The sequence below is a fragment of the Mesorhizobium sp. WSM3879 genome (genome assembly GCF_002294915.1).
GTDB lineage: Bacteria > Pseudomonadota > Alphaproteobacteria > Rhizobiales > Rhizobiaceae > Mesorhizobium.
On the sequence record NZ_NSFZ01000003.1, the window covers coordinates 276,305 to 331,569 of the forward strand.

The following is a 55,265-nucleotide window of genomic DNA, read 5'->3' on the forward strand; positions in this document are numbered from 1 at the left end:
ACAGCGCCGAGAAGCACCGTGACTTCTACGACGAATATCTGGCGGTGATGGACCTGACGGCGGAGTTCTACCTGCAGACGGTCGACACGGTGTTCGTGCGCCACGCCTTGCCGAAGGGCGAGATGACGCATCGCGGCGAGGCCGTCGATCCCCAGGCGATCCGCAATGTCGCGCTGTTCACCGTCGAGGGCGAGAACGACGACATTTCCGGGCTCGGCCAGACCCGGGCCGCGCATGAGCTTTGCGTGAACATCCCGGCCGACCGTCAAGCCCACTACATGCAGCCGGCCGTCGGCCATTACGGCGTCTTCAACGGCTCGCGGTTCCGGTCGGAGATCGTGCCGCGCATCCTGGACTTCATCTCCAGCTACGGCCGCCAGACCCGCCTGGCGGCGAAGCCAAAGCTGGTCCGTTCCGCCAAGAGCTGAGCGGGAAGCGGACGCGGCTCGGCGCCGCTCGAAGCGAGTGACCTTTCCGTGCAACCAATGTTCAGGGCGGACCGGCGTCCCGACGCCGCTGTTGCCAAACTGCCGCTATGCGGGCCTGGCGGGTAACCATGCCACCAAACTAGCCGTTGTCTTCAATTGACACGGACTGTAAATCCCCCTTAACGTTTCGTTAATAAACAAGGGCGGACCCCGGGGGACAATGACTTCCTCACCGATGGCGCGGATGCTGCGTTTGTGTGCAGTCGCAGGGCTGGCGATCTCGGCCCACTGGGCGGTTCCGGCATGGGCTGCCGGCGCCATGGCCACCGGCGGCCTGACCTCGCAGCCGATCGGACATTACGACTTCTGCAAGACGCATCCGAGCGAATGCAACATTCGCCCGGCCAATCTCGCGCCGGCCAAGCTGACCGATGCTCTGTGGCGCAAGCTGATCAACGTGACCGCCAAGGTCAACGCCGCCGTCAAGCCGATGAGCGATCTCGACAATTACGGCAAGGACGAGGTCTGGACCTATCCGGACAACGGCTTTGGCGACTGCGAGGACTATGTGCTGGAGAAGCGGCGCCAGCTCTACCGCATGGGCATCTCGCTTGCGGATCTCTTGATCACCGTCGTGCGCAAGCCGGACGGCGAAGGCCATTCCGTGCTGACGGTGCGCACCGACAAGGGTGACTACATCCTCGACAATTTGACCGACAAGGTCCAAGCCTGGGACGAGACCGGCTACCGTTATCTCAAGCGCCAGGCGATCGACAACACCGGCCGCTGGGTGTCGATCCGCGATGGCCAGCAGCTGCTGGTCGGCTCGGTGCAGTAGATCTCCGGAACTACCTTCTCAGCGCCGCACGAATCGACGCGCTGAGGCGGCGCAGCTCCGCCTCGTCCAGCTTCTCGATGCTCTCGGCCAGAAGATTAGCCAGTTCGGTCGCGGCCGGCGACAGGCCCGACGTATCGATCCTGACCCGTGGATGCGAGGTTTCGGCGAGGCGGGCAAGGTCCTCGGCGTCGTCCCAGATGATGTTGAAATAGCCGATGATCTTCTGGATCAGCGTCCAGGTCGGCGCGCCGCGGCGGCCATGCTCGAGCGCCGACAGATAGGCGGCGCTGACGCCGATGGCCTGCGCCATCGCCTTCTGGCTGACGCCGCGCTCGGCGCGCAGCGCCCTCAGCCTCTCGCCGAACGGGGTCACTGTTGCGTCCTCATGGCCGGCGTCCTCATGCGCGCGTCCGCCTGAGCCGCACATAGAGCGCGCCCGAGCCGCCATGGTTGCGGGCGGCGTGATCGTGGCTCGAAACCAGATGCCGGAAAGCCGGGGTCGACAGCCAGTGCGGCACCGAGCGGCGCAGGATGCCGTCGCCGCCGGACGATGAGCCCTTGCCGGTGATGACCAGCACATAGCGGATGCCGCCGGCATGGGCGCGGTGCAGGAAAGTGAGGAGCAGCGAATAGGCCTGGTCCTGCGTCATGCCGTGCAGATCGACCCTGCCCTCGATCGGCAGCCGCCCTTTTTTCAGTTTCTCGTGCGTCTGGTCGTCAAGCGAATGCGCGACGTGCTGCGGCTTCGGCTTCGCGGCAGCGGCGGGAACGCCGTTGGCCGGCGTGGGCGCCGGCGTCGGCTCGACAATATCGGGAATCTCGACCGCGGCCTTGCCTTTGAGGGGCCGCGTCGTGCGCGCCACCAGGTTCCAGAGGATGCGATCGTCGTCGCTCAGCGTGTCGTGGCGGCGGTTCACGCGTGCCCCCTATCGAACAGCCCGCGCGGGACCAGCGCATAAAAGTCGGCGACGTTGCGCACGACGCCGGCGATCTCGCCCGCGGCATCGCCCGAGCCGGCGAAGAGATCGCCTCGCGCCGCTCCGGTGATGGCCGAGCCGGTGTCCTGCGCGATCATCAGCCGCCGGAACGGTTTTCCGCCGAAAGCGGTGAGCGTTGGCGCAACGATATGGAAGGGCGTGCCGAAGGTGTGCAGCAGCCGGTCGACGGCGACCGAGCGGCCGGGCGTCAATGGCACCTTGGCGGCGGCAATGGGACCGAGCTCCGGGTCGTCGACCGGCGCCTCACGAAAGAAGATGTAGGAGCGGTTCTGCCAGAGGATCTCGTCGACCCGCTCAGGATGCGCCTTGAACCAGGCGCGGATCGACTGCATCGTCACTTGTTCCAGCGGGATTTCGCCGGTCTCGCTCAGGATCCTGCCCGGCCCAGTGAAGCGCTGGCCGGATTTTGCGGCATAGGTGACGCGGCAGAGCCGACCATCGGCCATCTTCAGCCGCGCCGCTCCCTGCACATGGATGAAGAAGGCATCGACCTTGTCGGCGAGCCAGGCAATCTCGAGGCTCCGCCCGGACAGCGCGCCGCGCTCGATGGCGCCGCGATCGAAATATTCGACCGGACCTGTCGTCGTCGCGCGCGCGAAGGCGAGATAGGGATCCATCTCGAGGGGCCGATTTTTATCGTCGATGTCGACCAGATCGGCGGGACGGGAGAGCAGCGGCACCGTGAACCGCTCCGTCCTCACCGGCGAGGCCTCGACCTCCGGCTCATAGAAGCCGGTGACGAGGCCGGCGCCGCCGCTTTCGGCCGCCACCAAAGCCGGAGCGAAATGGCGCTCGAAGAAGGACCGCGCCTCCGACCGATTCGCCGGCGAAACGGAGCGCGCCTCAGTATAGGCCTCGGCGAAAGCGGCGAACGCGACGCCGAGCGAACGGGTTCGATAGGGCTTGGTCAGGACGTGGAAAGCCGAACGTTTGAACGCCGCGAAGGCGGCGAGGTGATCATCCTCGTTCCAGCCGGGCAGGTCGCCGAAGGATTTTTCCTTGAATGCCGAAGACAGCGACATGACAGCCGCCACTAGAGCCGGATGATTTCAGGCCGGATCGACCTGAAATCTGAATCCGGCTCCAAATTAAAGAGATGGAGCATGATGGCGTCCGAAAACCGCTCCACACTTTTCGGCATCATGCTCTAGGTCAATCTTCTTCTTCCGTGGCGACCAGCTTCCAGTTCGGATCACGCGACCGGGTATCGCGGAAGAAGGTCCAGACGTCCTTGACCTCGGCGACTTTTTCCGGATCGCCGTCGATGACGGCGCCGACCTTGTCGCGGGTCGCCGAGATCAGCTCGCTGACGATGCGCAGCGTGATATGCGCCTCGGTGCCCTTCATCTCGGCGGCGACGACATCGACCTTGTCGATGCCGACGAAGGAAGACTGGATCTTTTCCGCTTTCGCCTCGCGCTCGCCGATCGCGGCGACGAAGCTGTCATAGACCTCGCGCGACAACAGGTTCTTCAGCGTTTTGCGGTCGCCGTCGGCAAAGGCCATGACGATCATCTCGTAGGCCATCTTGGCGCCGTCGATAAAGGTCTTCGGATCGAAGGACGGATCGTTGTCCTTGATCGCGCGCAGGCCCTTGTTGAGATCGCTGTCCGGCTTGGCGAAAGCGTCGATCGCGGCATAGGTCTCCGCCGCCGGTTCCCCCGGTATGCGCTTGCGCGGCAGCGACACCACATTCTCGGACTTCTGCGCCGCGTCCTGCTCGCGCGTGCGGCTTGCCGAATAAGGATCGAAGGGCGGGCGTTCGTTTCCGGTGCGACGGCCCAGCACGTTGCGAAGCTGGAAGAAGATCACAACCGCCGCAATCAAAAAGAAAATCGTGCCGAAGTCGAAGAAACCCATATCTTCCGCCAATTCGATCCCTGTCCAGGCCGGACCACCAGAGCCCCTAGAATGGCGGCGGTCGCATAGCGTTCATTACCCAAAGCATATAGAACGGCGGGCGCAATCATTCAAATCAAAGCCAGCCATACCTATCTAAAGGTCCTAGTGCCAGCGGCGATTTCCCGCGAGGCCCGCAAAAGAAGAAAGCGACCGGTCTCAATTTGCGCATTTCGTTCATTCCCCTGTTCCTGCTCCTGCTGCCGCTTCTGGAGATCGCCGGCTTCGTCATCGTTGGCCGCGAAGTCGGCGCTTTGGCGACGATTGGGCTCGTCATCCTCTCCACCATTGCCGGCAGCCTGCTCCTTCGGCACCAGGGTTTCGGCGTGATGGCGCGGGTGCGGACGGAGATGGATGCCGGGCGCGATCCAAGCCGCCAACTCGCGCATGGCGCGATGATCGTGCTGGCGGCAATCCTGCTCATCATTCCGGGCTTCATCACCGACATTATCGCCATCCTGCTGCTCCTGCCGCCGGTGCGCGATCTTGCCTGGCGCCTGCTCAAGAACCGCATCGTGATGGCGACCAGCTTCAGCAGCGGCTTTTCGGCCCGCCGCCGCGACAAGGTCATCGATCTCGATGACAGCGACTTTTCGCGCCAGGAGGACTACAAGCGCGGGCCGGATCACAATTCGCCTTGGCGGCGGCTGAAAGACGACTAGGTCTGCTTTAGGGTCCGCTCGAATAGCTGTCTCATGCGCGCCGTCGCCCCGAAACGGCTGCGCAGTTTCAGGCGGCGCGCAAAACTTGTCTTGTCCTGCCGAGCATGATAGCGAACCCCGATTTCAATCCGGTCAGCAATGCTGCCCAGGCAAAAGGACAAAGGCTCATGGCCAGCAATGATGATGCCGCGGCAGCCGCCGCCAATGGCAACGGCAAACAGGAACAGCCCTCGCTCAACGTGCTTGCGCAATATGTGAAGGACCTGTCCTTCGAAAGCCCCGGCGCGCCGAACTCGCTGCGCGGCCGCGACAAGGCCCCGGGCATCGCCATCAATGTCAACGTCAACGCCAACCCGCTTTCGGACAAGCAGTTCGACGTCAATCTCACATTGAATGCCAAGGCCTCCTTCGACCAGGAAGTGCTGTTCAACGTCGAATTGGTCTATGGCGGCGTCTTCGCCATCAGCGGCTTCCCGCAGGAGCACATGCTGCCGATCCTGTTCATCGAATGCCCCCGGCTGCTCTTCCCCTTCGCGCGCCAGATCATCGCGGACGCCACCCGCAACGGCGGCTTCCCGCCGCTGATGCTCGACCCGATCGATTTCGCGCAGATGTTCCAGCAGCGCATCGCCGAGGACCAGGCCGCAAGCAAGGTCCAGGTGAGCTGAGGAGACTCACCACCCCTCGTATCGAGAGCCCGGCTTCGCGCCGGGCTTTTTTGCTAAGGGTTGCTCGGGTCAAGCTCGGGCATGACGAAGGGATGGGCGGCTCGGCTAATCGCGTCGGTTCAGGGAGCGCCCCCCGCTCAACCCGCAGACGCCACCTTCAGCCACAACGCCTTTTCGCCGAGCGTGCCGACAAGCCCGGCATGTGCCGCCCGATCCGCCTCGGTGAGGCGCGGCGGCAGCGCGATCGGCCTTGCGCCGATCGAGATATCGATATCGGCGACTTCGCCGCTGCCGTTCATCTGCACGGCCACGGTTTCCAGAACCAGCGCCGCCTGTTTGCCGCCGATGAGCTCGATATAGACTTCGGCCAGCAATTCGGAGTCGAGAAGCGCCCCGTGCTTGGTGCGGCGGGTATTGTCGATGCCGTAGCGGCGGCAGAGCGCGTCCAGCGAGTTCGGACCCATCGGATGCTTGCGGCGCGCGATCGCCAGCGTGTCGACGATGCGGCCGGGATCGATGGCCGGATGACCGAGCCGGCTGTATTCGAGGTTGAGGAAGCCAAGGTCGAAAGTGGCGTTGTGGGCGATCAGCTTGGCACCGTCGGTGAAGGCCAGCCATTCCTCGGCGATTTCGGCAAAGGTCGGCTTGCCGGCCAGATCCGCCGCGCTGATGCCGTGCACGGCCTGCGCCTCGGCGTGAATGGCGCGGCCTTGCGGATTGATGAACTTGTGGAAGGTGCGGCCGGTCGGGAAACGGTTGACCAGCTCGACGCCGCCGAGCTCGATGATGCGGTCGTCGCGCAAATCGAGGCCGGTGGTTTCGGTGTCGAAGATGATCTCACGCATTCGAATCAGCCCGCTCTAAAGAGCAGAATCACAAACCGGAACAAAATGGCAATGGGGACTGCTGACGGCGGCCGTCAGGAAGCGTTTTTGCCGGACTTATCCCCGGTCAATTCGCTGACGATGGCTGCCACCGCCGCACGTGCGGCATCATAACCCTGGCCGGTGTCGACGATGAAATCCGCCTGACGGCGTTTCTCGGCGTCAGGCACCTGCTTGGCGAGGATGGAAGCGAATTTTTCTTCGCTCATGCCGGGTCTGGCGAGCACGCGGGCGCGCTGGATCTCGGCCGGCGCGGTGACGACCACGACCTTGTCGACCCGGTTGCGGCCGCCGGTCTCGAACAGCAACGGGATGTCGAGCACCGCAATCGGCGCCCCGGCCGCACGATGGCGGGCCAAAAAGGCGTCGGCGTCGGCCCGCACCAGCGGGTGGATGATCGCCTCCAGCTTTTTCAGCGCGGCGGAATCGCCCAGCACTGTCTCGGCGAGCCTTGCACGATCCACCACGCCCGCTTTTGTCGTGCCGGGAAAGGCTCGTTCGACCAGGGGTGCTGCCTTGCCGGCATAGAGGCGATGCACGGTCTCGTCGGAATCATGCACCGGAACGCCGGCCTCGGCGAACATCTTTGCCGTGGTCGACTTGCCCATGCCGATCGATCCGGTGAGGCCGAGCACGATCATGTCAATGCGCTTCGATGTCGGCGACGATCATGCGCCGCAATTGCGGCGTCACCTGCGGCCGCTTGCCGAACCAGCGCTCGAAGCCGGGCACGGCCTGGTGCAGCAGCATGCCGAGGCCATCGACGGTCTTCAGGCCGCGCGCCCTGGCGGCAGCTAGCAGCGGTGTCTCCAGCGGCACATAAACGATGTCGGTGACGATGGCGTGGCCAGGCAGACCGGCCGGATCGGCGGCGAGGATCTCGTTGCCATGCATGCCGAGCGCGGTGGTGTTGATGAGCAGGCCAGCGTCGGAAAGCAATTCGCCGACCGCGCCGGCGCCATGCGCCGAAACCCCGGCGCCAAACCGGTCGGCGAGTTCCTCAGCCCTTGCCAGCGTACGGTTGACGATGCGGATGTCGTTGATACCCCGGTCCTTCAGCGCGTGGACGACGGCGCGGGAGGCGCCGCCCGCGCCCAGCACCACGGCCGGACCATTCGCCGCCCAGCCGGGGGCATGTTCATCGAGATTGCCGGCAAAGCCGAGAGCGTCGGTATTGCCGCCCCACAGCACGCCGTCTTCCAGCCACAGCGTGTTGACCGCGCCGATGGCTTCGGCGGCCTCGTCGCGGCGCGCGACCAAGGCGAAGGCTGCTTCCTTGTGCGGGATGGTGACATTGCCGCCGCGATAGCCATTCTCGTCCAGCGATTTCAGGAATGCTGCGAAATCCTCCGGCCGAACGTCGATAGCCTGGTAGCTGCCGTCGATGCCGTATTCCTCCAGCCAGTGGCGGTGGATCTTCGGCGAGCGCGAATGCGCGATCGGGTGGCCGGTGACGAAGGCCCGCTTCTCAACCATCGATCGCTCCCAATGCGCGCAGCTCCTTCAGCACCGGCAACAGCGGCAGGCCGACGATGGTGAAATAGTCGCCCTCGATCTTCTCGAAGAGTTGGATGCCCTCGCCCTCGATCTGGTAGGCGCCGACACTCGCCAGCGCCTTGGCGCCGACGCGCGCCAGGTGGCGGCCGATGAAGGCGGGATCGAGCTTGCGCATGGTGAGGCTGGCGATGCCGACATGCCGCCACAGCACTTCGCCATCTCGGCAGAGGACGACGGCGCTGTTCAGCTGATGGGTCTTGCCTGACAAGGCCAGGAGATGCCTCCGCGCGCCTTCCATATCGGCCGGCTTGTGGAAAATTTCGTCGCCAAGCGACAGCGTCTGGTCGCAACCGAGCACCAGCGCGCCCGGCCGGCGCTCGCTGACCTCGGTCGCCTTGGCTTCGGCAAGGATCGAAGCGACATCTTCGGGAGAGACACCGCTGTCCTGCAAGGGCGCCTCGAGCGCGCGCTCGTCGACATCTGCCGGCACCGCCTCGATGTCGAGCCCGGCATTGATAAGCATTGCCTTGCGGAACGGGCTGCCCGAAGCGAGGACGATTTTGCCGGCCATACTGGTTCACCAACGGTTGCGATCCGTCCAGCGCCCCTCATCCGTCTCGGCGCTATGCGCCGAGCCACCTTCTCTCAGGACGGAATGCTCACTGATATCGCCTGCCCTAGCGCGTCTTGCCCCGCAGGGCAACGATCGCCGCCGCGGTTTCCTCGATCGAGCGCCGGCTGACGTCGATCATCGGCCAGCCATGCCTGGTGCAGAGCTGACGCGCGTAGGCGAGCTCCTCGGCGATGGCGGCGCGGTCGACATAGTCGGTCGGCACGTAGTTGTTGCTGTTGCCGAGGATGCGGTTCTGGCGAACATGCGAGATGCGCTCGGCCGTGGCAACGAGGCCGACGATCAGCGGCGTCCTGGCGTTAATCAGGCTTTCCGGCAGCGGCACGCCGAGCACGATCGGAATGTTGGCGGTCTTGATGCCGCGATTGGCGAGATAGATGCTCGTCGGCGTCTTGGAGGTGCGCGAGATGCCGATCAGCACGACATCGGCATCGTCCATGTTGGCCGGCAACTGGCCGTCGTCATGCTCCATGGTGAAGTTCAGCGCATCGATGCGGCGGAAATATTCGGCGTCGAGCACATGCTGGGCGCCGACGCGCCGGCCGGCCGGCGTGCCGAGATAGGACTGGAAGACGCTGAGCACGGGCTCCAGCACCGAAACGCAAGGCAGGCCCATGGCGGCGCAGCGCTCGTCGATGCTGCGCGCGAGCTTCTGGTCGACCACGGTGTAGAGAATGATGCCGGGCTCCTCCTCGATATCCTCGAACACCTTGGCGACCTGCTTTTCCGTGCGGATCAGCGGATAGATGTGCTCGATGGCGCGTGCGTCCTTGTATTGGGCGGAGGCGGCGCGGCCTGCCGCCAGCAGCGTCTCGCCGGTAGCGTCGGAAATCAGATGCAGATGGAAGAAGCTCTGGGGTTTGTTCACAAGAGTTGGTTCCAGACTGTGGGCAGATGTGGACAAGGTTGGACAGAAAGGTCGTGACGTCGAAGGCGACTGTATCAGATGCCACCTTGTCCACAATTCTCCCCGCTGTAGGCTTTGTCGGGGCGCTGGGGACAAAACCGGGGATCAACTTTTCTTGGCCGATATCATCCACAGCTCGAGGTCCGCAGCAGAAAAGCCAAGCCGCTGACTCGAAAGCCTGAATCCGGTTCGTCCCCAGATCCCTCCAAATTGAGAAAGCGGCTGCGCGACAATATGCTGACTGGCCTTTTCGAGCGGCAGGCGGGACAGGTCGCAACCACCACAACCAACAGACTCTTAGAATCAGAAGACTCTTTTAAAATAGATATTTGATTTAAGAGACCTGGAGAGGGCGAGCACTGGATGGCTGGGAAACGGATCATGCTGGACGTCCTCAAGGGCGAGACGGTTTCACCGCCGCCGCTCTGGATGATGCGTCAGGCAGGGCGTTATCTGCCGGAGTATCGCGAGACCCGGAAGCGGGCCGGTTCTTTCCTCGATCTCTGCTACGATCCGGATCTTGCCGTCGAGGTGACGCTGCAGCCGATCGAGCGCTTCGGCTTCGATGCTTCAATCCTGTTTTCCGATATCCTGGTTGTGCCCGATGCGCTGGGACGAGATGTCCGCTTCGAAGAGGGACACGGGCCGATCCTCAAGCCGATTGCGGCGGCCGAAATCGAGGCCCTGGACGGCCAAACGTTTCACGTGAATCTCGAACCGGTCTACGAAACGGTCCGCCGTCTGCGTGAGAAGCTTCCGGTGGAAACGACCTTGATCGGCTTCTGCGGCGCGCCGTGGACGGTGGCGACCTATATGATTGCCGGCCACGGCACGCCGGATCAGGGACCGGCCAGGCTTTTTGCCTATCGCGAGCCGGAGGCCCTTGCGCGGCTCCTGAAGATACTGGCCGATCATTCGGCCGCCTATCTCATCCGCCAGATCGAGGCCGGCGCCGATGTGGTGCAGATTTTCGACTCCTGGTCGGGTGTTCTCGATGAAGCGTCCTTTGAGGCGTTTTGCATCGAGCCCGTTGCGGAGATTGTCCGGCAAGTGAAGGCCGCGCGTCCGGATGTTCCGGTGATCGGGTTCCCCAAGGGCGCCGGCGAGCGCTATCGCGATTACAGGAAGAAGACCGGGATCACCGGGCTCGGTCTCGACTGGACCGTGCCGCTGTCGATGGCAAAGGAATTGCAAAGCGAAGGCGCGGTGCAGGGCAATCTCGATCCGCTTCGCCTGGTTGCCGGCGGCAGGGCGCTGGCCGACGGCGTCGACGCCATCCTTCGCACGCTGGGCAACGGGCCGCTGATCTTCAATCTCGGCCACGGCATCACGCCGGAAACGCCTGTGGCACATGTCGAGGCCATGGTGAAAATGGTGCGGAGCCATCGATGACAGAGACGACCAACGAGAACAGCGCCGGCCAGGCGATGAAGCGCATGTTGATCGGCATCGTTCTGCTGGTCGTCCTGACCGCCCTGCTCTTCCTTGTGGCGCCGGACAGCTTCTATCCCTGGGCGAAGGCAATCCATGTGATTGCCGTCATCGCCTGGATGGCCGGGATGCTCTATCTGCCTCGGCTTTTCGTCTATCATGTCGACGCCGAGAAAGGCTCCGTGCAGTCCGAGACCTTCAAGGTGATGGAGCGCCGGCTGCTGCGCGCCATCATCAACCCGGCGATGACCGTGACCTGGGTGTTCGGGCTTTGGCTCGCCTGGAAGGGCTTCGGTTTCCAGGGCGGCTGGCTGCACGCCAAGATCCTCGCCGCGCTGCTGCTTTCGGGTCTGCACGGCTATCTCGCCGGCGCGGTGAGAAAATTTGCCGAGGACAAGAACGAAAAGCCGGCGAGGCACTGGCGGATCGTCAATGAACTCCCCACATTGCTGATGATCGTCATCGTCATCCTGGTCATCGTGAAGCCGTTCTGAGGCTTCCCCACACCCGGCAAAAGGCGGCTTGCTCTTTCAGGCGACCGACGATAAAAGACGGGTCTTCCTTCCCGTCATGCGCCGCCCCTTTCTCGCTTTCGGCCGCGCCCGGCATTTGTCGCATCCAGCCGATTTTTTCTCCCCAAAGCCTACCCAGAGTCCATCTAATGCAAGAAATGAAACTCGCAGAGTTCAAGAATAAGAAGCCGCCGGAGCTGATCGCTTACGCCGAATCGCTCGAGGTGGAGAACGCCAGCGTCATGCGTAAGCAGGAGCTGATGTTCGCGATCCTGAAAAAGCTCGCCATCCAGGACGTCGAGATCATCGGCGAAGGCGTGGTCGAGGTACTGCAGGACGGTTTCGGCTTCCTGCGCTCGGCCAACGCCAATTACCTGCCGGGTCCCGACGATATCTATATTTCACCGTCGCAGATCAGGCGCTTTTCGCTGAAGACCGGCGATACGGTCGAAGGGCCGATCCGCAGCCCGAAAGAGGGCGAGCGTTATTTCGCGCTGCTCAAGGTCAACACCATCAATTTCGATGATCCGGAGAAGATCCGGCACAAGATCCACTTCGACAACCTGACGCCGCTCTACCCGACCTCGCGGCTGAAGATGGAGGTCGACAATCCCCCGACCAAAGACATCTCGCCGCGTGTGATCGACCTGGTGGCGCCGATCGGCAAGGGCCAGCGAGCGCTGATCAACGCTCAGCCGCGCACCGGTAAGACGGTGCTGTTGCAGAACATCGCGCACTCGATCACCGCCAACCATCCGGAATGCTACCTGATCGTTCTTCTGATCGACGAGCGTCCGGAGGAAGTCACCGACATGCAGCGCTCGGTCAAGGGCGAAGTCATTTCCTCGACCTTCGACGAACCGGCGGCGCGCCATGTGCAGGTCGCCGAAATGGTGATCGAGAAGGCCAAGCGCCTGGTCGAGCATGGGCGCGATGTCGTCATCCTGCTCGATTCCATCACCCGCCTGGGCCGCGCCTACAACACCGTGGTGCCGTCATCCGGCAAGGTGTTGACCGGCGGTGTCGACGCCAACGCGCTGCAGCGTCCGAAGCGCTTCTTCGGCGCCGCCCGCAACATTGAGGAAGGCGGGTCGCTGACCATCATCGCCACCGCGCTGATCGACACCGGCAGCCGCATGGACGAAGTCATCTTCGAAGAGTTCAAGGGAACCGGTAACTGTGAAATTCAGCTCGACCGCAAGGTGGCCGACAAGCGCATCTACCCGGCGATCGACATCCTCAAGTCCGGGACCCGCAAGGAGGACCTTCTGGTGCCGCGTTCGGATCTGCAGAAGATCTTCGTGCTGCGCCGGATCCTTGCGCCGATGGGAACGACGGACGCGATCGAATTCCTCATCGACAAGCTCAAGCAGACCAAGACCAACGCCGATTTCTTCGATTCGATGAATACATGATCGGGCAGGGCGAGAGAGCGGTCCTTTCTTCGGCATACAAGGCGGAGCAAGGAGCGAAGCGACGTCGCGTAGAACCCTAAGTTCATGCCGTTGTTTTTGAGCTTTGCGGCGGTGCAAAATTCTGCACCGCTGCATTCGTGGAGAATCTCGGCGACATACATCCTGGGTCAAACCGAGGAGACGAAGCTGTCTATCCCCGCCGCAACAGCTTCTCCAACTCGCCCGCATCCGTAACCGCCGGCAGGCATGTCTGTCCGCTGCAGAACCAGGCTCCCGGCTTGTCCGTCGGCGGCAGCACGCCGCCCGGCAAAAGCGGTTGATTCGCTTCCGTACCGATGGGCAGTACGATATCGACCCGGCGTGGATCGGAACTGCGATTCGCCACCGGAACAAGGCTTGAGGAATCAAGTTTGTCTATGATGACGAGCTTCAGCGGTTCGAGTGCCAGGGCGCAGGCGTTGATGATGCCGGCCTGGCCGTAGGCTTGCTGCGCGGCGCGACCCATGGCGTGTTCGGCTGTCGTCCATGCCTTTGCCCAAAGATCGTGATCGCCGGTAAGGGACGAGAGCCGGACCAGCGCCTCGATGATTTGGCCCGTGGCGGAGGGGATTGCCTCATCGACATCGCCGCGGATACGGATCGGCACATCGACGCTGTCGGACGCCGTCAGATAATAGCCGGTCTTTTCAGGATCCTGATGCCAGCGGTCGAGCCGATCGATGAACTGCCGGGCATGGTCCATATAGGCAGAACTGCCGGTTGCCTCGAACAGCGCGATCGCCGCGTTGGTCATGGCGGCATAGTCGCTCGACAGCGCGGGGAAAAGCTTCTTGTCGCCGAGCATCGAATGCGGCAGGCGGCCGTCCTTGCTGGCTTCGACGATGTGAGCGAAGGCCTTGACGGCGGCGTCCACCCAGTCGGCTCGTCCGAAGGAGCGGCCCGCTTCCGCGAGGGCCGCAATCATCAATCCGTTCCAATCGGTAAGCGCCTTGCCGTCGCGGCCGGGCCTGACGCGATTTTCTCTGGCAGCTAGCAATTTCGCCTTCAGTGACGCGAGCTGAGCGTCATCGCTGATCCCTTGGCGCGGCTGTGCCTCGCTCTGGCGGATGATGGGCTTGCCTTCCCAGCCATGCGGAGCGGCGAGCTCGAAAGATTGGAAGAAGCGAGCGGAATCAGCACCGAGTGCGGCTTCAACCTCTTCCCCGCTCCAGGTGTAGAACAACCCCTCCTCGCCTTCGCTGTCGGCATCGAGGCTGGCAGCGAAGGCGCCCGCCTCGACGCGCATTTCCCGCAGCAGCCAGGCCACAGTTTCCTCGATTCGCTTCCGAAACAACTCATTGCCTGTTGCTGCAAAGGCCCAATTGCACATGCGGATGAGCTGGGCGTTGTCGTAAAGCATCTTCTCGAAATGCGGGACCAGCCATTCGGCATCGGTCGAGTAACGGCTGAGACCGCCGCCGACATGGTCGTAGATGCCGCCGGCGAGCATTTTTTCCAGGCTGATGAGCACGGCGTCGCGATGGGCGGTCTGGCCCTCGCGCAGCCAGGACAGCCACAGACTGTGCATGAAGGGCGCGTTGGGGAATTTCGGCGCGCCGCGCAAGCCGCCGAGATCGCCGTCGACCATGCCCTCGATGCGACCGGCGAGATCGGCAAGCGTGCCGCGGTCGAGCACCGCCTTTCCCTTCGCGCCGGCCAGCCGCTGCTCGACATGGGTGGTCAGCGCGTCGGCGCTTTGGCCAAGGCTCTCCTGCTTCTCGCGCCAGGCCTTGTCGACCGCCTCCAGCACCTGGACAAAGCCCGGCCGTCCATAGCGCGCCTCACGCGGAAAATAGGTGCCGCCCCAGAAAGGCTTGCCATCGGGGGTGAGGAACATGGTCAGCGGCCAGCCGCCCTGCTCGCCCATGGCATGGAGTGCCGCCATGTAGATCTGGTCGATATCCGGGCGCTCCTCGCGATCGACCTTGATATTGACGAAGAGGCGGTTCATGACGGCGGCGACGGCATCGTTCTCGAAGCTTTCATGGGCCATGACATGGCACCAGTGGCAGGCGGCATAGCCGATGGACAGCAGGATCGGCCGTCCGAGTTCCTTCGCCTCGGCAAGGGCGTCCGGCGACCAGCTCCGCCAATGCACGGGATTGTCGCTGTGCTGCTGCAGATAGGGGCTGGCCTCTTCGGCAAGCAGGTTTCGCGCGGGCAAGGTCACGATGAGCGGCTCGGCTTGGTTGATAAGCAGGCAATTCCGGGAAAGCTGCGGCTGACTTCCGGAACGGCGCCTGAAAGAAGATACCTAGGGTGGTTCGGCAGGTCGGGCAAATGGCAACCTCGAAGGATTCTATCGTAGCGCTGTCGAGCGGTCGCCTGCCCGCCGGCATCGCCGTAATCCGCATCTCCGGCGCCAAGACTCGATTCGTACTCGAAACGATGGCCGGCGGCGGTCTTAAGGATCGCTTTACCACCTTGCGCAAGCTTATGGCACCGGACGGTTCGGTCATCGATCATGGGCTTGTCGTGTTCTTTCCCGGACCTGGCAGCTTCACCGGCGAGGACGTTGGCGAGTTCCATGTTCACGGCAGCCGCGCCGTTGCGGCAAAAATGCTGGAAACGCTCACCGGCTTTGCCGGCGTCAGACATGCCGAGCCTGGCGAATTCACGCGGCGCGCCTTTCTGAACGGCAAGCTCGATCTGGTCGAGACCGAGGCGCTGGCGGACCTCGTCAATGCCGAGACGGAGGCGCAGCGGCGCTTTGCCGTGCGTAACGCCGAGGGCGCGCAGAGCGAGCTCTATTCGGGGTGGCGCCGGCGGTTGATCCATGCTCGAGCAATGATCGAGGCGGAAATCGACTTCGCTGACGAGGAGGATGTGCCGGGTTCGGTCTCGAAGGCGGTCTGGACCGATGTGGCGACGATGGCCGACGAGATCGAACGCCACATTCAGGGGTTCAAGGCGGCCGAAATCATTCGCGATGGCTTCGAGGTCGTCATCCTCGGCGCGCCGAATGCCGGCAAGTCCAGTCTGTTCAACGCCCTGGCCCAACGCGAGGCGGCAATCGTCACCGACGAGCCGGGCACCACGCGCGACCTGCTGGAGGTGGTGCTGGACCTCCACGGGATGAGAGTTCGGGTCGTCGATACGGCAGGCCTGCGCGAGGCCGCCGGCAAGGTGGAGACGATCGGCATCGAACGAGCGCGCGCCAAGGCGGGTGGCGCCGACCTGGTTTTGCTGCTGGAGGATATGGTCGATCCACAGCCCGTCGGCGCGGTTCCGACAGGTGTTCCGCTCCTGAGGATCGGGACCAAAGCCGATCTCATGGGAGCGCGTAGAGGGGCCTATGGTTTGGCCGTCTCTTCCAAGGAAGGCACCGGATTGCCGGAACTGCTGGATGAGATTGCGGGTCGCGCCGCAGCCGCAGTCGGAGGGGCCGGTGACATCCTGCCGTCGAGGCTCCGCCATGTCGAGCTGCTGGAGGAGGCGAAGGATTTTATCTTGGTGGCGCTGGCGGGGCAAAGCCTGGAGCTGCGTGCAGAAGAGTTGCGGGTGGCCACGGACCGGCTTGGGCGAATTATCGGCGCTGTCGATGTCGAGGATATGCTCGACGTCATCTTTTCCCAGTTCTGCATCGGCAAGTGATTCACGTGAAACGCGGGGCGGCTGTGCGCGCCGGGTGATTCACGTGAAACAGCGACAGGATGTGGGCGGATGGGTGTTTCACGTGAAACGAGTCCGGCTCCAGACGCGTGGCGTGCTAATAAATCAAGGGCCAAACGGCGCTGCCCCTCATTGCCTGCCTCGTAGAAGGCGAGGACGGCTGGCCACTAAACCAACAGCGCTGATTCGCAGCGCTTGAGAAGTGAAAAATTGTCCGTGGGATAAGCGCCTCCCTTCTACGCGGGACGAGGTCGGACAGGCAGACCACCGGCACGCAGCCCTATCCCCGGCGATCACCTCCGCAACGGACTGCATCCTTGACAGCGGAGGCTGGCGGGGACATGTGTCAAAGCATCTCTGAAACGGATTCTTGCAATGACCAATCACTATGATGTGGTGGTGGTGGGCGGCGGCCATGCCGGATGCGAAGCGGCGGGCGCGGCTGCGCGCGCCGGCGCCAGGACGGCGCTGGTGACGCTGCGCTTCGAGACGATCGGCGTCATGTCCTGCAATCCGGCCATCGGCGGCCTCGGCAAGGGTCATCTCGTGCGCGAGATCGACGCCATGGACGGGTTGATGGGCCGCATTGCGGACGCTGCCGGCATCCAATTCCGCCTGCTGAACCGCCGCAAGGGCCCGGCGGTGCGTGGGCCGCGGACCCAGGCCGACCGCAAGCTCTATCGTCTTGCCATGCAGGCGGCGATCGGCGAGCAGGCCAATCTCGACGTGGTAGAAGGCGAAGTCCTGGACTTCGAGATCGAGAACGGTCGGGTTGCGGCCGTGCTGGTCTCCGGTGACAGGCGGCTCGCCTGCGGCGCCGTGGTGCTGACGACCGGTACATTCCTGCGAGGGCTGATCCATATCGGCGAGAAGAAGATCGTCGCCGGCCGGATGAACGAGCAAGCGAGCCATGGGCTCTCGGCGACGATGACGCGTGCCGGTTTCAAGCTCGGGCGGCTGAAGACCGGGACGCCCCCTCGCCTCGACGGCCGCACCATCGATTGGGCGTCGCTGGAAAGTCAGGCCGCGGACGATCACCCGGTGCCGTTCTCGCTGATGACAGACCGCATCGCGAACCCGCAGATCAAATGCGGTATTACTCGCACAACGCAGGCGACACATGAGTTGATTCGCCTCAATTTGAAGCGTTCGGCGATGTATTCCGGCTCGATCGAAGGCGTGGGGCCGCGCTATTGTCCATCTATCGAGGACAAGATCGTCAAGTTCGGCGATCGCGAGGGTCACCAGATCTTCCTCGAGCCGGAGGGCCTCGACGACGACACCGTCTATCCGAACGGCATCTCGACCTCGCTGCCGGAAGAGGTGCAGCTCGACATGTTGAAGACGATCCCCGGGCTGAAACGGGCGACGATGCTGCAGCCGGGGTACGCCATCGAGTATGACCACGTCGACCCGCGCGAGCTCAAGCCGACGCTGGAGACGAAGCGCGTCGCCGGGCTTTTTCTGGCGGGGCAGATTAACGGCACCACGGGCTACGAAGAAGCCGGCGCGCAAGGCCTGCTTGCCGGCATCAACGCCGCGCGCAGGGCATCGTCAAGCGAGCCGGTCGTGCTCAGCCGCACCGAAGCCTATATCGGCGTGATGATCGACGACCTCACCAGCCGCGGCATTGCCGAGCCCTATCGCATGTTCACTTCGCGGGCGGAGTTCCGGCTTTCGCTGCGCGCCGACAATGCAGACGAGCGGCTGACGCCGCTGGCCGACCGCTTGGGGATCGCCTCCTCCGAGCGGATGCAACGTTTCGGCGCGATCAGTGTGAAGCTCGACGCTGCCCGCGCGCTGGCAAAGTCGATCGCCTTCACGCCGAATGAAGCCGCGCGGCATGGACTGGAGATCAACCGGGACGGCGTTCGGCGTTCGGCCTACGACCTTCTCGCCTATCCCGGCGTCGACATGGCCTGGCTGACGCGGATCGAGCCACGGTTTGGCGAACTCGACTCCAACACGGCAGAGCGGCTTGAGACCGAGGCGAAATATTCCGTCTATCTCGAGCGCCAACAGGCTGACGTGGCGCAGATCAGGCACGAGGAATCGCGGCTCATTCCGGAGACCGTCGACTTCGCGGACGTGCCAGGCCTTTCCAATGAGCTGAAGCAGAAGATGAAGGCACGCCGGCCGCGCTCGATTGCCGACGCGCAGCGCATGGAAGGGATGACGCCAGCGGCTCTGGCGATCATTGTCGCGCATGTTCGCAATGCCGAGCTGGCTGCACGAAGGTCGGTCGCGTGAGTGGCGATGCCTGGGCGGACCTGCAGAAGGCAGCGGGTCCGGTTTCACGTGAAACATTCGAGCGGCTGCAGGCCTTCGAGCGGCATTTTCAAAAATGGAACCGCAGCATCAATCTGGCGGCGCCATCGACGCTAGACGACGTCTGGCGCCGCCACATCCTGGACAGCGCCCAGCTTGCGCGAATCGCGCCGACCGCAATGCGCTGGGTCGACCTCGGCTCGGGCGGCGGCTTTCCCGGATTGGTACTCGGTTTTCTGCTTGCAGAGCGGCCGGGCGCCACGATCGATCTGGTTGAAAGCAACCGCAAGAAGGCGTCGTTCCTGCAATCGGTCGTCGGCCAATTCGGCCTACCGGCGCGCGTGCTGGCGCGACGCATCGATGACAGCTATCCACTTGTTTCTGCACCGGAAGTCGTTACCGCGCGGGCATTGACGGCGCTTCCGGACCTGCTCGATCTTGCCGCACCCTGGCTGACCAAGGGCGCGCGTTCGCTTTTTCACAAAGGCCGGGATTACCGGGCCGAAGTGGAAGAAAGCGCTCACCGCTGGACCTTCGATCTGGTAGAACATCCAAGCATGACAGACGCTCATGGCGTCATTCTGGAAATCGCCGATCTGCACCCGGCGACCCCGCAATGAATCACTGGCATCGACCCATGAAAACTGGACCGCGTATCATCACCGTTGCCAACCAGAAGGGTGGCGTCGGCAAGACGACCACGGCGATCAATCTGGCGACGGCGCTGGCCGCGATCGGCGAGCGCGTGCTGATCGTCGACCTCGATCCGCAGGGCAATGCCAGTACCGGGCTCGGCATCGAACGCAAGGATCGCACCGTCTCGTCCTACGACGTGCTGACCGGCGAACTCGAGCTGGAGGCGGCCGCAGTGCCGACGGCGGTGCCGGGTTTGTCCATCGTGCCCTCAACCCTCGATCTGCTCGGCATCGAAATGGAGATCGCCTCGGCGCCAGACCGGGTGCTGCGCCTGCGCAATGCGCTGCGTGCGGCAGCCGCGCGCGCGGCGCCGTTCGGCTATGTGCTGATCGACTGCCCGCCGTCGCTCAACCTTTTGACTTTGAATTCAATGGCGGCGGCCGATTCCGTTCTGGTGCCGCTGCAATGCGAGTTCTTCGCGCTCGAAGGCCTTAGCCAACTGCTCGAAACGGTGGAGCAGGTGCGCGGCACGATCAATCCGGACCTCACCATCCAAGGCATCGTGCTCACCATGTTCGATGGCCGCAACAACCTGGCCAACCAGGTGGTGCAGGATGTGCGCGCGCATATGGGCGACAAGGTCTATGAGACGATCATCCCGCGCAACGTGCGCGTTTCCGAAGCACCGTCCTACGGCAAGCCGGCAATCCTTTACGACCTCAAATGTTCCGGCAGCCAGGCCTATCTGCAGCTTGCCTCGGAAGTGATCCGCCGCGAGCGCAAGCTGCGCGCCGCCTGAAAGCGCAGGCGAATTTCCCTAGCCGATTCGATTCCGAAACGATCTGGACAGAATGATGAGCGAAGACCAATCGAGAAAAAGACTGGGCCGCGGCCTCGCGGCGCTGATCGGCGAGATCGATCGTCCGGCAGCGGCCGAAAAGCCGAGCGCGGTCGCGGCGGATGGCAAGGTGCCGATCGAGTTCGTCAGTCCGAACCCGAAGAACCCGCGCCGGCATTTCGGCGACGCCGAACTCACTGACCTCGCCCAGTCGATCCGCGAGCATGGCGTGGTGCAGCCGGTGGTGGCGCGGCCCTCGCCGTCGCAGCCCGGCCGCTATGAGATCATCGCCGGCGAGCGGCGCTGGCGCGCCGCGCAGCGCGCGGGGCTGACCGAAATCCCGCTCATCGTGCGCGACGTCAACGACCGCACCGCGCTGGAGCTCGCAATCATCGAGAACGTGCAGCGCGCCGATCTCAATCCGGTCGAAGAAGCGCAGGGCTATCAGCAGCTGATCGACGAGCATGGCTACACGCAGGCCGATCTCGGCCAGGTGATCGGCAAGAGCCGCAGTCATGTCGCCAACACGCTGAGGCTCCTGAAGCTGCCTGACGTCATCCGCGACATGCTGGTCGACGGCGCGTTGTCGGCCGGACATGCCCGCACCCTGGTCACGGCCGGCGATCCGGCGGGGCTCGCCAAGCGGATCGTCGAGGAGGGGCTTTCGGTGCGCCAGGCCGAGGCGCTGGCGCAAATGCCCGCGGGACCGACCCCCGCCAAAGTAAGGTCCGCGCCGAGCGCGCCGGAAAAGGATCCCGACACGCTGGCCTTGGAAAAGCTGATGACCGACACGATCGGCATGATTGTCTCGATCGAGCATAAGGCCAAGGGCGGCACGCTGCGGGTCGACTACCGGTCGCTGGATCAGCTCGATGAGTTGTGCCGGCGGCTGAAGGATGACCGATAAGTAGCTGAATTACATGAAATTAGCCGACTAATAAAGTTCTGGCTTAGGATTAGATCTAGGCTGATATATTGGTGATAGGCACAACAAGGGCCGGCCGCTGCGTTGGCCTCTTCTTTTTTGCGGCGCCCGCGATAGGCGAAAGCCGAGGCGCCGGCCAATCGCCTCACAGGGGGAGGGCTGATCGCCTACCTCTGCGCCAATCTCGCGCTTTCCACCGCGATGCCGAGCAGCGCCTGACGGGCTAGCGCCTCCGACAGGTCGGGCCGCTTGCGCGTTTGCAGCACAGCTGCCTGCAGCCGGTTCAGCGCGCGGCCGAGGGCTTCGCTGTTCCAGCGCTCGAGCGTCTTTTCCACCAGCTTGCGGCGCGAGAAGAAGACCGGCGGACGCGCTCCCGCTACGACCGAGGCGGCGTTGCGGCCGCCGGATTCCATCTGGCCGCGCATGACCTGGATCGCCTGCAATTGCCGCATCGCCGAGGACAGCACCAGGAAAGGATGGCCGCCGGACGCACAATGCCGGGTGAAGGCAATGTCGAAATCTCCGACCTTGCCGTCGAGCATCGCGTCGACCGCACCGTCGAGGGAGGCGCCGGAGACATCGCCGGACAAGGCGTTGACGTCGTCGAGGTCGATCTCCTTCTTGCCATGGGCGTAGAGCACCAGCTTGTCGATCTCGCCGCGCGAGGCCAGACGGTCGCCGCCGAGATTGCGGCGCAGCGCCTGGCGGGCGTCGAGCGTCATCGACATGCCGGCCTTGCGCAGCTCGTCGTCGATCACCGAGTCGAGATCCCGGGCCTCGTCGGCATAGCAGGGCAAGGCGATGGCGTTGCCGGCTGCCTCGACGATGGCCCGCAGGCCAGTGCCCTTCTTCAGGTCGCCCGCCTCGATGAGGATGAGAGCATCCGGCGCCGGCTCCGCCGTCAGCGCCTTGATGTCGTCGGCCAGCGCCTTCTGGCCGCTGGCGTTGCGGACCCAAAGCAGCCGCCGGTCGGAAAACATCGGCACGGTGCGCGCCTCGTCGAGCAGACGGCCTTCGTCGCGGTCGACTTCCGCGCCATCCAGCATGACCACTGAGAAAGGGTCGTCGAGCGGCAGCCCGGTCTTCAACGCGAAGGTCTTGGCCCGCTCGGCGACCAGGCCGCGATCGGGGCCGTAAAGCAGGACGATGGCCATGGCCGGGTCCGGCCGCGCCAGCCACGAATCGACCTCGTATCCCTTCTTCTGTGCCATGCTGGGTGAGTTAGCATGAGGCGGAGACGGAGTGAACGGAGAAGCGGCCGGCCTCTCTTCATCATCCTCGGGCTTGACCCGAGGATCCATGCCGTGACTTTTGCCGGGGAGCGCCGGGGTGCAGAATATTCTCCAACCGCCGCAACGCGTCAACGTCGCGGCATGGATTCCAGGGGTCTGCGCGCGTCGCTCCGCTCCTTGCTCCGCCCTGGAATGACGACCCTGAAGCAGAGTCTGTCACGCCCCTCTGCCCTGCCGAGCAACTCCCCACGAGGGTGGAGATTAGCTGCGTCGGCCGGCGCGCATGCCTTGATTGTCTTTTGTGGCGGCAAACGCTCCGCAAACTTCCGCCAAATTGCGCGACGCTTGGAAACATCGACAAGAAATTTCAGCGCCATATCTGCATCTTGTCGGCCATGTGCCGCATCGGCTCGACGAGGCTGATGACCGGGAGGACGGCCGCCATCTCGCCCGATGAAATGGCGGCGCGGATGTGCAAGTATCGCACCGGCAACATTGGAGGACGAAGGTCATGGCCGATGCTGGAATGTTGCGCTTTCATGTCCCCGAGCCCGAGGTTCGGCCGGGCGGCACGCCCGACTTCTCGAATGTGACCATTCCCAAAGCGGGGTCCGTGCCGCGGCCGGAGGTCGATGTCGATCCGCGCACCATCCGCGACATGGCCTTCTCCATCATCCGCGTGCTTAACCGCGCCGGCGAAGCGGTCGGGCCATGGGCCGGGCTGCTCACCGACGAGGAGCTGCTCGAAGGCCTGCGCCATATGATGACGCTCAGGACCTTCGATGCGCGCATGCAGATGGCGCAGCGCCAAGGCAAGACCTCTTTCTACATGCAGCATCTGGGCGAAGAGGCGGTGAGCTGCGCCTTCCGCAAGGCACTCAAGCCTGGCGACATGAATTTCCCGACCTATCGGCAAGCCGGCCTGCTCATCGCCGACGGCTATCCGATGGTTGCGATGATGAACCAGATCTATTCCAACGAGGCCGATCCGCTGAAGGGCCGGCAGCTGCCGATCATGTACTCCTCGAAGGAGCACGGCTTCTTCTCGATCTCCGGCAATCTGGCGACGCAGTACATCCAGGCGGTCGGCTGGGCGATGGCCTCGGCGATCTCCAACGATTCCCGCATCGCCGCGGCCTGGATCGGCGACGGCTCGACCGCGGAGTCCGATTTCCATGCGGCGTTGGTCTTCGCCTCGACCTACAAGGCCCCGGTCGTGCTCAATGTCGTCAACAACCAGTGGGCCATCTCCACCTTCCAGGGCATTGCCCGCGGCGGCTCGGGCACTTTCGCCGCGCGCGGTCTAGGCTTCGGCATCCCGTCGCTGCGGGTCGACGGCAACGACTATCTCGCCGTCCATGCGGTAGCCAAATGGGCGATCGAGCGGGCGCGTCGCAATCTCGGGCCGACCTTGGTCGAATATGTCACCTATCGCGTCGGCGCGCATTCGAGCTCGGACGATCCGTCGGCCTACCGGCCGAAGGCGGAATCGGACGCCTGGCCGCTCGGCGACCCGATCATCCGGCTGAAGAACCATCTCATCCACAAGCAAGTCTGGACGGAACAGCGCCACATCCAGGCGGAAGCCGAGATCCTCGAAACCGTGATCGCGGCGCAGAAGGAAGCCGAAAGCCACGGCACGCTGCATGCCGGCGGCAAGCCGTCGACGCGCGACATGTTCGAAGGCGTCTATGCCGAGACGCCGCCGCATCTAAGGCGCCAACGCCAGCAGGCAGGGGTCTGATCGATGCCCAGACGCACCATGATCGAGGCGATCCGCGACGCCATGGATGTCTCGATGGCTCGCGACGAGCGCGTCATCGTCTATGGCGAGGATGTCGGCTTTTTCGGCGGCGTGTTCCGCTGCACGCAGGGCCTGCAGGCCAAATACGGCAAGAACCGCTGCTTCGATGCGCCGATCAGCGAATCCGGCATTGTCGGCTCGGCGATCGGCATGGCCGCCTATGGGCTGAGGCCCTGCGTCGAGGTGCAGTTCGCCGACTATGTCTATCCGGCTTACGACCAGATCGTCTCGGAAGCGGCGCGGCTGCGCTACCGCTCCAACAACGATTTCACCTGCCCGATCGTCGTCAGGATGCCGACCGGCGGTGGCATCTTCGGTGGCCAGACGCACAGCCAGAGCCCGGAAGCGCTGTTCACGCATGTCTCCGGCCTCAAGACGGTGGTGCCGTCCAACCCGCATGACGCCAAGGGGCTATTGATCGCCGCGATCGAGGATCCGGACCCGGTCATCTTCCTGGAACCGAAGCGGCTCTACAACGGCCCCTTCGACGGCCATCACGACAACCCGGTGACGCCTTGGTCGAAGCACGAGCTCGGCGAGGTGGCGGATGGCCATTACACCATACCGCTCGGCAAGGCGGCGATCCGCCGGCAAGGCTCGGCGGTCACCGTGCTCGCCTACGGCACCATGGTCTATGTCGCGCAGGCCGCGGCCGCGGAAACCGGCATCGATGCCGAAATCATCGACCTCAGGACGCTCCTGCCGCTCGACCTCGACACGATCGTCGCCTCGGTGAAGAAGACCGGGCGCTGCGTCGTCGTGCATGAGGCGACGCTGACCTCCGGCTTCGGCGCCGAGCTCGCGGCGCTGGTGCAGGAGAACTGCTTCTACCATCTGGAGGCGCCAGTGGCGCGGGTCGCCGGCTGGGACACGCCCTATCCGCATGCGCAGGAGTGGGAGTATTTCCCCGGCCCCGCGCGGGTCGGGCGCGCGCTCGTCGAGACCATGGAAGCCTGAGGGGGGCCGGACGATGGGCGAATATGTCATCAAGCTTCCCGATGTCGGCGAAGGCGTCGCCGAGGCCGAGCTTGTCGAATGGCATGTCAAGATCGGCGACCTGGTGCGCGAGGATGCGGTGCTGGCGGCCGTCATGACCGACAAGGCGACCGTCGAGATCCCCTCGCCGGTCGATGGCGAGATCCTCTGGCTCGGCGCCGAGATCGGCGACACGGTGGCGATCGGCTCGCCGATCGTGCGGCTTAAAATAGCCGGCGAAGGCAATGTGAAAGCAGGCAGCGGTGCCAAGGCCGCGCCGAAGGCAGAAGCGCCGGCCGAGCCCGTGGAGGCAAAGTCCCAACCGCTGTCGGACGCCTCGAAAGCGGCGCCGAAACCGGCACAGATCCCGGCCCAGCCTTCCGTCGCGGCACCGAAGGCTGGGCGCCCGGCGTCCGTCATCGGCGCGCCGCGCGCGGAAGGCGAAAAGCCGCTGGCTTCTCCTGCCGTCCGACTGCGCGCCAAGGAAGCCGGCATCGATCTGCGCCAGGTTGCAGGCAGCGGTCCGGCCGGGCGCATCAGCCATGAGGACATCGAGGCCTTCCTGGCGCGCGGCCCGCAGCTTGCCCGCGCCACCGGCCTTGCCCGCAAGGAGGGCATCGAGGACATCAAGGTCGTCGGGCTGCGGCGCAAGATCGCCGAGAAGATGGCGCTCGCAAAGTCGCACATTCCCCATATCACCTATGTCGAGGAGATCGACGTCACGGCGCTGGAAGAACTGCGCGCCGCGCTCAACAAAGAGAAGCGGCAAGACCGGCCGAAGCTGACGCTGCTGCCGTTCCTGATGCGGGCAATGGTCAAGGCGATCGCCGATCAGCCGAACCTCAACGCGCTGTTCGACGACGAGGCCGGCGTTATTCACCAACACGCGGGCATCCATGTCGGCATCGCCGCCCAGACGCCGACCGGGCTCGTCGTGCCGGTGGTCAAGCATGCCGAGGCGCGCGACCTCTGGGAAAGCGCCGCCGAGATCAACCGGCTTGCCGACGCGGCCAAGTCCGGCACGGCGACGCGCGATGAGCTTTCCGGCTCGACCATCACCATCACCTCGCTCGGGGCGATGGGCGGCGTGGCGACCACGCCGGTCATCAATTATCCGGAAGTGGCGATCGTCGGCGTCAACAAGATCATGGTTCGGCCGGTATGGGACGGCGCGCAGTTCCTTCCGCGCAAGATGATGAATCTGTCGTCAAGCTTCGACCATCGCGTCATCGACGGCTGGGACGCCGCGGTTTTCGTGCAGCGGATCAAGGCGTTGCTTGAGACGCCGGCGCTGATCTTCGTGGAATAGTCGTATGGATACGGACGACGTTGCCCCCTCGTCATCCTCGGGCTTGACCCGAGGATCCATGCCGCGACCTCGCCCGAAGGGCGCGGCGGACCAGAATTCTGGACCGTTGCAACGCCTTCACGTCACGGCATGGATCCTGGGGTCTACGCGCGTCGCTACGCTCCTTGCTCCGCCCCAGGATCACGAGATTCCACGGATATCGGCCAATCGCCACGCTCTGCGTTCGCCAGGCCCTAACCCTCTGCCAAAATCCCCGTGCTCAGCAACGAGAAGCCCATGAAAGAGATCTCCTGCAAGCTGCTCGTCATCGGCGCCGGTCCGGGCGGCTATGTCTGCGCCATCCGCGCCGGGCAGCTCGGCGTCGACACGGTGATCGTCGAGTTCGGCAAGCCGGGCGGCACCTGCCTCAATGTCGGCTGCATCCCGTCCAAGGCGCTAATCCATGCGGCGGAAGAGTTCGAGAAGATCGCGAACATGGCCGGCGGCAAGGGGCCGCTCGGCATCGCGGTCGCCCCGCCGACGCTCGACCTGACCAAGACGGTCGCATGGAAGGACGGTATCGTTAGCCGGCTGAACAGCGGCGTCGCTGGGCTGCTGAAGAAAGCCAAGGTCAAGACAGTGCAGGGCTGGGCGACGTTCCGCGACGGCAAGACCGTCGAGGTCGAGACCGAGACGGGAAGCCAGGTGATCCGCGCCGAGGCGGTGGTGATCGCCAGCGGCTCGGTGCCGGCCGAACTGCCGTTCATGCCCTTCGGCGGCCCGGTCATCTCGTCGACCGAAGCGCTGGCGCTGAGCGAGGTGCCGGACAAGCTCGCCGTCGTCGGCGGCGGCTATATCGGGCTCGAGCTCGGCATGGCCTTCGCCAAGATGGGCGCCAAGGTCGCCGTGGTCGAAGCCCTGCCGCGCGTGCTTGCGCAATATGATGCCGAGCTGACGCGGCCGGTGCTGAAGCGGCTCGGCGAGCTCGGCATCGAGGTGATGCTGGGTGCCAAGGCCAAGGGGCTGTCGACCAAGGGCGATGCGCTGCTGGTCGAGACGGCAGATGGCAAGAACGCCAAGATCGCCGCCGACAAGGTCCTGGTCACGGTGGGGCGCAAGCCGCTCACCGAGGGCTGGGGGCTGGAGCAGATCGACCTCGACACGGTCGGAAGATTCATCCGCATCGACGACCAGTGCCGCACCTCGATGCGGGGCATCTACGCTATCGGCGATGTCACCGGAGAGCCGATGCTGGCGCACCGGGCGATGGCGCAGGGCGAGATGGTGGCCGAGATCGTCGCCGGCCACAAACGAGGCTGGGACAAGCGCGCGATCCCGGCGATCTGCTTCACCGATCCCGAGCTGGTCACCGCCGGCCTGTCGCCGGACGAGGCGAAGGCGCTCGCCGGCGAGATCAAGATCGGACATTTTCCGTTCGCAGCCAACGGCCGCGCCATGACCAGGCAAGGCGAGGACGGGTTCGTGCGCATCGTCGCCCGCGCGGACAACCATCTGGTGCTGGGCATCCAGGCGGTCGGGCAGGGCGTTTCGGAATTGGCCGCGGCCTTTGGCCTTGCGCTCGAAATGGGCGCGCGGCTGGAGGATATAGCAGGCACCATTCATGCGCATCCGACCCAGGGCGAGGGCTTCCAGGAAGCGGCGCTGAAGGCGCTCGGGCACGCGCTGCATGTTTAGAGGGAGCGGGATCTCCCCCCTTGAGGGGGAGATGGCCGGCATGCCAGAGGGGGTCGCCGCGCGTGAAGCGCCAACTTCCGTCTTTGGCTTTCACATGCGCTGCACTGGTTGAGAGGACCCCCCTCTGTCGCCTTTGGCGACATCTCCCCCTCAAGGGGGGAGATCACAAAGCTCAGCCCGCCAGGCGGCTCGCCGTCTCGTGCTGGGCGTAGGCGCGGCCGAAGCGGTTGGCCAGAAATGCGTCGAGCGCGATGTCTTCCTGCCGGACGAAACCTTTCGCCGGCAGCGTGCCGTCGGCCAGCATGTCGAGCACGGCGCAGATGCCGGAGGCGGTGGTGATCTGGATGGCGCTGCGCACGACGTTGCCGACGCGGTGCGAATAGATCTTGTTGGCGTAGGTCTCCTGCAGCAGGCGGCCGTTGCGGCGGCCCGAGACGGTGACGAAGACGATGACGACATCCTGCAGCGTCGCCGGCAGGGCGCTCTCGAAAATGTCCTTCAGCACGTCGCGGCGGTGGCGCAGCCCGAGGTCGTTGAGCAGCGCCTTCATGATGGCGGCATGACCGGGATAGCGGATGGTGCGGTAGTTCAGCGTCCGCACCTTGCCTTTCAGCGTCTCGGCCAGAGTGCCGAGTCCGCCGGAGGTGTTGAAGGCCTCGTAGGTGACGCCGTCGAGCGAGAATTCCTCGCGCTCCTCCAGCGGGGGCACCTCGACCAGCTCGCCCTCGACGATCGCCTCGCAAGGCTCGCAATATTCGTTGATGACGCCGTCGGTGCTCCAGGTGAGGTTGTAGTTCAAAGCGTTCGACGGATATTGCGGCAGCGCGCCGACGCGCATGCGCACGCTTTCCAGCGTGTCGAAGCGGCTGGCCAGATCGTTGGCGACGATCGAAATGAAGCCCGGCGCCAGGCCGCATTGCGGGATGAAGGCGCTCTTGCCCTCGCGCGCCAGCTCCTTGACCCGACGGGTGCTGGCGACGTCCTCGGTGAGGTCGAGATAATGCACGCCCGCCTTCGCCGCAGCCTCGGCGATGCGGGTGGTGAGGTGGAAGGGCGCGGCGCTCAGCACGGCGAATTTGCCGGCAAGCGCTGCCTCAAGCGCGCCGGGCACGGCGATGTCGAGCTCCTTGCTCTCGACGCCGGCCGGCAATTCGGCTGCGGCGAGCTGGGCCGCCGAGCGGTCGACCACCGTGACGCGGTAGTTTCCCGTGGTGGTAAGCATTTCAGCGATGGTCGAGCCGATCTTGCCGGCGCCGACGACAACAATGTTTTTCATGACGATACCCCTGCCAGTTCGAATTGGCAGGAATCATCGCAGCTTGCCTGTCGAAAGGAAGCTCGGAATCTGGCAAAGTGAAGCTGAACATAGCGCAATTTGCCGAAGGGTTTCGTCGAAATGATCAGTGAAGCTGAACAGGCCCTGCTGACGCTGCTGCGCGCCAACGCGCGCGCCTCCACCGCCGAGCTGGCGAGAAAGCTCGGCGTGTCGCGCACCACGGTGCAGAGCCGGATCGAGCGGCTGGAGCAGCGCGGCATCATCGCCGGCTACGGCGTCAGGCTGTCGCCCGACTATGAGCAGGGTCTGGTCAAGGCGCATGTGCTGCTCACCGTCACGCCGAAACTCGCCGACAAGGTGGTGCGTAGCCTGGAGGCGATGCCGCCGGTCCGGACGGTGCATTCGGTGAGCGGCAATTTCGACATGATCGTCATCGTCGACGCGCCGTCGATCCGCGATCTCGACGCGCTGCTCGATCAGATCGGGGCAATGGAGGGAGTAGAGCGGACGTCGTCGTCGATTATTTTGTCGACGCGGGTTGATCGGTGAGGGCATCGAAACTGGTGATCTCCCCCCTTGCGGGGCAGGCCAGAGGGGGTCGCCTCGCGTGGAGCGCCAACCTCCATCTGCCGCAGCAGGCCGAGCCTAGTCGGACCGACCCCCTCTGGCCGCTTTGCGGCCATCTCCCCCTCGAGGGGGGAGATTGGCGCTACGCCCTCCGTCTCTCCGGCCCGTTGTCGAGCCACTCCAGATCGTCCGGCGACAGGGCGATATCCAGCGCCTTGAGGCTGTCCTCCAACTCGTCCAGCGTGCGCGGACCGATCAGCGGAACGGACGGGAAGGGCTGCGCCAGGACATAGGCGAGCGCGACATGGATCGGGCTTTTGCCGAGCCTGCTTGCAAGTTCGATGGCGCGGTCGCGACGGCCGAAGTTCTTTTCCGAATACCAGACCCGCACCAGCTCTTCATTGTCGGTGCGGTCGCGGCCGGCGCGGTCGGTGAAGAAGCCGCGGCCCTGGCTCGACCAGGCGAAGTTGGGCATTTGCCGCGCCGTCAGCCAAGCTTTCCAATCGTCGGTGGAAGAGGTGATGCAGCCGGCCCATATCGGCTCCAGCATCTCGGCCAGCGAAAAATTGTTGGAAAGCGCACCGGGCTTCTGCTTTCCGGTGCGTTCGGCATAGGCGATCGCCGCGTCCATACGCTCCATCGTCCAGTTGGAGCCGCCGAACAGGCCGCGGATGCGGCCGGCCTTGACCTCGCGGTCCATGGCATCGACGAACTCGCCGACCGGCACGTCCGGATTGTCGCGATGCATGAAATAAATGTCCACATGGTCGGTCTGCAGCCGGTCGAGCGTCTGGGCGAGCTGCTTGCCGATCACATCGGGATAGCAGAGCGGCGTGTGCGCGCCCTTGGCGATGATGACCGACTGCTGGCGCACGCCGCGATTGCTCAGCCATTGCCCAAGCAGCGTTTCGGTGTAGCCGGCGCCATAGACGAAGCCGGTGTCGAACAGGTTGCCGCCGGCCTCGAAATAGGCGTCGAGCAGGATCGAGCCCGAGGAGAAGGTGCGGAAATCCTCGAAGCCGAGCGCCAGGCGCGAGACGGGCTTCGGCAGGCCCGGAATCGCGCGTTTGCCGATGGCTGTGCCGTTGGCGCCGAGCGGCCGGCCGGAGATGGTGTTGACGCGCTTAGCCGGCCTTTCGATCTCGTATTCCAGCCCGACGGCGGCGCGCCATTTGTCGAGAACGCGCAACGTGCCCAGGCTGTCGGTCCAGCCCATGCCCGGCCAGGCGAATTCCTGGCGGCCGGCCAGGATCGCCTCGCCGGCGGCGTCAACCTCGAAGGAATAGAGGTGGCGGGTCTCGTTGACACTGATCACCTCGCGCGTGCCGCCGGACCGGATCACCTCGATCCGGCCCGGTCCGACATCGCGGTTGCCACCGGCGAACCAGAAGTCCGGCACCTCGATTTGGCCGTTGGTGCCGAAAATGCGCAGGACATTGTCCTGGTTAAGCGAGATGCTGCACGAGACCTCGGCGACGATGCCGCCGGGGAAATGGAGCAGCGCCGAGGCCCATTCATCGACGCCGGACTGGCCGAGATGGCCCGCACCGACGACCTTGTCCGGCTCGAGGAAAGGCTTTCCCGCCGCGGCGCCGGCAATCAGCCGCGCCATCGAGACCGGGTAGCCGCCGACGTCGAGGATGCCGCCGCCGGCCAGCTCGTTGGCGTAGAGCCGGTGCTCCGGCATGAAGCCCGGCATAGCGAAGCCGAAGCTCGACTTGATCATGCGGACCTCGCCGATGGCGCCCGATTTGATCAGCTCGACCAGCTGCAGCGTCTGCGGATGCAGCCGGTACATGAAAGCTTCGCCCAGGAAGGTGCCCGCTTTTCGCGCCGCATGCATCATGGCGTCGGCCTCGAAGGCGGTGAGCGCCAGCGGCTTTTCGCACAGCACATGCTTGCCGGCCTCTGCCGCCTTGATCGCCCATTCGGCATGGCCTGGATGCGGGATCGAAATATAGACCGCATCGACGTCCTCGTCGGCAAGCAGCGCGTCATAGCCGTCAAGGATGCGCGCGCCCGGAAACGTCTCGGCAAGGCCCGGCTTGCCGGGATTGCGAGCGCCGAGCGCGACCAGCTCGCCGGTGCGCGACTGTGCCAGGCCGCCGGCAAAGGATTTGGCGATGCTGCCGGGTCCGAGAATGCCCCAGCGAATTTTTCCGGATGTCATGTCGAATTCTCCATGCGGTCGCCGCCACGCCTTCGCGATCGGGCAGAAAGGAAAGTCAGCGAATCCTGGCGCCTGTCTTGTCGAAGAGCAGCGAGCGCTCGGCCTTGATCGAGACGGTGAAGTGGTCGCTGCCGGCGCGCTGGCGCCTGGCCTCGCGCTCGATGATCAGCTCCTCCGGCCCGGCATCGGCGTAGACATAGCTGACCGAGCCCAGATGCTCGGCGACGTCGGCCTTCACCGGAATGTCGCAGTCGCCCTCGCCGGCCTCGAAGAAATGCTCCGGCCTGACGCCGAGCACGACCTCCGCGCCGGGCGCCGGCAAGGGGCCGCAGAGCGGCTTGCGCAGCCTGGCGCCGCCATGATTGACGAGCTCGATGGTCGCGGCGCTGTTGGACAAATCGACGACCTTCGCCGCGATGAAATTCATCTTCGGGGAACCGATGAAACCGGCGACGAAACGGTTGGCCGGATCGTCGTAAAGGTCGAGCGGGGCGCCGATCTGCTCGACATTGCCGGCCTTGAGCACGACGATGCGGTCGGCCAGCGTCATCGCCTCGGTCTGGTCGTGCGTCACATAGATCATGGTGACGCCGAGCTCTTTGTGCAGGCGCGAGATCTCGACACGCATCTGCACCCGCAGTTCGGCGTCGAGATTCGAAAGCGGCTCGTCGAACAGGAAGACCTGCGGCTCGCGCACGATGGCGCGGCCGATGGCGACGCGCTGGCGCTGGCCGCCGGACAATTGCTTCGGCCGACGCTGCATTAGCTCGTCTATGCAAAGAATTTCGGCGGCGCGCTTGACCCGCCGTTCGGTGTCGGCCTTCGGATTGCCGTTCATGCGCAGGCCGAAGCTCAGATTCTGCTCCACCGTCATGTGCGGATAGAGCGCGTAAGACTGGAACACCATGGCGATGCCGCGGTCGGCCGGCTCGACATCGTTTACCACCTTGCCGCCGATGGCGATCTCGCCGCCGCTGATGTCCTCCAGCCCGGCGACCATGCGAAGAAGCGTGGACTTGCCGCATCCCGACGGGCCGACGAAGACGACGAACTCCCCGTCGGCAATGTCGATATTGGCGCCATGGACGACCTCGAAGGTGCCGAAACGCTTGACGACATTGGTGAGGGTGACGGCCGCCATCTCGTTCCTATCCTATTTGACCGCGCCGGCGGCGATGCCGGCGATGAAATGGCGCTGCAGCAGCACGAAGACGATCAGCATCGGCACGGTCAGCATGACGGCGCCGGCCATGATGCCGCCCCACGACACCTTGGTCAGGCCGATCAGCGTGCCGAGCGCCACCGGCGCCGTCATCGCGCCGGGTTGGCTGTTGATCAAAAGCGGCCAGAGATAGTTGTTCCACGAGGCGAGGAAGAGGATGATGGCGAGGGCCGCCAGCATCGGCCGCGCCAAGGGCAGCGCCACGAACAGGAAGATGCGCCATTCCTTCACGCCTTCGACCCTCGCCGCGTCGAACAGCTCGGCCGGCATCATCGAAAAGGCCTGGCGCATGAAGAGCACGCCGAGCGAATTGAACAGCGGCGGCACGATCAGCGCGATCCAGGTGTTGGCGAGCTGGAAGTCGCGCGCCACCATGATGAATTGCGGGATCAGCACCACGGCGTAGGGAAGCGTGATGGTGCCGAAGATGATCGCCACCACCACGCCCTTGCCGAGGAAGTCGTAGCGCGCCAGCGCCCAGCCGGCCATCGAGGTCAGCAGTACCGAGAGAAAGGTGTAGGTCACCGCCACCGAGACCGAGATGCCGATCGCGCCGACGAAATTGGTGTCGCGCTGCAGATTGTTGAAATTGTCGAGGAAGCTGTCATGCGGCAGAAGCTCGATGCCGGGGCTGAAGATGCCGTTGTCGGGCATGGTGGAGAACACCACCATCATCCACAGCGGGAACAGCCAGATCAGCGCCAGCGGCGTCAGGACGAGATGCAGCAGGATGCTGCGTCCGAGCCGCCTTTGCGAGCGCGAGGTCATTTCGGCTCCCTCGTCAGCCAGAGCTGCACCAAAGTGATGGCGATGGCGAGGCCCGCCATGGTGTAGGCGATCGCCGAGGCATAGCCGAAATTGAGCGAGCGGAAGCCCTGGCGGTAAAGCAGGAGGCCAAGGGTTTCAGTGCCGCCGCCCGGCCCGCCGCGTTCGGTGATCAGGAAGGGTTCGGTGAAGAGCTGCATGGTGCCGATGATCGACAGCACGGCGCAAAAGACGATGACCGGCTTCAACAGCGGCAGGGTGATGTAAAAGAACTGCTTCACCTTGCTGACGCGGTCGAGCGTGGCGGCCTCGTAGACGTCATCGGGAATGGATTGCAGGCCGGCAAGAATGATGATGGCGTTGTAGCCGGCCCAGCGCCAGGTCACCGCGATCATGATCAGCGCCATGGCCGGCGTGACGTTGGAGAACCAGTCGATCTTCTCCAGGCCAACGCTGCTCAACAGCTTGTTGACGATGCCGAAATCGAGGCTGAACATCAGCCGGAACACCGCCGAATAGGCGACCTCGCCGACCACGACCGGGGCGAAGAACGCAAAGCGGTAGAGGCCGCGCGCCTTGAGCAGCGGCGAATTCAAAAGCACCGCCATCACGACCGCCAGCGAGATCATCACCGGAACCTGGATGACGAGAATCAGCAGCGTGTTCTTCAGCGCGTTGAAGAAGGCGGGGTCGCCGATCAGGCGGCCCCAGTTGAAGGTCGGCGCGAAGCGCCACGGCACGGTGCGGGTCGCCTGGAAGGAGATCAGGAAGGAGCTGATGATCGGCCAGATCCAGAAGATGGCGAAGATCAGGAGATAAGGCGTGAGGAAGCGATACGCGGCGGCGTTGCGGTAGCGCATCGTGTTCCTCCTCCTTCCAGTTTCGGGCCGCGCCTTCCTAGCGGGCGCGGTGTTGATCATGTGTTGAATTGCTGGAGCAGTGCCAATGGTCGATGCAGGCGCTGCCCTGTCTTGCCTTCTCCCCTTGTGGGAGAGGGTGGCCGCGAAGCGGCCGGATGAGGGGTGTTCCAGCTTGGCAACGACGGCAATCCGTCCAACACCCCCCTCCGTCTTGGCGCTACGCGCCAATCCACCTTCTCCCACAAGGGGAGAAGGAAAAGCGACGCTCACTTGACCGGCAGGCCGGTCGCAGAGGCGATCTGGCTGGCGGCGTCGTCGAGCGCGGCCTTGGCATCGGGATAGCCGCCGGCAAGATACTTGGTCTGCACGGCCCGCACGATGATCTCGGCATCGCTCTGGAACTGCGTGCCGCGGCTCGGCACGACCTTCGGCAGCGTGGCGAGAATATCCTTCCAGACCGCCTGCCCGCCCCAATAGGGCTGGCCCTGCGCAACGTAAGGATCGTCGAGCGCGGAAATCAGCGACGGCACCAGGCCGAAATCCTTCAGCATGGTGATCTGGCCTTCATTGGTCTCCAGCGTGTATGTCAGATAGGCGTAGGCCGCTTCCTTGTTCTTGCTGGCCGAGGTGATGGCCAAAGAGGAGCCGCCGAGATTGGCGGCGCGCGGGCCGTCGGCGGTCAGGCTCGGCATCAGGTAGACGCCCCATTTGCCGCTTTCCTTCGGCGATTCGGTGCGGATCGTGCCCTCATACCAGCCGCCATAGACCTGGGTGGCGACCGTGCCGGCGGTGTTGTTGGTGATCTTGGTCGACCAGTCGGCCGACGAAACGATGCCGGCGTCCTTCATTTCCTTGACCTTGGTCATGGCGTCGACGCATTTCGGCTGGTTGACCGTGATCGACTGGCCGTCCTCGGCGAAATAGGCGCAGCCCTGCTCGTTGGAGATCATGCGGAAGAATTCGGTATCGCCGTTGAAGTCGGCGTTGGTCATTGTGACGCCGGGGTTGGCGGCCTGGATCTTCTTGCCGGCGGCGATGAAATCATCCCAGGTCTTGATCGATGCGGGGTCGACACCGGCCTTCTCGTAGAAGTCGCGGCGGTAGAAGACGGCGACCGGGCCGGAATCCCAGGGCATGGCATAGGCCTTGTCGCCGACTTCGAGCTCGGTGCGCTTGAAATCGGGGAATTTCTTCTGGTCTTCCGCGCTGTAGCCCAGCGTGTGCAGGTCGACGAAGCAGTCCGGGAACTGGCTCCAATAGTTCTCGGCCTCGCCGTTCTCGATCGAGACGATGTCGGGCAGGCCGACACCACCGGCGGCGCAGCCGGCGATCGACTTGTCATAGGTCGGCTGGTTGCCGAGGTCCTGAACGGTGACCTTGATGTCGGGGTACTTCTTGTTGAAGCCCGCGACGGTGGCCTTCAGCGACGAAGCGGCGATGTTCCAGCTCCAGATCGTGAGTTCGCCGGATTGCGCCAAAGCGGGGCCGGAGCCCAGGGCAAGCAAAAGCGCGGCGCAGGTCAGTGTGGTGCGCATTGAAATCCTCCCATTTCGTTTGCTCTCTCACCGTGAGCCTGGCTAGATTATGCGGCGCGGAAGGCTTGTCCCCGACAAAGGGAATAAGAAATTGGCGGAAAGTAAGATGCCGGAGCGTCCGTTCTACCAGCCAGGCGCAAGCAGCGTCGAAGGCCTGCCGCTGGCCTTGCAGATGTTCCACAACCAGCCGTTGGTGATGCTGAAGCCGCATTGGCACGCCCAGGTCGAGGTCAACTTCATCGTGCGCGGCAGCGTGCATTACCGCATGGCCGAGCATGAGATCGCGCTCTCGGCCGGTGAGATGTGCCTGTTCTGGGGCGGGCTGCCGCACCAGATGGATGATCTCACGGACGACGCGATCTATGCCGGCGCGCATCTGCCGCTGGTGCATTTCTTCAGGCTGCATCTGCCGGCCGATGTCCGGCACCGGCTGATGACGGGCGCGACGCTGGTGACGAATGCCACCGACCAGTCCGACAACGACAACTTCAAGCGCTGGAACGAGTATGCGCGCTCGGGCGATGCGGCCAAGGCCGAACACGCCGTCAACGAGCTGCTCTTGCGGTTGGAGCGGGTGCGCTTCGAGCCGTACCGGCTGGTGCCGGCAACCGCGTCCGGACACGGGGCCGGCAGCGCCTTCGACCAGCAGTCCTCGCGCAATGTCGGGCGCATGTGCGATTTCATCGCCGAGAATTTCCTCTACGACATCGACTGCGTGAACATCGCGGCGGCGGCCGACATCCATCCGAAATACGCCATGAGCCTGTTCAAGAAATCGACCGGCATGACGCTCAACGAATATGTCAATCTGCTGCGACTGAGCTACGCGCAGGCGCTTTTGATGCATGAGGGCGCCAATGTGCTGAAGGTCGCCATGGACTCGGGCTTCGGCTCGCTCAGCGCCTTCAACAAGTCGTTCCGCAAGCTTGCCGGCATGTCGCCCTCCGACTTCCGCAGGGCGGGCGTGCGCTGAAACCTGCCCGTCAAGCGGCCGGCTCCCTCACCGCGGGGAAGTCGACGATGACGGCGAGCCCTGGATGGTTGTCCTCCAGCGTGATCGACGCGCCATGCAGGTCCGCGACCGCCTTGACGAGGCTTAGGCCGAGGCCGCTGCCCGGCGTCGTGCGGCTGGAATCCAGCCGGTAAAGCCGCTGAAAGACCTTTTCGCGCTCGCCGGCCGGAATGCCGGGCCCATCGTCGCGGACATGGACGAGGACACGGTCGCCCTGCTTTGTCACCGACAGCTCGATCGCTGTGCCGGGGGGACAATGCCTAAGCGCGTTCTCGACCAGGTTGGCGAGCATCTGCATCAGCAGGTCGCGGTCGCCGTGGACGTACCATTTGGTGTCCGGAACGAGCGTCGTCGACAACGATTTTCCGTCGTCCTCGGCGACGTCGGCATAGACCTCGCCGATGGTGTCGACGACACTGCCGACGTCGAGATCGACAAAGCGGGCCTTGCGCGCGCCGGCCTCGATCTGAGCGATGCGCAGCAGCGCATCGAAGGTGTCGTTGATCTGCCGGCTTTCGCTGCGCGCATCGGCCAGCTCGGCTGAAACGGTCTCGCCGGAGGCGGTCTTGTCGGCAGCCTGCTCCAGGATCATCTGCAGGCGGTTGAGCGGCGTCTTCAGGTCGTGCGCGATGTTGGCGCTCACCTCCCGCATGCCGTCGACCAGGCCCGACAAGCGGTCGAGGGCTGCGTTCACCTGGGTGGACACGGCGTCGATGTCGTCGCCATTGCCGGTCAACGGGATGCGCGCGTCGAGCCGTCCGTGCGAGACGTCGACCATGGTGGCGGCAATGCCGTCGAGCCGCCGCTGGACGCGCGAGGCGAGCAGGGCGCCGCCGGCAATGGCGAGCCCGGTGATAAACAGCGTGCCCCAGCCGAAGCTCATCAGCACGATGGTCTTCAACTCGTCCGTCTCGGCAAGCGAGAAGGCAACCGTCAGATTGTTGCCGCCGACCTCGCCGGTATAGGCGCGGTACATCGTGTCGGGCGGCACGCCCGGCAATCTGGCGGCGAACATCGAGAAACCGTCGGGCAGGCCGGAGGCGGTGAAATTGCCTGCCAGACGGTTGCCGGCGGGGTCGGTCAGCGAGAAAAGCTGGTCCTTGTCGGGGCTGAGGTCGGCGTTGTTGTTGACCGAGGCGACAAGATCCTCCTTGTCGTTGGCGGCATAGGTCAGGGCAACGACCGAATAGGTCTCCTTGATGGACTTATCGAGCCGCCTCGCCAGATCGGCGCTCATCAGCTGATAGACGACCGCGCCGGACAGGATGAAGGCGAGCACGAAAAGGAAGGCAAAGGTCAGTGCCAGGCGGAACGGCGTGCTGCGCAGCAGGCTGGGGCGTGCTTCCTTCATCGTTTCAGGCGGGGCTCGGCCAGAACAGCCATAGCAGGGCCAGGGCCGCCACGATCCAGACGGCAATCATGAAGATCAGACCGGTCAGGCTGACCGGTCTGGTGCTGCGCGTGGCGGTGTCGCGGAATTCCCGCATGAGCCCGGCCGGAACCAGCTTTACCGCAAGCAGGATGCCGAGCGGAACGATCACAAGATCGTCCAGATAGCCGATGATCGGAATGAAATCCGGAATGAGGTCGACGGGGCTCAGCGCATAGGCCGCGACCGCACCGGCCACGACCTTCGCGTACCAGGGGACGCGCGGATCGCGGGCGGCAAGCCAGAGCGCCACGACGTCGCGCTTCATGCGAAGCGCCCATTGCCTTGCGGAGTCCAGCATCGCCATGTCGCTTATATACGGAGAGCCGGCCGGAGGCGCGAGATGCGATCAGGCATGGATCGTCAACCCTGCGCGTGCAGGCTGTAGCCGGTGTTGCGCACGGTATGGATGAGCGGCACGTCGAACGGCCTGTCGACCTTGGCCCTGAGCCGGCTGATATGGGTTTCGACGACGCTGGTCTTGGGGTCGAAATGGAAGTCCCAGACGCGCTCCAGAAGCATGGTGCGGGTAATCACCCGGCCCTCGCCGCGCATCAGCACTTCGAGCAGGCTGAACTCCCGGGGCTGCAGGTCGATGGTCCGGCCCTGCCTGGTCACACGCCGCATGATCAGGTCCATTTCGAGGTCGCCGACGCGAAGGCTGGTCTTCTGCTCCTGCGCCGCCGGCCTCCGGCCGAGCGCGTTGATGCGGGCAAGCAGTTCGGAAAAGGCGAAGGGCTTGACCAGATAGTCGTCGCCGCCGGCCTCCAGCCCCTCCACCCGGTCGTCGACGCCGCCGATCGAGGTCAGGAATATGGCCGGCGTCTTGATGCCCGCCGCTCGCACCGCCTTGATCATCGACAGGCCGTCGAGACCGGGAACCATACGGTCGGCCACGATGACGTCATAGGCATTGCGGGTTGCCGCGGCGAGCGCTTCATGGCCATTGCGCAGGAGATCGCAGGCGTGCCCGGCCTCGCTCAGTCCCCTGACGATGTAGTCGGCAGTCCTTGGGTCATCCTCAACCAGCAGCAGTCGCATCTTGGCCTATCGTCCGGTGTCGAGTTCAAGCGGCACGGTAGCATCGGCGAGGCCCCATTCCCACAAGCCGGACTTACGCAGGCCTGTCCGGGTCCTTACAAATTCGTAAGAATGATCGAAAATAATGGGAAGACCTCGCCGCCGGGCGCGAGAAAGGTTAGGGGAGCGCTGGCCCGGCCGGAGTGACTCAAATCGAATGGCTTACACATCGCTCAAGTCAGCGCCAAAGGCCTTCGACCAGCACAAGCGCCTGATCGTCGTCCAGGTCGCCGCCGTGACGGCCATCGCCCTGCTGCTGTTTGCCAAGCCGTTCCTCAGCGAGGGCTCGAGCGGACACGAGCTGATGGAGACGGCCGGCTTCGGCTTCGTGCTCGTCTGCTTTCTCGGCCGGCTATGGAGCATTCTTTATGTCGGCGGCAGGAAGAACGACGAACTGGTCGTCTCCGGTCCGTTCTCGATGAGCCGCAATCCGCTCTATTTCTTCTCGATCATCGGAGCGATCGGTATCGGGTTGATGTTCGGATCGGTGCTGGCCGCCGCGATGCTTGGTCTTGCAAGCTTCCTCGTCTTCCGGTTCACCGCCGGCCGGGAGGCCGAGTTCCTGTCCGGCAAGTTCGGCGCCGCCTACACCGCCTATGCCGAGCGGACGCCGCGTTTCTGGCCGAATCCGATGCTCTACCGCGACGAGGAGGAATGGATCTTTTCCACCAGCGCGCTGAAAAGCACGTTCCGGGACGGTTTATATTTTCTGGCGTTCTTTCCGCTTATCGAGGCGGTCGAGCATTTTCGTATGATCGGCATGCTGCCGACCTTGTTCACAATCTACTGATTCCGATTGGGCGTTTGCCGATTGCACCCAAAAGAAGTCAGCGGCAACGCCTTGAGTCCGAGCTGGCGAAGCATATACCTCTTTATGAGTTGGGGGCTGCGTGATGGACGTTCGCAGATCGAAACACGATACGCTCGGACGGTTGTCGGTGTTTGAACTCGACGCGTTGCGAGAAGCTTTCAAGCGATCGGTTCGCGAGAACAACGTCACGGAAATCCGGTGGGCCGAGCACGCCGAGCTTTTCGTCAAACGCGCGATCGGCAAGAAAAGTCGCGCCCTCCGAGCCTAAAGCGCGTCGCGTCGAATTTGGCCCGCGCCACCCGTCAGGTCGGCTTAGCCTTTGCCTCCGCCGCGCGCGCCGCGCCTCGTGCTTTCCCAAAGGATCGCCAGGCAGCCGATCAGGATCAGGACGCCGCCGGCGACCGGCGGCAGCGCCAGAAGCTTCACGGCGCCGGCGACCAAAGCGATCAGAAGCAGCGCCAGAAGCGCAAGGCTGCCGTCGTCGACGAACATGCCGACGAGCTCCTTCAGGACGAGGCGGACGATTTTCATCGGGCAATTCCCTTCGAGCGGCTCACCGTTGCAGGGCAATGGCAAACCGCTCTGTTTCTTCTTTGACCGCAATTCCGCTCGTGAAACCGCTTCACGCTTTTCCCGGAATTGCGTTGGCAGCCGCGGCGTGGGCGTTGCGCAGCCAGCGCACCATGGCGAAGGATGCCGCGGCGATGACGACGAAGATGGCAAGCAGCGCAAAATCCTCGCCCGGCCATTCGGCGCCGAGGCCTTCGCCTATCCAGAACACGCCGAAACTGGTCAGCATCAGGCCGACGACGAATTTGAGCGCGTTTTCCGGCACGCGCGCCAGCGGCCGGTGCACGGCGAGGCCGATCAGCATCACAAGCACGAATGCGGCCAGCGCTCCGAGACCGGCATAGAGCGTCTGGCCATGCGCGGTCCCGACCGCAATGACGATGAACACCACCTCGACCCCTTCGAGCAGCACCGCCTTGAAGGCCGCCACGCCGGCAAGATAGCCGGCGCGACGGTCGTTGGCATGGCGGGTCAGCGCGTCGGTTTCCCTGGAAAAGGCTGCCTCTTCGTCGCGGAGCGCGATGATCCCGGCGCTGCGCAGGATCGCCTTGCGCAGCCAGCGCATGCCGAACAGGATAAGAAGCACGCCGACTGCGAATTGCAGGAGCGTGATCGGGATCAGCTGCAGCAGCGGTCCGAAAGCCAGCACCAGCGCCGCCAGCACGGCGAGCGCCGAGACGGCGCCTGTCAGCGCCGGCCGCCAGCCGCGCGTCACGCCGACGGCCAGCACGATGGTGAAGGCTTCGACCACCTCGACAAAGGACGCCAGGAAGGAAGCGGCCACGGTGGAGAGAACGGGCGTCAGTTCGTGCATCAATGGGCACCGCGGTCCGTGTTTCGCCGCCCTTTTGGGAAGGCGGGGCCGGTCCAGCCTTGTTCAACAGGCGATGACGCACAAAGTATGGCGGATGGACAAATCAGCCGTCGCCGGCTGCACATTCTCCAACGCCGCGGCGAACTTGCGCCCGTGCGCAGGCCGGTGGCATAAGGCCATGCTCATCAGAGAAAGCGGCTTCAGATGACGTTATCGGTGAGAGACCTTCCCCTGCGCACGCCGATCGACGGCCGGCACCGGCAGATGATGATCGACGGTGAGTGGCGCGATGCGGTGAGCGGCCGGACTTTCGAGACGCGCAACCCCGCCACCGGCGCGGTGCTGGGCACCGTGCCGCTTGCGGATTCCAAGGACGTCGACCTGGCGGTGGCCGCCGCGCGGCGCGCCTTCGAGGGACCGTGGAGCCGCTTCAAGCCCTATGAGCGCCAGCTGCTGCTATTGAAGATCGCCGATCTCATGGAACGGCATTGGGAAGAGTTGGCGCTTTCCGACACCACCGACATGGGCATGCCGATCACCCGCACTTTGGCCAACCGCAACCGCGTGCTCGGCATGCTGCGCTTCTATGCCGGCATGGCGACGTCGATCCACGGCCAGACGATCGGCAATTCGCTGCCCGGCGAGATCGTCTCCTACACGCGCAAGGAGCCGGTCGGCGTGGTCGGCGCGATCATTCCGTGGAATGCGCCCACCGCCGCCTCGATCTGGAAGATCGGCCCGGCCTTGGCCACCGGCTGCACCATCGTGCTGAAACCGTCGGAAGAGGCACCGCTGACGCCGCTCCTGATCGCCGACCTGATGCAGGAGGCCGGCGTGCCGCCGGGCGTCGTCAACGTCGTGACCGGCACGGGCGCGGAAGCCGGTGCGCCGCTCGCGGCGCATAAGGATGTCGACAAGGTGGTCTTCACCGGCTCGACCGCCACCGGCCAGGCGATTCTGCGCGCCTCGGCCGCCAACATGAAGCGCGTGTCGCTGGAGCTGGGCGGCAAATCGCCGGTGATCGTGCTCGCCGATGCCGACATCGAGCGCGCCGTGCCGGTGGCGGCCATGTCGGTCTTCGCCAATTCCGGCCAGGTCTGCATCGCCGGCTCCCGGCTCTTCGTCGAACGGCCGATCTATGACGAATTCGTCGAACGCGTCGCGGCCTTCGCGGCAAAGCTGCGGATCGGCGACGGCGCCGACCCCGAGACCGAGATCGGACCGCTGATCTCGCCAAGACAGCTCGAGCGCGTCTCAGGCTTCATCGCGGACGGCGCGCGCGAGGGCGCGCGGCTGGTGACAGGTGGTGAGCGCATCACCAAGGGCGCGCTGGCCGCAGGCAATTTCATGACGCCCGGCGTGTTTTCCGGCGTCACCGACGGCATGCGCATCGCGCGCGAGGAAATCTTCGGGCCGATCATCTCGGCGCTGTCCTTCGACACGCTGGAGGAAGCGGCGCGGCGCGGCAACGACACGCCCTACGGTCTCGGCGCCGGCGTGTTCACCAAGGATGTCGGCAAGGCGCACCAGCTCGCCAACCGACTGCGCGCCGGCTCGGTCTGGGTCAACACCTATCACGCGATCGACCCGGCCGTGCCCTTCGGCGGCTACAAGATGAGCGGTTACGGCCGCGAGGGCGGCGCCGAGCATCTCGACGAATATCTCAACACCAAGGGCGTCTGGATCCGGATCGATTGACGGTCTGTATCCGGTCGCGTTTCGTTGAATAGCCGCACGGCTTCAACTATTTGCGTTGCGCCAATTCCGAAGCAGAAAGCGGTCGCACGTTTTTTGCTGGTATTGCGCTGGAGCAACACAAGAACACGAGCGGTTCAGCGGGCCGCCTGACTCGGAACGGAGCGCATGAAGAAGATCGGGTTTCTGTCGTTCGGGCACTGGTCGCCCGCCCCGCAATCGGGCACGCGCTCGGGCGCCGACGCGTTGCTGCAGTCGATCGACCTTGCCGTCGCGGCCGAGGAGCTCGGCGCCGACGGCGCCTATTTCCGCGTCCACCATTTCGCCCGCCAGCTCGCCTCGCCGTTTCCGCTGCTTGCCGCGGCCGGCGCGAAGACCAAGCGTATCGAGCTCGGCACCGCCGTCATCGACATGCGCTACGAGAACCCGCTCTACATGGCCGAAGATGCGGGTGCGGCCGACCTCATCGCCGGCGGCCGGCTGCAGCTCGGTATCAGCCGCGGCTCGCCCGAGCAGGTGATCGATGGCTGGCGCTATTTCGGCTACGTGCCGGAAGAGGGCAAGACCGATGCCGAGATGGCGCGCCGCCACGCCGAGATCTTCCTCGATCTGCTGCGCGGCGAAGGCTTTGCCCAGCCCAATCCGCGGCCTATGTTTCCCAATCCGCCTGGATTGCTCAGGCTCGAGCCGTTCTCGGCGGGCCTGCGCGAACGGATCTGGCGGGGCGCGGCCACCAACGCCACCGCCGAATGGGCGGCCAAGCTCGGCATGAACCTGCAGAGCTCGACGCTGAAATTCGATGAGGGCGGACAGCCGCTGCACATCCAGCAGGCCGAGCAGATCCGCGCCTACCGCGCCGCCTGGAAGGAAGCCGGCCACGCAAGGGAGCCGCGCGTGTCGGTCAGCCGCAGCATCTTCGCCTTGGTCAACGACATGGACCGCGCCTATTTCGGCGGCAGCGAGGGCGAGGACCATTTCGGCTATATCGAGCCGGAAAAGCGCGCCGTGTTCGGCCGTACCTACGCCGCCGAGCCGGATGTGCTGGTTGAGCAGCTCAGGCAAGACCAGGCGATCGCCGAGGCCGACACGCTGCTGCTCACCGTGCCCAACCAGCTCGGCGTCGACTACAATGCCCATGTCATCGAGGCGATCCTGAAGCACGTCGCGCCGGCACTCGGCTGGCGGTGATCAATCGAGCGATTCGACGGCCGCGAGGCGAGACCAAACTCGATTTCGGGGCCATGATCGAATCGGTGCACCCGATGCTTTGAGGCACTGCCACCGGCAATCAGGTCGCTGCGCCAGTGTACCGCGCGCGCACGATCCGGGTGATGTGGACCACGTTCAGGCCGATGAAGAAGACGTTCCATGCCACGACGTTCAACATCGGGACGGGCTGGCCGTAGAAGTATACTGCCAGGCAGGTTGCCGCCGTCAGGGTGAGTATTCGCAGGCGCAGCATGTCCATCGTGAAGTAGGCAATCACGTAAAGAATGTTCGCCGCGTTGATGAGCAGTTCCATGAGAGTTCCCATGTGGTGGGGCGTGCAGGAAGGGGCGGTGCCCGGTTGAAACGCCGGGCACCGCCTGCCGTCAGTCGCCGCCAAATTCGGTCTTGAAGGTTTCGAAGTCGATCTGCAGGCCATTCAGCACGGCGCTCCAGTGCCGGACGTAGCCGGCATGGGCCACGGCTTCGGCGACCTCCTCGTCGGTGGCGCCGCGGTCCTTGGCCATCTTGGTTTCCAGCCAGATGCAGTAACGGCACGGAATCTGCGCCGCCACCGCGACGTTGATGAGCGACTTTACCTTCGGTTCGAGAGCGTTGTTCTCGGGTTGAAGCTCGAGACCCTTGAACATCGTCCAAGCGCCGGCGACTGCCGACTTTGGATAGGCCTTGATATGGCTCGGCACGATGCCGAGCGTCGCCTCGATTTCCTTGTAGGTCTGCTCGGCCGCCGGCAGTTCCTGCGCAACGGCGAGCGGTGCGGCAAGTACGGTAGCGATGGCGAAGCCTATGCCTGTGAGAATGTTTTTCATGATCAGTCTCTTGTTTGTTGGGATCGAAGGGATTGCCGCCCGCCCCGCGCCCCCTTTGCGCCGCGAGGCCGGAAGTCGTCCGCTGCGACCGACCGGTGTTAGCTTTCGAAGGTCAGAGCCGGGCCTCGAGGACCAAGTTGAACGGCGTCTCGAAGGCACGACGGAAACGGGTGAACCCGGCCTTGCGGAACACTTCCGCCAGCCGTGCCTCGCCGGCCTGGGCGCCCAGCACGAGGCGGCCGCCGTCCGAAATAGCGTGGGCGCAGCAGATGGTGGTGGAGGCCGCGTAATACATTCTCGCCACCGGCGAGATGTTGTCTTCGACCCGGTCATTGGCGAAAGGCTCGACCAGCATCACCGTCCCGTCCGGCGCCAGCGCCTTTGATGCATGCACTGCCGCGGCGACAGGATCGCCCATGTCATGCAGGGCATCAAAGAAGCAGATCAGATCGTAGCCGCTGCCCGGGTAGTCGTCGGCCCGCGCCTTTTCGAACGCCACGCGCCCTTCCAAGCTCTGCTTGGCGGCGCCGCGACGGGCCTCCCCCAGCGAGTCTTCGTGATTGTCGAAGCCATGGAAGCGGGAAGTCGGAAAGGCCTTTGCCATGAGCGCCGTCGAATGGCCGTGGCCGCACCCGATATCGGCGACAAGCGCACCAGTCCTGAGCTTCTCGACGACGCCCTCCAGGGATGGCAGCCATTCGCTGACGAGACTGGCCTTGTAGCCGTTCCGGTAAAAGGCGGCCACGCCGCAGGCCAGGCGTCCGTCATGATCTCCCCAGGCTATGCCCTTGCCGGTGCGGAAAGCCTCTACGGCCTTCTCTTCGTCGGCCCACATCGAAGCGGGCACCGCCCAAGCGTTGGGAATGAAGACGGCGCTGTCCTCGTCGGCGAGCACGACTTCCTGTTCGGGTGTCAACTCGTAGGTGTCGCTGACCGGGTGGTAGACGATATAGCCGCCCGCCACTTGGGAATTGAGCCATTCGCGTACGTAACGTTCGGCACAGCCGGCGCGCCCCGCGAGCGCGCGGGCACTGAGGGGTCCGAGGCCCGCCATGGCCTTATAAAGACCGAGACGGTGGCCGAGGCTGATCATGACTCCGCCGTAGCCGGCCGAAATATCACCGATCGCTCGCGCGACGAGCGCATCGAGTTTCGCCGGATCGATCTTATGGTTGTGGGTATGCTCCATGTCCAAGTCTCCTGTCCAAGCGCTCGGGCAATCCCGAGGCAGCGGCTGAATCGCAGGAACAGGGAAGAAACGGGAGAGCGCGACTCTCCAGAATCGGGCCATTTGTGCCACTGGCCCGTCGTCAGGAGAGAAACTGGCGGCCGCGCGCGCCGGGCGCTATGGTTGCGGCGCCTGCGACATGGATTAGCCGACATGCATCGTCACTTCACCACTGCCGCATCCGAGCCGCTTCACGTGAGTCTGGTGGCCATTCCAGAGGCCGTGGTGTCCACGTTGTCGGGCATCTTCGACGTGATGAATGCTTTCAAAATAATGCCGCTGCCGGGCAGCGAGCCGCGCCAGGCTCCGCCCTTCGAGATTGAGATCGTCGGCCTCGAAACGGGCGCTCTGGAACTGGCCAGCCGCGTGCCGGTCATGGTTCAGCGAAGCGTGGCGGAGGTGGATATGACCGACATCGCCATTGTTCCTTCGATCCTGCTTGGGCCGAACGGCTGGCGAAAGGACCTGCATCCGGAACTGATCGAGTGGTTCCGCGCCATGCATGGCCGCGGCGCGCTCTTGTGCTCGGCGTGCTCAGGCATCTTCCTGCTTGCCGAAACCGGTCTGTTCGATGGCGTGGACGCGACCGTGCATTATGGCTACGCCGGCGACTTCGGCCGGACGTTTCCGCAAGTGCCTATCCACCCGGATCGTGTGCTGGTGGTGTCGGGCAAGCGAGAGGAGCTCATCTCCTCGGGTGCTTCCATGACCTGGCATGATCTGGTGTTGTACCTGATCGCCCGACACGCCGGCGCGACCGCAGCCCAGGCCGTGGCGCGCTCATTCGCGCTGCAGTGGCATCAGGACGGTCTTGCGCCCTACATCATCTTTGAGGGCCGCAAGGATCATGGCGATCTTGCCGTTCAGGCGGCGCAGGACTTGATCGCCACCCGATTTTCGGTCGCCAATCCCATAGAAGAGATGATCCGCTGCGCCCAGCTCACGGAGCGCACCTTCAAACGCCGGTTCACGAGCGCGACCGGCCTGAGCCCGATCGCCTATGTACAGCGCTTGAGGATCGAGGACGCCAAGCGCCGACTGGAGCGCACCGACGCGTCAATCGACGACGTGAGCTGGCAGGTCGGGTACGAAGAGCCTGCGTTCTTCCGTCGCTTGTTCAAACGTGTGACGGGGCTGGCGCCCGGCGCATACCGCAAGCGGTTCAAGATCCCCGCCTATGCGCAAAGGCATTTGCCCGACGAGAGCGTCGAACTCCGGCTGGGAAATAGCCAGCGGCAGACCTAAGCCGGGGCCGACGCGGCGATATCTGCCCGGCAGGCTGCTCGGGTACGCTTCCTCCGCGAGCGTGTTGACATCCGACGAAGACAAGCAGTAGTTTTTTGCGTAATCGGTTACGTAACCGATTACGCTCTTCAGGAGGAGGAAAGCATGAGCAAGGTTTCAAATTCGCATGGGCTCGATCTAGGCCGGGTCTCCAGGCGCAAGTTTCTCAAGACCGGCGCGCTGGCGGCCGGCGCGTTGGCGCTGCCGTTCGGTCCGGCGTTTGCGGCCGACAAGCCGAAGGTCGGCCTGGTCATGAAGTCTTTGGCCAACGAGTTCTTCAAGCAGATGCAGGCCGGCGCGGAGGACTATGCGGCCAAGCACAAGGACAAGTTCGATTTCGCCGCCGTCGGCATGAAGGACGAGCGCGATTTCGCCGCGCAAGTCGATGCGATCGAGAACTTCATCACCCAGAACTACAACATCATCGTCGTGGCGCCGGCCGATTCGAAGGCGATGGTCACGCCGATCGCCAAGGCGCTGAAGGCCGGCATCAAGGTCATCAACATCGACGTCGCGCTCGACGATGAGGCTAAGAAGAAGGCCGGCATCGACCTTGCCTTCTTCGGGCCGGACAACCGCGCCGGCGCCAAACTCGCCGGCGACGCGCTCGGCAAGGCGCTGGGCAAGGGCGGCAAGGTCGTCATCCTCGAAGGCAATCCGGAAGCCGACAACGCCAAGCAGCGCAAGCTGGGCTTCGACGATTCGGTGAAGGAGCACGGCCTCGACCTGCTCGATTCGAAGACCGCGCATTGGGAGACCGAGGAAGCCAACACGCTGATGACCAACTTCCTCACCCAGCACCCCGACATCCAGGGCGTGATGGCGGCGAACGACTCGATGGCGCTCGGCGTCGTCAAGGCGATCGACGCGGCCGGCAAGTCGGGTCAGATCAAGGTGGTCGGCTTCGACAACATACCGGCGGTCGGCCCGCTGCTCAAGGAAGGCAAGATGCTCGCCACGGTCGAGCAGTATGGCGCGCAGATGGCGGCCATGGGCATCGACTACGGCCTGCGCGAGCTTGCCGGCGAGAAGTTCTCCGGCTGGGTCAAGACCGACGTCAAGCTGATCACCGCCTGAGGCGAGTTGAGGCGCCGGGACTCCCTCTGGCGCCATCCATTGGCTTGTCTCATCATCGCCGCCGGCAAGCAGCCGGCGGCGATGAGCGCCATTCAGGATTGCTGCATGGACGATGTGGTTCTTTCCCTTGAAGGGGTAGGAAAGATCTTTCCCGGCGTGGTCGCGCTGAGCGACGTCTCGCTGTCGATCGCGCGCGGCGAGACGCATATCGTCCTCGGCGAGAACGGCGCCGGCAAATCGACGCTGATCAAGCTCTTGGCCGGCATTTACCAGCCGGACAGCGGCACGATCGCCTTCAACGGCCAGCCCTATCAGCCGCAGACGCCGCATGATGCGCAGCTAAGCGGCATCCGCATCGTGCACCAGGAGCTGAACCTTCTGCCCTATCTCAGCATCGCCGAGAACCTGATGCTGGAAAACCTGCCGCGCCGCGCCTTCGGCATCGTCGACCGCAAGGCGCTCAACCGGCGCGCCGTCGCGCTGCTCAAGGAGGTCGGGCTCGACGTCGATCCGAGGACGCGGGTCGAAGCGCTCGGCGTCGCGCAGATGCAGCTGGTCGAGATCGCCAAGGCGCTGAGCTACGACAGCAAGCTGCTGGTGCTCGACGAGCCGACGGCGACGCTGACGCCGCCGGAGATCGGGCGGCTGTTCGCCATCATCAAGCGGCTGAAGGCCAGGGGCGTCACCATCATCTACATCTCGCACCGGCTGCACGAGGTGTTCGAGATCGGCGACCGGGTGACCATCCTGCGCAACGGCAGGCTGGTCGCGACCCGCGACCTCCACGGCCTCAGCGTGCCGGATGTCGTGCGCATGATGATCGGCCGCGACATCGCCGACGAATTCGGCTTCGACGCCTCGATCGTGCCGGGCAAGGTCGCGCTCAGCGTCACCAATCTGAAGCGCAGCGCCGTGGCGCCCGAGATTTCCTTCAACGTCCGCCGCGGCGAGATCTTGGGCGTCGCCGGTCTGGTCGGCAGCGGCCGGACCGAAGCCATGCGGGCCCTGTTCGGCGCCGATCCGAGGCTCGACGGCGTCGTCGAGATCGACGGCAAGCCGGTGGCGATCACGGCGCCCAAGGATGCCGTGCGGCATGGGCTCAGCCTGCTTACCGAGGACCGCAAAGGCCAGGGCCTGCTGCTCGATCTGGCCGTGGACAAGAACATCACCATCACCGATCTCGGCAAGGTGTCGCGCCACGGGCTGGTCAAGCGCCGGGCCGAAGCCGCGGCAGCGAACGATCTCATCGGCCAGTTGCGCGTCATGGCAAGCTCGATCGAGCAGGCGGTGCGCAATCTCTCGGGCGGCAACCAGCAGAAGGTGGTGCTGGCCAAATGGCTGTTCCGCGGCACCTCGACGCTGATCCTCGACGAGCCGACGCGCGGCGTCGACATCGGCGCGCGGCGCGAGATCTACCAGCTTCTGTGGATGCTGGCGGCGGCTCAAAAAGGCATCATCATGGTGTCTTCCGACCTGCCGGAGCTGATGGGCATGTGCCACCGCATCATCGTCTTTTCCAAGAACAAGATCGTCGGCGAGGTGCCGCGAGCCGAATTCGACCAGGAGCGCATCCTGTCGCTCGCCTACCAGGAGTATGTGCGACCATGAGCGAGACGTCCGAAACCCTCGTGTCGGCGCCTGTTTCTCCCGGCAGGGCGAAGTTCCTGCGCTTCCTGATCCGCGACGCCGGCGTGCTTCTGGCGCTGGTGCTGATCACGCTGTTCTTCTCGCTCACAGCGCCTTACTTCGCCACGCCCGGCAACGCGCTGAAGATCTTCGTGCAGATCGCCATCAACACGGTGCTCGCCGCCGGCATGACCTTCGTCATTCTCACCGGCGGCATCGACCTTTCGGTCGGCTCGGTGCTGGCGCTCTGCACCGTGGTCGGCGCCACCGTCATGATCGACGAAAGCCTGTCGCCGGCCGTCGCGATCACTTTGGCGCTGCTCGCCTGCATGGCGACCGGTGCTGCCTGCGGCTTCCTCAACGGCTGGATCTCGACGCGCTGGAAGATCCCGTCCTTCATCGTCACGCTCGGCATGCTCAACATGGCGGCGGGCGCTGCGCGCGTGGTCAGCGACAATTCGACCATCACCGGGCTGCCGCAGAGTTTCGTCGATTTCGGCAATCTGATCATCGGCGGCTTCCTGCCGTCGATCTTCCTGGTCGCGGTGCTGGTGATCGCGGCGGGCTGGTTCGTGCTGCGCTTCACCGTGTTCGGCCGCATGATCTTCGCCGTCGGCACCAATGACGAGGCGGTGCGCCTCTCCGGCCACAATCCGGATTTCTACAAGGTCGCGGCCTTCACCATCAGCGGGCTGACGGCCGGCATCGCGGCCATGGTCTATCTGCTGCGCTTGAACATCGGCAGCCCGATCGCCGGCGTCGGCTACGAGCTCAATGCAATCGCCGCCGTCATCATCGGCGGCACCAGCCTCAGCGGCGGCAAGGGCTCGATCATCGGCACGCTGGTCGGCGCCTGCATCCTGCAGGTGCTCAGCACCGGGCTGCAGCTGCTCGGCGTCGGCGACAATTTCAAACCGATCGTGATTGGCCTTGTCATCGTGCTCGCCGTCATCCTAGACGCTTATCGGGAGAGGCTGTTGCGGAGGATCCGCTAAACGGTCAGAGGGAACCATGACCACAATTGCCGATGTCGCGCGCTATGCGGGGGTGTCCGTCGCAACGGTCTCGCATGTGATGAACCGCACGCGCCATGTCGAGCCGGAGACGGCCGAGCGCGTGCGCGCGGCGATCACCGCCCTGCGCTACAGCCCGAACTCGCTGGCGCGGAGTCTGAGGCGCGGGGAGACCAAGACCATCGGCCTGCTGCTCCCGGACAATTCCAACCCGTTCTTCGCCAGCGTGGCGCGCCAGATCGAGGATGCCGGCTTCGTGGCCGGCTATACGGTGATCCTGTGCAACTCGGATGGCAGCGCCGAGAAGGAAGAGCGCTATCTGTCGGTGTTGATGGCAAAGCAGATCGACGGACTGATCTTCGCCGGTTCGTCAGACCATGCGCGGGTGTTCTCGCACCTGTCCGCCGCCCTGCCGGCGGTGCTGCTCGACCGCGAGATCCATTCTGTCCATGTCGATTCCGTGCTGGTCGACCACGATCACGGCGGCTATCTCGCCGGGCGCCATCTGGTCGGGCTCGGCCACAGCAAAATCGGCGTCATCGGCGGTCCGCGCGATTCGAGCTCCAGCCCGGCCCGCCTGCGCGGTTTTACCCGGGCACTCGCGGAGGCAGGTATCGACCTGCCTGCTTCGTCGGTGGTCGATTCCGACTATCATTTCGCCGGCGGACGCCTGGCGATGGAGCGGCTGATGACGCAGGCGCCGGAGATCACGGCGGTGTTCGCCTGCAACGATTTGATGGCCATGGGCGCCATCACCGCGCTGCGCACGCGCGGCTTGCGGGTGCCCGACGACATGTCGCTGATCGGTTTCGACGACATCCCCTATGCGGTCACCACATGGCCGCCGCTGACGACGATCGCGCAGCCGGTCGAAAAGATCGGAACGCGGGCGGTCAGCCTGCTGCTCGAGCGCGTCGGCGAGCCCGAGGCGCCGTCGCGCCGCGAGGTGCTGGCGCCAGTGCTTGTCGAGAGGGAAAGCTGCGCGGCTTTGCAGAAGTAGCGTGTAATCTCCCCTCTTGAGGGGGAGATGTCGCCGAAGGCGACAGAGGGGGTCGGTCCGACTGGGCTCGGCCTGCTGCGGCAGATGGAGGTTGGCGCTCCACGCGAGGCGACCCGCTCTGGCCTGCCGGCCATCTCCCCCGCAAGGGGGGAGATCACGCGCTCATTCCCTCACGCCGCCGGCTGCATGGCGGCCCTGAGCAGCATGCCGAACAGGTCGCGCGGCTCGTCGGGGTCGGCGAGCAGGTCGAGCTCCTCGTAGAGGCCGGTCGCCTGGAGCTGGTCGCGGACATAGCGCAGCGCGGAAAAATCCTCCGTTGCAAAGCCGACGGAATCGAACAGCGTGATCTGCTCCTTCGTCTTGCGGCCCTCGGCCTGGCCGGTCATGACCTGCCACAGCTCGGTCACCGGGTGATCGGCATCGAGCTGCTGGATCTCGCCCTCGATGCGCGTCTGCGGCGGAAACTCGACGAAGATGTCGGAGCGCAAAAGGATATCGCGGTGCAGCTCGGTCTTGCCGGGACAGTCGCCGCCGGCGGCGTTGATGTGGACGCCGGAACCGACCATGTTGTCGGTGAGGATGGTGGCGTACTGCTTGTCGGCGGTCACCGTGGTGATGATGTCGACGCCTTCCACCGCGTCCTGCCCGGTCGAACAGATGGTGATGTCGAAGCCCTTGCCGGCGAGGTTGCGGGCGCATTTTTCGGAAGCAGAGCGGTCGATGTCGTAGAGCCGCAGCCGGTCGATGCCGAGCAGCGCCTTGAACGCGACGGCCTGGAACTCGGACTGGGCGCCGTTGCCGATGATGGCCATGGCGCGCGAGCCTTTCGGTGCCAGATATTTGGCGGCAACCGCCGAGGTCGCGGCGGTGCGCAGCGCCGTCAGGATCGTCATCTCGGTCAAGAGCATCGGATAGCCGGAGCCGACATCGGCGAGCACGCCGAAGGCGGTGACGGTCTGGCGGCCTTCGCGCATGTTCTTCGGGTGGCCGTTGACATATTTGAAGCCGTAGAGGCGGCCGTCGCTGGTCGGCATCAGCTCGATGACGCCGTCATGGCTGTGCGAGGCGACGCGCGGCGTCTTGTCGAACAGCTCCCAGCGGCGGAAATCCTCCTCGATATAGCCGGCAAGCTCGGTGAGGAAGCGCTCGAGGCCGATGGCGAGCACCAGCTTCATCATGCGGTCGACGCTGACGAAGGGGACGATGGCAAGGCGGGACGGCTGGGTCATGATCAGAGGCTTCCGGAATGGCTGCGGGTCGGGCGATCCATGATGCGGCGGCCCATCAGGCTGGCGGTAAGGTCGACCATCAGGGTCGCGGTACGGCCGCGTTCGTCGAGGAACGGGTTCAGTTCGACCAGGTCGAGGCTGGAGACCAGGCCGCTGTCGGAGAGCATCTCCATCACCAGATGCGCCTCGCGGAAGGTGGCGCCGCCCGGAACCGTGGTGCCGACGGCCGGCGCGATCGAGGGGTCGAGGAAGTCGACGTCGAGGCTGACATGCAGCAGCCCGTTTGCCTCTTCGATCCTGGCCAGGAAAGCCCGCAGCAGCGGGGCGATGCCGTGCTCGTCGATGGCGCGCATGTCATGCACGGTCACACCCGCGTCCTTCAGCGCGCGGCGCTCGGCCGGATCGACGCTGCGCAGGCCCATGGTGCAGACGCGGGCCGGGTCGACTGCGGCGGGCAGGTCGGGGAAATAGCCGTTGAAGCCGGGGCGGCCGCTGGCATAGGCGAGCGGCACGCCGTGCAGATTGCCGCTGGTGGTGGTGTCGAGCGTGTGGAAATCCGGGTGGGCGTCGAGCCACAGCACGAAGAGCGGCCGGCCGCGGTCGGCGGCGCGGCGCGCCACCCCGGAGACGGTGCCGGCGGAGATCGAGTGGTCGCCGCCGAGGAAGATCGGCATGGCATCCCTCGACGCCGCGTAGGCGGTCTCGGAAATCGCCGCCGTCCAGGCGGAGATTTCGGGCAGCGCCTTCAGGGCGAGATTGCCATGAGCGACAGGGCGCGCCGCCGCCTTCTCAACCGCGCCCCAGTCCTCGACCTCATGGCCGAGCTCCGACAGCACCGCGACAAGCCCCGCTGTGCGCAGCGCGCTCGGCCCCATCTCGCATCC

Annotated in this window: 54 protein-coding genes (2 of these 54 running past the window's edge); 27 read left to right on the forward strand and 27 right to left on the reverse strand. The window is 64.5% G+C overall.

The window, feature by feature from the left end:
• Together CK218_RS07950 and CK218_RS07955 are read left to right on the forward strand one after the other, a co-directional pair.
• A protein-coding gene (locus CK218_RS07950; RefSeq protein WP_095827364.1) for a polyhydroxyalkanoate depolymerase crosses the window boundary here: on the forward strand, window positions 1–428 show its 3' portion. The gene continues 850 nt to the left of window position 1, outside the view; the window shows 428 of its 1,278 coding nt (coding positions 851–1,278); its start codon lies beyond the left edge, outside the window; it ends in the stop codon at window positions 426–428.
• Window positions 429–648: 220 nt separating this feature from the next.
• Window positions 649–1,266, forward strand: a complete 618-nt coding sequence (locus tag CK218_RS07955; RefSeq protein ID WP_066991460.1) for a transglutaminase-like cysteine peptidase — start codon at window positions 649–651, stop codon at window positions 1,264–1,266.
• 10 nt (window positions 1,267–1,276) lie between these two features.
• Here the strand turns inward: CK218_RS07955 and CK218_RS07960 are convergent, their stop codons facing one another.
• From CK218_RS07960 to CK218_RS07975, 4 genes are all read right to left on the reverse strand, one after another.
• Window positions 1,277–1,639 (reverse strand): helix-turn-helix transcriptional regulator, encoded by a 363-nt coding sequence (locus CK218_RS07960; RefSeq protein WP_066991880.1) that lies wholly within the window; start codon window positions 1,637–1,639, stop codon window positions 1,277–1,279.
• Between the two features lie 25 nt (window positions 1,640–1,664).
• Entirely contained in the window at window positions 1,665–2,183 is a 519-nt protein-coding gene (locus CK218_RS07965; protein ID WP_095827365.1) for a Smr/MutS family protein, read from the reverse strand.
• Window positions 2,180–3,286 (reverse strand): murein transglycosylase A, encoded by a 1,107-nt coding sequence (locus CK218_RS07970; RefSeq protein WP_095827555.1) that lies wholly within the window; start codon window positions 3,284–3,286, stop codon window positions 2,180–2,182. Before CK218_RS07970 ends, CK218_RS07965 begins: the two co-directional genes overlap by 4 nt.
• A 130-nt stretch (window positions 3,287–3,416) precedes the next feature.
• Window positions 3,417–4,124, reverse strand: a complete 708-nt coding sequence (locus CK218_RS07975; RefSeq protein WP_095776759.1) for a Tim44/TimA family putative adaptor protein — start codon at window positions 4,122–4,124, stop codon at window positions 3,417–3,419.
• Between the two features lie 203 nt (window positions 4,125–4,327).
• Here CK218_RS07975 and CK218_RS07980 point away from each other — a divergent pair, with 203 nt between their 5' ends.
• Both CK218_RS07980 and secB read left to right on the forward strand, forming a co-directional pair.
• The gene (locus CK218_RS07980) at window positions 4,328–4,825 is read left to right on the forward strand and encodes an FxsA family protein (protein ID WP_095827366.1); all 498 of its coding nucleotides are present in this window, start codon (window positions 4,328–4,330) and stop codon (window positions 4,823–4,825) included.
• 167 nt (window positions 4,826–4,992) lie between these two features.
• A complete protein-coding gene (gene secB / locus CK218_RS07985) occupies window positions 4,993–5,493 on the forward strand; it encodes a protein-export chaperone SecB (RefSeq protein ID WP_067323500.1) in 501 nt (166 codons plus the stop codon).
• A gap of 137 nt (window positions 5,494–5,630) precedes the next feature.
• Here the strand turns inward: secB and dnaQ are convergent, their stop codons facing one another.
• From dnaQ to CK218_RS08010, 5 genes are all read right to left on the reverse strand, one after another.
• A complete protein-coding gene (gene dnaQ / locus CK218_RS07990; protein WP_067323502.1) occupies window positions 5,631–6,338 on the reverse strand; it encodes a DNA polymerase III subunit epsilon in 708 nt (235 codons plus the stop codon).
• 74 nt (window positions 6,339–6,412) lie between these two features.
• Entirely contained in the window at window positions 6,413–7,018 is a 606-nt protein-coding gene (coaE, locus tag CK218_RS07995; RefSeq protein WP_095827367.1) for a dephospho-CoA kinase, read from the reverse strand.
• Between the two features lies 1 nt (window position 7,019).
• Window positions 7,020–7,853 (reverse strand): shikimate dehydrogenase, encoded by an 834-nt coding sequence (locus CK218_RS08000; protein ID WP_095776757.1) that lies wholly within the window; start codon window positions 7,851–7,853, stop codon window positions 7,020–7,022.
• On the reverse strand, window positions 7,846–8,445 hold the full coding sequence (locus CK218_RS08005; protein WP_095776756.1) for a Maf-like protein: 600 nt from the start codon (window positions 8,443–8,445) through the stop codon (window positions 7,846–7,848). The genes CK218_RS08000 and CK218_RS08005 overlap by 8 nt, the downstream gene beginning before the upstream one ends.
• A 106-nt stretch (window positions 8,446–8,551) precedes the next feature.
• On the reverse strand, window positions 8,552–9,373 hold the full coding sequence (locus CK218_RS08010; RefSeq protein WP_067323508.1) for a pyruvate, water dikinase regulatory protein: 822 nt from the start codon (window positions 9,371–9,373) through the stop codon (window positions 8,552–8,554).
• Window positions 9,374–9,775: 402 nt separating this feature from the next.
• Between CK218_RS08010 and hemE the strand changes: the two genes are divergently transcribed.
• From hemE to rho, 3 genes are all read left to right on the forward strand, one after another.
• Window positions 9,776–10,804, forward strand: a complete 1,029-nt coding sequence (gene hemE, locus CK218_RS08015) for a uroporphyrinogen decarboxylase (RefSeq protein WP_066991489.1) — start codon at window positions 9,776–9,778, stop codon at window positions 10,802–10,804.
• On the forward strand, window positions 10,801–11,337 hold the full coding sequence (gene hemJ / locus CK218_RS08020) for a protoporphyrinogen oxidase HemJ (protein WP_095827368.1): 537 nt from the start codon (window positions 10,801–10,803) through the stop codon (window positions 11,335–11,337). The genes hemE and hemJ overlap by 4 nt, the downstream gene beginning before the upstream one ends.
• A gap of 167 nt (window positions 11,338–11,504) precedes the next feature.
• Window positions 11,505–12,770 (forward strand): transcription termination factor Rho, encoded by a 1,266-nt coding sequence (gene rho / locus CK218_RS08025; RefSeq protein WP_082953824.1) that lies wholly within the window; start codon window positions 11,505–11,507, stop codon window positions 12,768–12,770.
• A gap of 190 nt (window positions 12,771–12,960) precedes the next feature.
• Here the strand turns inward: rho and CK218_RS08030 are convergent, their stop codons facing one another.
• Window positions 12,961–14,979, reverse strand: coding sequence for a thioredoxin domain-containing protein (locus CK218_RS08030; protein ID WP_095827369.1), 2,019 nt, complete (start codon window positions 14,977–14,979; stop codon window positions 12,961–12,963).
• Window positions 14,980–15,089: 110 nt separating this feature from the next.
• On the opposite strand from CK218_RS08030, the gene mnmE reads away from it, so the two are divergent.
• From mnmE to CK218_RS08055, 5 genes are all read left to right on the forward strand, one after another.
• Window positions 15,090–16,403 carry a tRNA uridine-5-carboxymethylaminomethyl(34) synthesis GTPase MnmE gene (mnmE, locus tag CK218_RS08035; protein WP_095827370.1) on the forward strand — a complete coding sequence of 438 codons (1,314 nt, stop codon included), beginning with the start codon at window positions 15,090–15,092 and terminating at the stop codon, window positions 16,401–16,403.
• A gap of 393 nt (window positions 16,404–16,796) precedes the next feature.
• Window positions 16,797–18,671, forward strand: a complete 1,875-nt coding sequence (gene mnmG / locus CK218_RS08040; RefSeq protein ID WP_095827371.1) for a tRNA uridine-5-carboxymethylaminomethyl(34) synthesis enzyme MnmG — start codon at window positions 16,797–16,799, stop codon at window positions 18,669–18,671.
• Window positions 18,668–19,309, forward strand: coding sequence for a 16S rRNA (guanine(527)-N(7))-methyltransferase RsmG (gene rsmG / locus CK218_RS08045; RefSeq protein ID WP_095827372.1), 642 nt, complete (start codon window positions 18,668–18,670; stop codon window positions 19,307–19,309). Before mnmG ends, rsmG begins: the two co-directional genes overlap by 4 nt.
• A 17-nt stretch (window positions 19,310–19,326) precedes the next feature.
• On the forward strand, window positions 19,327–20,124 hold the full coding sequence (locus CK218_RS08050) for a ParA family protein (RefSeq protein ID WP_066991504.1): 798 nt from the start codon (window positions 19,327–19,329) through the stop codon (window positions 20,122–20,124).
• Window positions 20,125–20,179: 55 nt separating this feature from the next.
• On the forward strand, window positions 20,180–21,070 hold the full coding sequence (locus tag CK218_RS08055) for a ParB/RepB/Spo0J family partition protein (protein WP_095827556.1): 891 nt from the start codon (window positions 20,180–20,182) through the stop codon (window positions 21,068–21,070).
• Between the two features lie 185 nt (window positions 21,071–21,255).
• Here the strand turns inward: CK218_RS08055 and holA are convergent, their stop codons facing one another.
• Entirely contained in the window at window positions 21,256–22,299 is a 1,044-nt protein-coding gene (gene holA, locus CK218_RS08060) for a DNA polymerase III subunit delta (protein WP_095827373.1), read from the reverse strand.
• 532 nt (window positions 22,300–22,831) lie between these two features.
• Here holA and CK218_RS08065 point away from each other — a divergent pair.
• The 4 genes from CK218_RS08065 (at window position 22,832) to lpdA (ending at window position 28,082) form a co-directional block, all read left to right on the forward strand.
• Window positions 22,832–24,064, forward strand: a complete 1,233-nt coding sequence (locus CK218_RS08065; protein WP_066991510.1) for a 3-methyl-2-oxobutanoate dehydrogenase (2-methylpropanoyl-transferring) subunit alpha — start codon at window positions 22,832–22,834, stop codon at window positions 24,062–24,064.
• 3 nt (window positions 24,065–24,067) lie between these two features.
• Window positions 24,068–25,081 carry an alpha-ketoacid dehydrogenase subunit beta gene (locus tag CK218_RS08070; protein ID WP_095809658.1) on the forward strand — a complete coding sequence of 338 codons (1,014 nt, stop codon included), beginning with the start codon at window positions 24,068–24,070 and terminating at the stop codon, window positions 25,079–25,081.
• Window positions 25,082–25,094: 13 nt separating this feature from the next.
• The gene (locus CK218_RS08075) at window positions 25,095–26,408 is read left to right on the forward strand and encodes a dihydrolipoamide acetyltransferase family protein (protein WP_095827374.1); all 1,314 of its coding nucleotides are present in this window, start codon (window positions 25,095–25,097) and stop codon (window positions 26,406–26,408) included.
• Between the two features lie 276 nt (window positions 26,409–26,684).
• Complete coding sequence (lpdA, locus tag CK218_RS08080; protein ID WP_095827557.1) at window positions 26,685–28,082, forward strand: dihydrolipoyl dehydrogenase; 1,398 nt, start codon at window positions 26,685–26,687, stop codon at window positions 28,080–28,082.
• Window positions 28,083–28,254: 172 nt separating this feature from the next.
• Here the strand turns inward: lpdA and CK218_RS08085 are convergent, their stop codons facing one another.
• A complete protein-coding gene (locus tag CK218_RS08085) occupies window positions 28,255–29,358 on the reverse strand; it encodes a saccharopine dehydrogenase family protein (RefSeq protein ID WP_095827375.1) in 1,104 nt (367 codons plus the stop codon).
• A gap of 120 nt (window positions 29,359–29,478) precedes the next feature.
• Here CK218_RS08085 and CK218_RS08090 point away from each other — a divergent pair, with 120 nt between their 5' ends.
• Complete coding sequence (locus CK218_RS08090) at window positions 29,479–29,907, forward strand: Lrp/AsnC family transcriptional regulator (RefSeq protein ID WP_066991894.1); 429 nt, start codon at window positions 29,479–29,481, stop codon at window positions 29,905–29,907.
• A 160-nt stretch (window positions 29,908–30,067) separates the two neighbouring features.
• Here the strand turns inward: CK218_RS08090 and CK218_RS08095 are convergent, their stop codons facing one another.
• The 5 genes from CK218_RS08095 to CK218_RS08115 all read right to left on the reverse strand — a co-directional run bounded on the left by CK218_RS08095 (window position 30,068) and on the right by CK218_RS08115 (window position 36,477).
• Window positions 30,068–32,095 carry an aldo/keto reductase gene (locus CK218_RS08095; protein ID WP_095827376.1) on the reverse strand — a complete coding sequence of 676 codons (2,028 nt, stop codon included), beginning with the start codon at window positions 32,093–32,095 and terminating at the stop codon, window positions 30,068–30,070.
• A gap of 55 nt (window positions 32,096–32,150) precedes the next feature.
• Window positions 32,151–33,236 (reverse strand): sn-glycerol-3-phosphate ABC transporter ATP-binding protein UgpC, encoded by a 1,086-nt coding sequence (gene ugpC, locus CK218_RS08100; RefSeq protein WP_066991529.1) that lies wholly within the window; start codon window positions 33,234–33,236, stop codon window positions 32,151–32,153.
• Window positions 33,237–33,248: 12 nt separating this feature from the next.
• Complete coding sequence (locus tag CK218_RS08105) at window positions 33,249–34,085, reverse strand: carbohydrate ABC transporter permease (RefSeq protein WP_095776742.1); 837 nt, start codon at window positions 34,083–34,085, stop codon at window positions 33,249–33,251.
• The gene (locus CK218_RS08110; protein WP_095827377.1) at window positions 34,082–34,942 is read right to left on the reverse strand and encodes a sugar ABC transporter permease; all 861 of its coding nucleotides are present in this window, start codon (window positions 34,940–34,942) and stop codon (window positions 34,082–34,084) included. The genes CK218_RS08105 and CK218_RS08110 overlap by 4 nt, the downstream gene beginning before the upstream one ends.
• A gap of 266 nt (window positions 34,943–35,208) precedes the next feature.
• Window positions 35,209–36,477 (reverse strand): ABC transporter substrate-binding protein, encoded by a 1,269-nt coding sequence (locus tag CK218_RS08115; protein ID WP_095827378.1) that lies wholly within the window; start codon window positions 36,475–36,477, stop codon window positions 35,209–35,211.
• A 106-nt stretch (window positions 36,478–36,583) separates the two neighbouring features.
• Here CK218_RS08115 and CK218_RS08120 point away from each other — a divergent pair, with 106 nt between their 5' ends.
• On the forward strand, window positions 36,584–37,450 hold the full coding sequence (locus CK218_RS08120) for a helix-turn-helix domain-containing protein (protein ID WP_067323547.1): 867 nt from the start codon (window positions 36,584–36,586) through the stop codon (window positions 37,448–37,450).
• Between the two features lie 10 nt (window positions 37,451–37,460).
• On the opposite strand, the gene CK218_RS08125 is transcribed toward CK218_RS08120, so the two are convergent.
• From CK218_RS08125 to CK218_RS08135, 3 genes are read right to left on the reverse strand one after another with little or no spacing between them, the layout of a single operon-like run.
• The gene (locus tag CK218_RS08125) at window positions 37,461–38,840 is read right to left on the reverse strand and encodes an ATP-binding protein (protein ID WP_095827379.1); all 1,380 of its coding nucleotides are present in this window, start codon (window positions 38,838–38,840) and stop codon (window positions 37,461–37,463) included.
• Window positions 38,841–38,844: 4 nt separating this feature from the next.
• Complete coding sequence (locus CK218_RS08130) at window positions 38,845–39,225, reverse strand: YkvA family protein (RefSeq protein ID WP_095827380.1); 381 nt, start codon at window positions 39,223–39,225, stop codon at window positions 38,845–38,847.
• Between the two features lie 56 nt (window positions 39,226–39,281).
• Window positions 39,282–39,959, reverse strand: coding sequence for a winged helix-turn-helix domain-containing protein (locus CK218_RS08135; protein ID WP_095827381.1), 678 nt, complete (start codon window positions 39,957–39,959; stop codon window positions 39,282–39,284).
• A gap of 196 nt (window positions 39,960–40,155) precedes the next feature.
• Here CK218_RS08135 and CK218_RS08140 point away from each other — a divergent pair, with 196 nt between their 5' ends.
• Window positions 40,156–40,788, forward strand: a complete 633-nt coding sequence (locus tag CK218_RS08140; protein WP_095827382.1) for an isoprenylcysteine carboxylmethyltransferase family protein — start codon at window positions 40,156–40,158, stop codon at window positions 40,786–40,788.
• 103 nt (window positions 40,789–40,891) lie between these two features.
• A complete protein-coding gene (locus tag CK218_RS29985) occupies window positions 40,892–41,077 on the forward strand; it encodes a hypothetical protein (RefSeq protein WP_095781994.1) in 186 nt (61 codons plus the stop codon).
• A gap of 44 nt (window positions 41,078–41,121) precedes the next feature.
• Here the strand turns inward: CK218_RS29985 and CK218_RS08145 are convergent, their stop codons facing one another.
• Both CK218_RS08145 and CK218_RS08150 read right to left on the reverse strand, forming a co-directional pair.
• Window positions 41,122–41,340, reverse strand: a complete 219-nt coding sequence (locus CK218_RS08145) for a hypothetical protein (protein ID WP_095827383.1) — start codon at window positions 41,338–41,340, stop codon at window positions 41,122–41,124.
• A 91-nt stretch (window positions 41,341–41,431) separates the two neighbouring features.
• Window positions 41,432–42,193, reverse strand: a complete 762-nt coding sequence (locus CK218_RS08150) for a COG4280 domain-containing protein (protein WP_095827558.1) — start codon at window positions 42,191–42,193, stop codon at window positions 41,432–41,434.
• A gap of 204 nt (window positions 42,194–42,397) precedes the next feature.
• On the opposite strand from CK218_RS08150, the gene CK218_RS08155 reads away from it, so the two are divergent.
• Both CK218_RS08155 and CK218_RS08160 read left to right on the forward strand, forming a co-directional pair.
• A complete protein-coding gene (locus CK218_RS08155) occupies window positions 42,398–43,891 on the forward strand; it encodes an aldehyde dehydrogenase family protein (protein ID WP_095827384.1) in 1,494 nt (497 codons plus the stop codon).
• A gap of 165 nt (window positions 43,892–44,056) precedes the next feature.
• The gene (locus tag CK218_RS08160) at window positions 44,057–45,076 is read left to right on the forward strand and encodes an LLM class flavin-dependent oxidoreductase (RefSeq protein WP_095827385.1); all 1,020 of its coding nucleotides are present in this window, start codon (window positions 44,057–44,059) and stop codon (window positions 45,074–45,076) included.
• A 100-nt stretch (window positions 45,077–45,176) separates the two neighbouring features.
• On the opposite strand, the gene CK218_RS08165 is transcribed toward CK218_RS08160, so the two are convergent.
• From CK218_RS08165 to CK218_RS08175, 3 genes are all read right to left on the reverse strand, one after another.
• On the reverse strand, window positions 45,177–45,410 hold the full coding sequence (locus CK218_RS08165) for a hypothetical protein (RefSeq protein ID WP_095781991.1): 234 nt from the start codon (window positions 45,408–45,410) through the stop codon (window positions 45,177–45,179).
• Window positions 45,411–45,480: 70 nt separating this feature from the next.
• On the reverse strand, window positions 45,481–45,924 hold the full coding sequence (locus CK218_RS08170) for a carboxymuconolactone decarboxylase family protein (protein ID WP_095827386.1): 444 nt from the start codon (window positions 45,922–45,924) through the stop codon (window positions 45,481–45,483).
• Between the two features lie 112 nt (window positions 45,925–46,036).
• Window positions 46,037–47,113 (reverse strand): class I SAM-dependent methyltransferase, encoded by a 1,077-nt coding sequence (locus tag CK218_RS08175; protein ID WP_095827387.1) that lies wholly within the window; start codon window positions 47,111–47,113, stop codon window positions 46,037–46,039.
• 192 nt (window positions 47,114–47,305) lie between these two features.
• On the opposite strand from CK218_RS08175, the gene CK218_RS08180 reads away from it, so the two are divergent.
• The 5 genes from CK218_RS08180 (at window position 47,306) to CK218_RS08200 (ending at window position 53,152) form a co-directional block, all read left to right on the forward strand.
• Window positions 47,306–48,397, forward strand: coding sequence for a helix-turn-helix domain-containing protein (locus CK218_RS08180; RefSeq protein ID WP_095827388.1), 1,092 nt, complete (start codon window positions 47,306–47,308; stop codon window positions 48,395–48,397).
• Between the two features lie 144 nt (window positions 48,398–48,541).
• The gene (locus CK218_RS08185; protein ID WP_095827389.1) at window positions 48,542–49,513 is read left to right on the forward strand and encodes a sugar ABC transporter substrate-binding protein; all 972 of its coding nucleotides are present in this window, start codon (window positions 48,542–48,544) and stop codon (window positions 49,511–49,513) included.
• A gap of 105 nt (window positions 49,514–49,618) precedes the next feature.
• The gene (locus CK218_RS08190; RefSeq protein ID WP_095827559.1) at window positions 49,619–51,121 is read left to right on the forward strand and encodes a sugar ABC transporter ATP-binding protein; all 1,503 of its coding nucleotides are present in this window, start codon (window positions 49,619–49,621) and stop codon (window positions 51,119–51,121) included.
• Complete coding sequence (locus CK218_RS08195; RefSeq protein WP_095776729.1) at window positions 51,118–52,134, forward strand: ABC transporter permease; 1,017 nt, start codon at window positions 51,118–51,120, stop codon at window positions 52,132–52,134. Before CK218_RS08190 ends, CK218_RS08195 begins: the two co-directional genes overlap by 4 nt.
• 16 nt (window positions 52,135–52,150) lie before the next feature.
• Window positions 52,151–53,152, forward strand: a complete 1,002-nt coding sequence (locus CK218_RS08200) for a substrate-binding domain-containing protein (RefSeq protein WP_066991595.1) — start codon at window positions 52,151–52,153, stop codon at window positions 53,150–53,152.
• A gap of 170 nt (window positions 53,153–53,322) precedes the next feature.
• On the opposite strand, the gene CK218_RS08205 is transcribed toward CK218_RS08200, so the two are convergent.
• Together CK218_RS08205 and rocF are read right to left on the reverse strand one after the other, a co-directional pair.
• The gene (locus tag CK218_RS08205; RefSeq protein WP_095827390.1) at window positions 53,323–54,381 is read right to left on the reverse strand and encodes an ornithine cyclodeaminase; all 1,059 of its coding nucleotides are present in this window, start codon (window positions 54,379–54,381) and stop codon (window positions 53,323–53,325) included.
• A 2-nt stretch (window positions 54,382–54,383) separates the two neighbouring features.
• On the reverse strand, window positions 54,384–55,265 hold the 3' portion of the coding sequence (gene rocF / locus CK218_RS08210) for an arginase (protein WP_095827391.1). The gene runs 51 nt beyond the window's last position; only the last 882 of its 933 coding nucleotides appear in the window; the start codon falls outside the window, past its right edge; its stop codon occupies window positions 54,384–54,386.

Coding starts and splice junctions, on each gene's coding strand:
- CK218_RS08110 (WP_095827377.1), bottom strand. CDS start 34,942: ATGCGCTACCGCAACGCCGCCGCGTATCGCTTCCTCACGCCTTATCTC.
- CK218_RS08000 (WP_095776757.1), bottom strand. CDS start 7,853: ATGGTTGAGAAGCGGGCCTTCGTCACCGGCCACCCGATCGCGCATTCG.
- CK218_RS08130 (WP_095827380.1), bottom strand. CDS start 39,225: ATGGCGATGCTGGACTCCGCAAGGCAATGGGCGCTTCGCATGAAGCGC.
- dnaQ (WP_067323502.1), bottom strand. CDS start 6,338: ATGCGTGAGATCATCTTCGACACCGAAACCACCGGCCTCGATTTGCGC.
- rho (WP_082953824.1), top strand. CDS start 11,505: ATGCAAGAAATGAAACTCGCAGAGTTCAAGAATAAGAAGCCGCCGGAG.
- CK218_RS07955 (WP_066991460.1), top strand. CDS start 649: ATGACTTCCTCACCGATGGCGCGGATGCTGCGTTTGTGTGCAGTCGCA.
- CK218_RS08175 (WP_095827387.1), bottom strand. CDS start 47,113: ATGGAGCATACCCACAACCATAAGATCGATCCGGCGAAACTCGATGCG.
- CK218_RS07975 (WP_095776759.1), bottom strand. CDS start 4,124: ATGGGTTTCTTCGACTTCGGCACGATTTTCTTTTTGATTGCGGCGGTT.
- CK218_RS08125 (WP_095827379.1), bottom strand. CDS start 38,840: ATGAAGGAAGCACGCCCCAGCCTGCTGCGCAGCACGCCGTTCCGCCTG.
- CK218_RS08200 (WP_066991595.1), top strand. CDS start 52,151: ATGACCACAATTGCCGATGTCGCGCGCTATGCGGGGGTGTCCGTCGCA.
- mnmG (WP_095827371.1), top strand. CDS start 16,797: ATGACCAATCACTATGATGTGGTGGTGGTGGGCGGCGGCCATGCCGGA.
- coaE (WP_095827367.1), bottom strand. CDS start 7,018: ATGATCGTGCTCGGCCTCACCGGATCGATCGGCATGGGCAAGTCGACC.
- CK218_RS08095 (WP_095827376.1), bottom strand. CDS start 32,095: ATGACATCCGGAAAAATTCGCTGGGGCATTCTCGGACCCGGCAGCATC.
- CK218_RS08115 (WP_095827378.1), bottom strand. CDS start 36,477: ATGCGCACCACACTGACCTGCGCCGCGCTTTTGCTTGCCCTGGGCTCC.
- CK218_RS08140 (WP_095827382.1), top strand. CDS start 40,156: ATGGCTTACACATCGCTCAAGTCAGCGCCAAAGGCCTTCGACCAGCAC.
- CK218_RS08065 (WP_066991510.1), top strand. CDS start 22,832: ATGGCCGATGCTGGAATGTTGCGCTTTCATGTCCCCGAGCCCGAGGTT.
- CK218_RS07970 (WP_095827555.1), bottom strand. CDS start 3,286: ATGTCGCTGTCTTCGGCATTCAAGGAAAAATCCTTCGGCGACCTGCCC.
- CK218_RS08055 (WP_095827556.1), top strand. CDS start 20,180: ATGAGCGAAGACCAATCGAGAAAAAGACTGGGCCGCGGCCTCGCGGCG.
- CK218_RS08135 (WP_095827381.1), bottom strand. CDS start 39,959: ATGCGACTGCTGCTGGTTGAGGATGACCCAAGGACTGCCGACTACATC.
- CK218_RS08050 (WP_066991504.1), top strand. CDS start 19,327: ATGAAAACTGGACCGCGTATCATCACCGTTGCCAACCAGAAGGGTGGC.
- CK218_RS08160 (WP_095827385.1), top strand. CDS start 44,057: ATGAAGAAGATCGGGTTTCTGTCGTTCGGGCACTGGTCGCCCGCCCCG.
- CK218_RS08075 (WP_095827374.1), top strand. CDS start 25,095: ATGGGCGAATATGTCATCAAGCTTCCCGATGTCGGCGAAGGCGTCGCC.
- CK218_RS08190 (WP_095827559.1), top strand. CDS start 49,619: ATGGACGATGTGGTTCTTTCCCTTGAAGGGGTAGGAAAGATCTTTCCC.
- CK218_RS08120 (WP_067323547.1), top strand. CDS start 36,584: ATGCCGGAGCGTCCGTTCTACCAGCCAGGCGCAAGCAGCGTCGAAGGC.
- CK218_RS08105 (WP_095776742.1), bottom strand. CDS start 34,085: ATGACCTCGCGCTCGCAAAGGCGGCTCGGACGCAGCATCCTGCTGCAT.
- CK218_RS08205 (WP_095827390.1), bottom strand. CDS start 54,381: ATGACCCAGCCGTCCCGCCTTGCCATCGTCCCCTTCGTCAGCGTCGAC.
- secB (WP_067323500.1), top strand. CDS start 4,993: ATGGCCAGCAATGATGATGCCGCGGCAGCCGCCGCCAATGGCAACGGC.
- holA (WP_095827373.1), bottom strand. CDS start 22,299: ATGGCACAGAAGAAGGGATACGAGGTCGATTCGTGGCTGGCGCGGCCG.
- ugpC (WP_066991529.1), bottom strand. CDS start 33,236: ATGGCGGCCGTCACCCTCACCAATGTCGTCAAGCGTTTCGGCACCTTC.
- CK218_RS08195 (WP_095776729.1), top strand. CDS start 51,118: ATGAGCGAGACGTCCGAAACCCTCGTGTCGGCGCCTGTTTCTCCCGGC.
- CK218_RS08090 (WP_066991894.1), top strand. CDS start 29,479: ATGATCAGTGAAGCTGAACAGGCCCTGCTGACGCTGCTGCGCGCCAAC.
- mnmE (WP_095827370.1), top strand. CDS start 15,090: ATGGCAACCTCGAAGGATTCTATCGTAGCGCTGTCGAGCGGTCGCCTG.
- CK218_RS08070 (WP_095809658.1), top strand. CDS start 24,068: ATGCCCAGACGCACCATGATCGAGGCGATCCGCGACGCCATGGATGTC.
- CK218_RS08180 (WP_095827388.1), top strand. CDS start 47,306: ATGCATCGTCACTTCACCACTGCCGCATCCGAGCCGCTTCACGTGAGT.
- CK218_RS08145 (WP_095827383.1), bottom strand. CDS start 41,340: ATGAAAATCGTCCGCCTCGTCCTGAAGGAGCTCGTCGGCATGTTCGTC.
- lpdA (WP_095827557.1), top strand. CDS start 26,685: ATGAAAGAGATCTCCTGCAAGCTGCTCGTCATCGGCGCCGGTCCGGGC.
- CK218_RS08085 (WP_095827375.1), bottom strand. CDS start 29,358: ATGAAAAACATTGTTGTCGTCGGCGCCGGCAAGATCGGCTCGACCATC.
- CK218_RS08170 (WP_095827386.1), bottom strand. CDS start 45,924: ATGAAAAACATTCTCACAGGCATAGGCTTCGCCATCGCTACCGTACTT.
- hemJ (WP_095827368.1), top strand. CDS start 10,801: ATGACAGAGACGACCAACGAGAACAGCGCCGGCCAGGCGATGAAGCGC.
- CK218_RS29985 (WP_095781994.1), top strand. CDS start 40,892: ATGGACGTTCGCAGATCGAAACACGATACGCTCGGACGGTTGTCGGTG.
- CK218_RS08155 (WP_095827384.1), top strand. CDS start 42,398: ATGACGTTATCGGTGAGAGACCTTCCCCTGCGCACGCCGATCGACGGC.
- CK218_RS08165 (WP_095781991.1), bottom strand. CDS start 45,410: ATGGAACTGCTCATCAACGCGGCGAACATTCTTTACGTGATTGCCTAC.
- CK218_RS08005 (WP_095776756.1), bottom strand. CDS start 8,445: ATGGCCGGCAAAATCGTCCTCGCTTCGGGCAGCCCGTTCCGCAAGGCA.
- CK218_RS08185 (WP_095827389.1), top strand. CDS start 48,542: ATGAGCAAGGTTTCAAATTCGCATGGGCTCGATCTAGGCCGGGTCTCC.
- hemE (WP_066991489.1), top strand. CDS start 9,776: ATGGCTGGGAAACGGATCATGCTGGACGTCCTCAAGGGCGAGACGGTT.
- CK218_RS08150 (WP_095827558.1), bottom strand. CDS start 42,193: ATGCACGAACTGACGCCCGTTCTCTCCACCGTGGCCGCTTCCTTCCTG.